The following is a 57671-nucleotide window of genomic DNA, read 5'->3' on the forward strand; positions in this document are numbered from 1 at the left end:
AGACGGATATCGGCTGGGAAATCTATGCCGAGGGGCTGTACGATTTGCTCCGCTATACGGCGGACAAATACGGCAATCCGACGCTGTATATTACGGAGAACGGGGCTTGCTATAATGACGGTCTTTCCCTGGACGGGCGCATTCATGATCAGCGCCGGATTGATTACTTGGCGATGCACCTGATTCAGGCGAGCCGCGCGATTGAGGATGGAATCAATCTGAAGGGATATATGGAATGGTCCTTGATGGACAACTTTGAGTGGGCGGAAGGGTACGGCATGCGCTTCGGTCTGGTGCATGTCGATTATGACACGCTGGTCCGCACCCCGAAAGACAGCTTCTACTGGTACAAAGGCGTCATCTCAAGAGGCTGGCTTGATCTGTAACAGCTGAACATTGTGATTCATCTGCTCCGTGGTTATCTTCGGAGCAGTTTTTCTAAGAGATAAGGAGGCGCATTCATGATCAACGAGAAATTCCCGAAAATTTGGTACGGCGGCGACTACAACCCGGAGCAGTGGGACAAGGCGACGATGGAAGAAGATATGCGGATGTTCAATCTGGCCGGGATCGACGTGGCGACCGTCAACGTGTTCTCATGGGCGAAAATCCAGCGGGACGAAGTGAGCTATGATTTCACCTGGCTTGACGACATTATCGAGCGGTTGACCAAGGAAAATATCTATCTCTGTCTTGCAACAAGCACTGGAGCACATCCGGCATGGATGGCCAAGAAATATCCGGATGTTCTGCGGGTGGACTATGAAGGGCGCAAACGCAAATTCGGCGGACGTCACAATTCTTGCCCGAACAGCCCGACCTACCGCAAGTATGCCAAGATCCTAGCCGGAAAGCTGGCCGAACGTTACAAGGATCATCCGCAAATTGTGATGTGGCATGTGTCGAATGAATACGGCGGCTATTGTTACTGCGATAACTGTGAGAAGCAGTTCCGCGTATGGCTCAAGGAGCGCTACGGCACCCTCGAGGCGCTGAACAAGGCGTGGAACACTTCCTTCTGGAGCCATACGTTCTACGATTGGGACGAAATTGTGGCGCCGAACGCACTCAGCGAAGAGTGGAGCGGCAACCGCACGAACTTCCAGGGCATCTCGCTGGACTATCGCCGGTTCCAATCGGACAGCCTGCTGGAATGCTTCAAGATGGAGCGCGATGAATTGAAACGGTGGACGCCGGACATTCCGGTGACTACGAATTTGATGGGCTTTTATCCAGAGCTGGATTACTTCAAGTGGGCGAAAGAAATGGATGTTGTATCCTGGGACAATTACCCGTCGATGGACACCCCGTTCAGCTTCACGGCGATGGCTCATAACCTGATGCGGGGCCTCAAGAGCGGCCAGCCGTTCATGCTGATGGAGCAGACGCCGGGGGTTCAGAACTGGCAGCCGTACAACTCGGCGAAACGTCCGGGCGTAATGAGATTGTGGAGCTATCAGGCGGTTGCGCACGGAGCCGATACGGTGATGTTCTTCCAGCTGAGACGTTCTGTCGGAGCCTGCGAGAAATATCACGGCGCGGTCATTGAGCATGTCGGTCATGAGCATACGCGAGTGTTCCGGGAGTGCGCAGAGCTTGGCAAGGAGCTGCAGCAGCTTGGCGATACCATTCTGGATGCCCGTTCCGAAGCCAAGGTGGCCGTCATGTACGATTGGGAGAATCGCTGGGCTCTCGAGCTGTCGAGCGGGCCATCCATCGCCCTGAATTACGTGAATGAAGTGCATAAATACTATGATGCGCTGTACAAGCAGAACATCCAGACGGACATGATCAGCGTGGAGGAGGACCTGAGCAAATACAAGGTTGTCATCGCGCCGGTCATGTACATGGTGAAGCCCGGCTTTGCCGAGCGGGTCGAGCAGTTTGTGGCACAGGGCGGAACCTTTGTTACGACCTTCTTTAGCGGCATCGTGAACGAGAACGATCTGGTTACCTTGGGCGGCTACCCGGGTGAGCTTCGCAACGTGATGGGAATTTGGGCGGAAGAGATTGACGCGCTTCTGCCGGGACATCAGAATGAGATCGTATTAAGGCAGGACTGGGGAGGACTGCGCGGCAGCTACTCCTGCGGCATTCTGTGTGATGTGATCCATGCGGAGACCGCCGAGGTGCTCGCCGAGTATGGCGCGGATTATTATAAGGGCACGCCGGTACTGACCCGAAACAAGTTCGGGAACGGGCAGGCGTATTATGTAGCCAGCAGTCCGGATGCCGATTTCCTGCAAGGCTTGATCGCCAATCTGTGCGAGGAGCAGGGCGTGAAGCCGCTGCTGAACACGCCGGATGGCGTTGAGGTTGCGGAGCGGGTGAAGAACGGAACCTCGTATCTGTTTGTGATGAACCACAATGCCGAGGAGATGACGTTTGATGCGGGAGCTTCCCGTCAGCGTGATCTGCTGACGGGCAAGACGATTTCCGGTCAAGCAACGATTCCGGCGCGAGGCGTGATGATTCTGGAGCGGGCTTAGATCGCTAGCGATTTGTGCATATGGCGGATCAGGCACATATCCGTCCGGCCTCTGTCATAGCGCCGGACGGTCAACCGTAGGGGGGACGACAAGTGAGCATACACTATCATAAGGAGCAGGGCATCTTTCATCTTCAGAGCCGCGAATCGAGCTATTGCATCGAGCTGGTGCGCGGCGCATACCCGGCTCATGTCTATTGGGGAAAGAAGATTCGCGACCGGCATATTGCGGGCATGCTGGAGCGCAGGGGGAGAGCATCGTTCTCTCCGACCCCGTTTCGGGATGACTTGTCATTCTCGTTTGATAGCTTGCCGCAGGAGTATCCGGGTTACGGGACAGGCGATTTTCGCCAGCCGGCATACGAGGTGCAGCTTACGAATGGCACTACCGCCGTTGAGGTGGAATATACCGGTCATCGAATATACAGCGGCAAGCCGAAGCTGGAAGGGCTGCCTGCGGTGTATGTGGAGCAGGACGCTGAGGCCGATACGCTTGAGCTGGAGCTTCGTGACCGGATCAGCGGCTTGACGATCGTACTGACTTATACCGTGCTGCCTGATTATGATGCGATTGCGCGTTCCGTTTCCTTCCGGAATGAGGGCAAGGAGAGCATGACCATTTTACGGGCGATGAGCGCAAGCGTCGACTTTAGCCATAGCCGGTATGACCTGCTGCATCTGCATGGGGCTTGGGCCCGCGAGCGTCATGTGGAACGGAGGAAGCTCTCTCCCGGCATGCAGGGAATTGAAAGCCGCCGCGGTTCGAGCAGTCATAACCATAACCCGTTTCTGGCACTGCTGTCCGAGGATGCTGGTGAAGAGCATGGTGAAGTATACGGGTTCAGCCTGGTATATAGCGGCAGCTTCTCGGCACAGGTTGAGGTTGATCAGTACGCGACAGCACGCCTGAATCTCGGCATTAATCCATTTGACTTCTCCTGGCTGCTGGAGCCGGGCGAGTCGTTTCAGACACCGGAAGCGGTTATGGTGTTCTCGGCAGAGGGGCTCGGCGGAATGTCCAGACGCTATCACAAGCTGTACCGCACCCGCCTGTGCCGCGGTCAGTTCCGGGATGCCGTTCGTCCGGTGCTGGTGAACAACTGGGAAGCGACCTACTTCGATTTCACAGCGGACAAAATCGAGCACATCGCCAGGGAAGGCCGCGAGCTTGGCATCGAGCTGTTCGTGCTCGACGACGGCTGGTTCGGCAAGCGAAATGATGATACTACCTCGCTGGGTGACTGGGTGGTGGACCGGAACAAGCTTCCGGAAGGACTTGAAGATTTGGCAGAACGGGTGCGGGCGCTTGATATGCAATTCGGCCTCTGGTTTGAGCCGGAGATGATATCGCCAGAGAGCGAGCTGTACCGGCAGCATCCGGACTGGTGTCTGCATGTGCCTGACCGGCGAAGAACGGAGGGCCGGCAGCAGCTTATTCTGGATTTCTCGCGCGAGGAAGTGTGCGAGGCGGTGGCCGGCATGATTCGCAGCATATTGCAGAGCGCACCGATCACTTATGTGAAATGGGACATGAACCGGAACATGACGGAGATTGGCTCGGCTGCGCTGCCGCCGGAACGGCAGCGGGAGACTGCGCATCGTTACATGCTGGGGCTGTACCGGGTGCTGGAGCAATTAACGACCGAGTTCCCGCACATCCTGTTCGAGAGCTGCTCCGGCGGAGGCGGTCGTTATGACCCTGGGATGCTGTATTACATGCCTCAGACATGGACAAGCGACAATTCGGACGCGATCAGCCGTCTGAAGATCCAATACGGAACCAGTCTGGTGTACCCGCTTAGCACGATGGGGGCGCATGTGTCGGCGGTGCCGAATCACCAGGTGCACCGGAACACTTCACTTCGCGTCAGGGGACATGCGGCGATGTCGGGCAATTTTGGCTACGAGCTGGACTTGACGGCATTTACCGAGGAAGAGAAGGAAGAGGTTCGGGCACAGGTGAAGCTGTACAAGGACATCCGTCATCTGGTTCAATTCGGGGATTATTATCGTCTCCGCAGCCCGTTTGAGGGGAACGAAGCGGCGTGGACGGTCGTATCCGAGGATCGGTCCGAAGCGGTGCTGTATTATTTCCGCATCTTAGGGGAAGCGAATGAGCCGATTGTGCGCTTGCGGACGAGAGGTCTTGACCCGGAAGCCGACTATGAATGCCTCGAAGACGGTGCTGTGTATGGCGGAGATCGGCTGATGCATGCAGGAATGGTCATCCCGCCGATGCGGGGTGATTTCCAGAGCTTTGTATGGCGGTTCAAACGGGTATCGTCCTGATCGGCCTTGGAATGCTGGGTATATAGCAACATTAAAGACGGCGCAGCGGAGTGATCCGGGCGCCGTCTTTGCTGTGCCGTGTGGGGTTCGGGGTAATGCCGATCGCATGTTGTCCGCCGTCCCTCAGTGAAGATGCTGTGGTGAAGGAACGGTAATGGCGTAGGTTCCCCGCTCTGTGACCAAGGTGACCTGTCCGTCGTTTACCTTCGTTTCGGACAATCCGTCCAGTGCAATCGTAAAGCGCTTGTCCGGGAGCGGGGCTTCCTGTCCGTCAGTAATGACAATGCCATCTCCCTCCAGCAGAAGGGTGTCCATGTCGGCATAACCGTCGATGGAGGGGACTTGCCGGCGCTGTAGCTCGGCCCGCTTGAGATGCAGATTCACCTGGTCCCGGTCCTGTTCCTCCACCTTGGATATATGAAGGATTTGATTGCTGTTCGCGTTCAGCCATTCCGTTACGGCTTCCAGTGATGGATTCATCCTCTCTGATCCCTTCCTTCATGTTCATATGTGGCTCTGTGGCTCTTCCCTAGCTTACCCCGCTGTTCTTGTCCTTATTTCATGTCGGGTGATCCGGTAGCTTATCCGTGAGCGCTGCAGACAGAGAGCACGGTGAAACGGATGAAGTGTACATGAGGGCCCCGGGGATTTGGCGAAGGAAATGTATGGTATGATGGAAGGGATTGTTCTGTCCGGTTATTGCACGATCTATAGGCAGGATTAGTCTTGTTCCTGGTCGGGGCGATATACAATGGTGACGCCAAGCTGAGTATAGGTTTCTTCGGTGTAGTGATGATCCGGGCAATGCTTGATCAGCGCCATGTCATCATGACGGGATATCAGCTTCTGTTCACATTCCGGACACCGGTCGGACATCCACTGTTTCAGTTTGCCAAATAACATTCGCTACACCTCTCTCTTTTCCGATCTAAATACTTGGAGTTTATTATAAACAATGTACGAGCTACAATCAATATGGATAAGCACGCGTGAATGATATTGTATGAACGGAGATCGATCATCTTGATACTGCAGCAGGTAGTAATGATCCTAATCGGCTTTGTGGGCTCTTTTTTCTCCGGCCTTCTCGGGATCGGCGGGGCCATTATCAACTTTCCCTTATTATTATATGTCCCGGAATGGTTCGGTTACCTGCCCTTCACCCCGAAGGAGGTAGCTTCCATCAGCATGGTGCAGGTGTTCTTCGCCTCGCTCACAGGGATGTTGACGAACCGGATCCGTGCCAGACAGCGGGAATCGCTGGTCCACACTAAACTGGTGTTCCATATGGGATCTGCCACTTTGGCCGGCAGCCTGATCGGCAGCTATGCATCGATGATGATGAGCAGCAGCCTCATCAATATCATATATGGCTTCCTTGCTGTCGTTGCGGCAGCGCTAATGATTGTTCCGATGCGGGCTTCTCTGGAGTCGCGGCGGGTGAACGAGGTGGAATACAATGCGTATCTCGCAGCGGGGATCGCCTTTGTCATCGGAGGCATAGCCGGCATCGTCGGTGCCGGCGGGGCGTTCATTCTCATCCCGGTCATGCTATCCATGCTGCGGATTCCGACCCGGATCACGATTGCCTCCTCGCTGGCGATCGTATTTCTGTCAGCGGTCGGCGGCGTCATCGGCAAGCTTGCAGGCGGCGATATTCCCCTCTGGCCGACCGTATTCGCGGTTGTCGGGAGCCTGCTCGGGGCGCCGGTTGGTATCCTGGTGAGCCGGAGGCTGAATGTGCGCGTATTGCGGTTTGCACTGGCAGTTCTGATTGCAGCTACCGCCTTCAAAATATGGGTGGACATTCTGGGGGAAATATAGGGTAAGAAGGCAAAGCTATTCATTTTATCGTCTAATCATTATCAGGAGGGATATGAGATGAAGAATAATCGACTGGGTACTTCGGGACTGATCGTATCGGAGATTGGACTTGGCTGCATGTCGCTTGGCACAGAGGAGGCTCCCGCAATTCGCTTGATACATGAAGCGCTGGATCAGGGCGTGAACCTGCTGGACACCGCGGATCTGTATGATGCCGGACGCAATGAGGAGATCGTAGGCAAGGCGCTGGAAGGGCGCCGCCGCGAGGACATCATTCTGGCGACCAAGGTGGGCAATCGCCGGATTCCGGGGCAGGAGGGCTGGGTGTGGGACCCGTCGCCGGACTACATCAAATCGGCGGTTAAAGAGAGCCTGCGCCGCCTGCGTACGGACTATATCGACCTGTACCAGCTTCACGGCGGAACGATCGATGACCCGATCGATGAGACGATTGGCGCGTTCGAGGATCTGAAGCGCGAGGGATGGATTCGCGAGTATGGCATTTCTTCCATTCGGCCGAATGTGATCCGGGAATTCGTGAAACGTTCGAACATCGTCAGTGTTATGACACAGTATAGTCCGCTGGACCGCCGGCCGGAGGAAGAGGTACTGGACTGCTGGAGCAGAGTGGTATCTCCGCTATCGCCCGGGGGCCGGTAGCTCAAGGCATTTTGTCTGGAAAAGGAGAGAGCAAGGCGGAGAAGGGTTATCTCGGCTATGATCGGGACGAGCTGCTTCGGATCCTGGACCAGCTTAAACAGCTGGATGCTGACGTGGATCTGACTCACCTGGGCATTCGCTACGCGCTGGCTCCGGCAGCGGTAGCCTGCACGATTCCAGGCGCAAGCTCGGCGGGGCAGCTGGCACATAATCTGGAGGCAGGCAAGCGTGAGCCGTTGTCCCCGCAGGTCATTCAGCGCATTCAGGCGATCACTCGGGCCAACAAGTACGAGCTGCACCGCTAAATAAACCACGCACAACATTAACAAGAAAGCAGGGCAGGAGTTATGGGGGAAACAACGTTGAATTCTGCTGCGAAGAACAAACAACGGAGCGGATTGCTCCGCCGGTTTGTCGAATTTTACAGGCCGCATAAAAAGCTGTTCACGCTCGACTTTACCTGTGCGGTCGTTGCCGGCGTGCTGGAGCTGGCTTTCCCGCTGGCCGTGCAGTGGGTCGTTGATTCACTGCTGCCGTCGCGGGAGTGGGGCACGATTGCCGCAGCTGGCGCCGGGCTGCTGGCCCTATACCTCGTCTGCATGGGGCTGAACTTTGTGGTCAGCTACTTCGGCCACAAGCTCGGCATTAACATTGAAACAGATATGCGCCAGAAGGCGTTCAACCATGTGCAGCGCCAATCCTTTCGCTATTTTGACAACACGAAGACCGGGCATGTCATGTCACGGATGACCAACGATCTGTTTGATATCGGGGAGCTGGCTCACCACGGGCCGGAGGATTTCTTTATTGCAATGATGACATTTGTGGGCGCCTTCGGCATTATGTGGACCGTCAACTGGGAGCTGGCGCTTATCACCTTTACGGTGGTGCCGTTTATCGTATGGCTGATCGTCATTTTCAACAAAAAGCTGCATAAGGCCAACAGCGAGATGTTCTCCAACATCGCCGATCTGAATGCCAGAGTGGAGGACACGATTTCCGGAATTCGCGTGGTGAAGTCGTTTGCTAACGAGGAGTTCGAAATCGAGCGTTTCCGTAAGAATAACGCAGCCTTCCGTTATGCGAAGCTGAAATCGTACCTGGCCATGTCCTTCAGTGTGTCGGGCATGTACATGCTGACCCGGCTCATTTCGCTGATCGTCCTGATCAGCGGGGCCTGGTTTGCTTTCCAGGGCACGCTCTCGTACGGGGAGCTGGTTGCTTTTCTGCTGTATGTGAATATTTTTCTGAAACCCATTGATAAAATCAATGCGCTGATGGAAAGCTATCCGAAAGGGATGGCAGGCTTTAAACGCTTCTGCGATCTGCTGGACCGTGAGCCTGAAATCCGGGATCGCGAAGGGGCCCGAGCAGTTTCAGGCCTGCAAGGGAATATTGAGTTTCATCATGTCACCTTCGGCTATGAACCCGAGCGTCCGGTCTTGAGAAATTTGAATCTCCGGGTGAAGGCCGGGGAGACGATTGCGCTTGTCGGCCCTTCGGGCGCCGGGAAATCGACGATTTGCAGTCTGATTCCTCGCTTCTACGATATCCAGGGCGGGGCGATTACGATTGACGGGCTGGATATCCGGGAGATGACCCAGCAATCGCTGCGGTCGCATATCGGGGTCGTGCAGCAGGACGTGTTCCTCTTTGGCGGGACGATCAGGGAAAATATTGAATACGGCCGGCTCGGCGCGTCGGAGGCGGACATCATGGATGCCGTTAGGCGCGCACATCTGGAGCAGCTGATTGAGTCTCTGCCCGAAGGGCTGGATACCGTGATCGGTGAACGCGGATTGAAGCTGTCCGGAGGGCAGCGGCAGCGGCTGGCGATTGCCCGCATGTTCCTCAAAAATCCGCCGATACTCATTCTCGATGAAGCCACGTCTGCCCTCGATACGGAGACGGAAGCGATCATCCAGCAGTCGCTGGAGGAGCTGGCTGTCAATCGGACGACACTGGTCATTGCCCATCGGCTGGCAACCATCCGCGGGGCGGACCGAATTCTGGTCGTTACGGACGAAGGCATCGCAGAGGAAGGCAAGCATGAGGAGCTGCTTCAGAAGAACGGCGCTTACGCAAGACTGCACCGCGCCCAGTTCGGGTCTGAGGCGGTTCGGTAATGGGATGAATTAGGTGAGAACATGAAAGATTGATTCACTGAATGCTTCATGGCATGAAAAGTCATGTCATAGAAGGTTTGCTCCATCTCACTCCAGGATGGCATCATCCTTGGTTAAATATACCGCTGCGCCCGCATCCCGTTGCCGGATGACGGGCGCTGTTCATAACCTGGCCTTTGCGATGGGTCCCCCTCATTCCCCGAGAGCGGCATACATTGCGGGAGTCAGCACGGATTTCTGTTAGGAGTCTTTTTCACAGGAAAAACTTTTTATTAGGGTGGATCGTTACCATGAAGAGAGCCGATGAGAGGCATCGTTTATATGGAAGGCTGAAAGGGAGTAGCATGATCACGATTGAACATTTGTCCAAAACGTACCGCAAAGGTGTATGGGCATTGCTGGATATTTCATTACAACTGAATAAAGGGATGACCGGGCTGCTAGGCCCGAACGGAGCTGGCAAGACCACGCTAATGCGAATTCTGGCCACGCTTCAGGAGCCGACCTCGGGACAGGTGTCCGTCAACGGCATTCCGCTGAGTCGTTCCGAGGAAATACGGAGTATGATCGGCTATTTGCCGCAGCAGTTCCGGATTTATCCCCAGGTGACCGGCAGGGACTTCCTCGATTACGTGGCGACGATGAAAGGGATGAAGGATGCCAGCCGTCGCCGGAAGGAAATATCGGAGCTGCTTGACCTGGTGAATATGCAGGATAAGGCGGACAAGAAGGTGCGGACTTATTCCAGCGGCATGAAGCAGCGGATCGGCATCGCCCAGGCACTGCTCGGTGGTCCGGAAATTCTGATCGTGGATGAGCCGACGGCGGGGCTCGATCCGCAGGAACGGGTGCGCTTTCGCAACATGCTGACCCGGTTCAGCATAAACCGGACGGTGCTGCTGTCAACTCATATCGTGGCTGATATCGAGAGCAACTGCCGGCGAATCGCGGTTATGGACAAGGGAAGGCTTGTGATGACGGGCAGTCTGGAAGAGCTGCAGCAGCGGGGTGCAGGGCTAATCTGGGAAGCGGTGCTGGACCAGCGGATGTTCGCGCAGGCCGATCCGAGGTTGATCATCTCCTCCAAAGCGACAGCCGAAGGCATGCTCTGCCGCATGATTGCCCCGGAGCGGCCGCTTCCGGATGCGGTTCCGGTTCATGATCCGTCCCTGGAGGAAGGATATCTGGCTTTGCTGCGGGGGGCTGCCTATGCATAGATGGCTGAGACATTGCCTGCTGGAGTTCAGGCTGCTCCTAGGAAATCCGCTGTTTGCCGCGCTGCCGATCGTATATGGCGTCATCTATTTGATTACGTTGAAAGCCGGCATGACCGACGAAATCAACACGATATACAGGTTGACCATTCTTTATCATAGCATTGGTCATATGCTGTCTCTTGGTGTGGCGATGCTTGTCGGTATTTTATTAATACGGAGGGATGTAAGGCGGCCAGCCTTCGAATGGTACCGGAGCCTCCCGCTTTCTTATGAGCTGCAGCTGTCTGCCAAATATGCTGTCGGCATGCTGTATTTATCATTCTTCACGTTGAGTACGGCTGTCATCTTTTATGTCATCTCGGTCGGTTCCGGTATTCCGGGGCATATCGCTTATGATAGAACGATGGACTTTGCCGTTCAATATGAGGTGTCCTATCTGGTAACGCTGGCACTGGCGATGCTGCTTGGTGTATCGATACCGAATCGCGTCGTGTATTTGATCGGTTTTTGTGCGTGGATGTTTGGCACACTGTTTATGGATATTTTTCTGATTAGCAGTTCGGGGCTATGGTTTTTACAGACCTTCCACCTCAGTCAATTTTTCATAGAGGGAAGGCTCCTGGAATTCGAAAACTGGGGATATGATCTGCTGCGGCCGGAGATGCTGCTGTCGAGAATGTTTGTTCTGGCATTCACCCTACTGTTGCTGTCGGTTGTCATCCTGATCCTGAACCGTCTGCGTCCGACGATGAACGTTCGGCGAAGCTGGCTGGTCGTCATCGTCTGCGGGGTACTGGCTGTGGTAGCCTTCGTTCCCTATGGGGCTATGTGGCAGGATCGCTATGCGGAGCGGGAGCGATATACGCTTGGTGTGGATGTCCCAACCACGGATGAGGTGATCTGGGATAACAGAAACCCTGAGGCGGTCGGGTTCTTCTCCATCCCTTCGTATGATATCGAGCTCAGGCGGCTGTCCGATGATACGCTGAATGCGAAGGTGACGTTGACCGTGCCTGCGGAGGCTTGGGAGGGAAGCCGTTATGTTCCGTTGACGTTAAACCGAAATCTTGAAATCCAGGAAGTCCGGGTTCAGGGCAAGGAGGCTTTCTTCAGAAGAACGGGGGAGCATATTTCGTTAGCTCTGCCTGCCGGTGTTCAAGGAGATCTATCGATTGAGATCAGGTACAGCGGTAAGTTTCTATATAATCCGGTCCTTTCGCCATCACGGTCGATGTTCAGTCAGGGAACGGAAGTGAATCTGCCAAACTATGCCGCCTGGTATCCGTTGCCCGGACACCAGCCAATCTATATTGCCTATGGCCCGAATGACGTTAACTTCGGTGCTGTGTACACAACAGCTGGATTGTTATATCCGGACAGCCAAGTGGAATTGACACTGCAAGGCTATTCTGTCCCGGTGTATACGGGGCTGAAGGAAATGAGCAGACAGCAGGGGCTCCAGACGTATTCGGGGAATACGAGAAATGGTGTTTACTTGTTAGCTGGCGCCGACTGGATGGAGATGAAGATCGACGATTTGCCGGTTACTTTAGTTACAACACCGTATAGATACAATGATGCCCGGCCTTATCTGAAGATGTTCAAGCAGAAGTATGATTATTTTTCCAGCTGGATTCCAGAGTTGAGATACGATATCGACACGATTGTGTTAGTGGATCATAACCCGGTTGCCTATACTAATTATTCCGTTGTCAATCAAATGATTCTATCCCCCAGAGATTACATGTCTTATGCAAAAAGCCACCTCCCGGCAGACTGGATGAGCAACTGGCTGTTCGGTGATCGGCTTCTGTATTACCCTGATTGGCCTGAGGGGGATGTCATCCTCAAAATAAGAAGCTTGTTCTGGTACATGTACTACCGGGAAGTGGAAGGCTTAACCGATGAGGATTTGAAGAGGGGCTATTTCGGGACGACGGTGCTGTTGGATGAGCTGTTCTATAGTGATGAGGAATACCACCCCAACCAGGTCGGGTTGGAGATACTCAAGATGGTATCGAAGGCGGTTGATGAAGGCCGCGGCGATCAAGTAAAACGTTTATTGGTATATTTCTACGAGCAGGAAGAGCTGTTATCGGACCTGAACGGTTATCTGAATGGTTATTCGGGGCCGGAGCAGCCGATCATTCCGTACAGTGAGTGGCTGCGTCAATGGGAACTCGTTGTAGAGGATGGAGCATGAACGCATCTGCACAAATAGAAGGGTGGGGAGCACATGATTTCCGATCAGCAGTTGTCAGAACGAATGGCAGCCGGTGACCAGGAGGCTTTCGAGATGCTGGTAACAAGATACCATGGACCGCTGCTCAGCTATACGTCCAGACAGCTTGCGGATCGGCAGAAGGCGCAGGATATTGTTCAGGAAACCTTTATCCGCCTGATCCGCCATCTGAGGCAGCATGGCGCTTTGGAGCATGTCCGCCCTTGGTTGTACCGCGTTGCGCTGAATATGTGCAAGGATTATTGGAAGAGTGCGGCTTACCGGACGGAGGGGCTTGCAGGAGAAGAGTTGCCCGAGACAACCGATCCCTCGCCCGGAGCAGAAGAACTGATGGAGAGGCGGGAGACGTCGAGAGAGATTGCTCAATACTTGGAGACACTGCCGGAAGTGCAGCAGGAGATCATCTCCCTGCGATTCTTTCACGAGCTGAAGCTGCAGGAGATTGCGGATATGGTCCAGCTGCCGCTGAGCACGGTAAAGACCCATCTGTACAACGGATTGAGGAAGCTGAAAAAAACTATGTCATCCGCACCTGACCTGGTGTCAGGTGATCACAGGACGGGCGGAAGTCCGCCTGCTCTTGAACGAAGCAGTGATCGTGGTTCAGGGCCTGGCCAAGAAACCGACCAGAAACAGAAAGCTACAGAAAGAGAGGTGTTCGTCCATGGATCGTCCAACCGATAACGAATTGAGAAGTCTGGAAGCCGAGATGCGCGGCCCGCTGAGAAGGGCGCTTCTTCCGCCGCCTTCTGAGGGGGAGACGCAGCAGTTGATTGCTGCGCTGCAAGGCGAGTTCGATCTGTTGAAGATCGAGCCGCAGTCGCCCAAGCTGGACTTTAATCCGCAGGTGGAGCCGCCGTCGCTGAAGCAGATTTTGCGCAGTCAGCTTCGTCTGAATCAACGTTCGATATTGCTGGCAGGCGGAGCGGTATTTTTCATGTTGGTGCTGTTGATCAATCCGGAGTACCCTCTCGATGCTTTAGGCGGGTTGCCCGGGGGGATCTTCCCGCTGATCACGCCATTGCTGCTCATTGTGTCGATGCTGTTTAGCAGCCGCACATGGGATAAAGGAATGAGAGCGATTGAGACGATCACGCCGTATCCGCCGGCGCTTGTACTTTACACCCGCCTGCTTCTGGTGACGGGCATCGTGGTAGGGATGGCTTTTGTCAGCTCGCTCATATTGGAGATCCGTGCGCTCCGGGTGGAGTCCTCGTATTTTAATTTCGGGCCGTTCACGATGGAATGGATGGGCGTGCTGCTGGTGACCGGCGGGGTAGCCATGTATATGCTGTTCCGCAAAGGCATGATCGCTTCACTCATTTCCGCCCTGCTTGTGTATGCATTGTGGATTGTGCTTCAGACTTCACTGCTCGATTACGGTATTACGACGAATAAAAAGATGGCGGCGGATTTCTCGATGCTGCTAATCGGCTTGGGATTGGTCATATCCTCTTATGGCCGCAGCCGCAAGCTAAAGAGCACCTGGAGAGCGCAGCATGATTGAACTTAGCGGGATAGAGCGCCAGGCCGGCACGTACCGGCTGGAAATCGAGCAGGCAAGGCTGACGAGGGGCTTGAACCTGATCGTGGGAGCGAACGGGGCAGGCAAAACGACATTGATTGAATTATTGACCACGCTGCAGGCGCCGGATCGGGGGCAGATTCTGTACAGCGGCCGGGAGGCGTCGGATCATCTGCCCTTGATATGCAGTCAGATCGGGTATGTACCGGCAGAGATTGAGCTGTACGGGGAGATGAAGGTGGTCCGGCTGCTGAAATATATGGCGGAGCTGAAGGGGGTATATCACTCGGATGCGATTGACCGTCTGATGCATGAGTTTCGGCTGGAGCCGTTTAAGCGCAGTAAAATCAAGCATCTGTCCCAGGGTGTGCAGCGCCGGATCGCTGTGGTGCAGGCGCTGCTGGCCTCGCCGCTGTTCCTGTTCCTGGATGAACCGCTCAACGGGATGGATGCGGAGGAGCGCAAATTTCTGATCACGTATCTCACGCAGTATGCGAGAACGCGAATGGTCATTGTGGCCGCCCACGAGCTGAATGAGTGGGAGGATGCGGCGGATCATATCATCTGGATTCACCGCGGGCGCATCCGGTATAACGGATCGCCGGAGAACTGGAAGCTGGGCGTGTCTTCCCGTGTATGGGAAGGGGAGGTTCTGCTGGATCAGTTTGAGAACATTCCGCAGGAGAAGCTCATTCATTTTCGAATGAAGGAACATACGATGCGGGTCCGGATGATGGGGATGCAGCCGCCCCTGCCGGGGTTCAAGGAGATGGAACCGACGCTGGAAGATACCTTTTTTCTTCATATGGATGCGTTGGCTCGTCGGGGGTAAGCTAGGGGGCCCTGGTAATTGAATAGATTCCCTCATTAGCACAGGAGGTTAGGCTGTCGAGACGATCTCGACAGCCTTTGTGTTATATTGCATAATCTAGAATTTATAAACCTTCGGGTGAGTTGTTTTCCGTCCTGAGGTTGCACTAGGAATTTATAGTGTTTGTATGATATGTCGAACAAATCTCACCTATAGCGAGGCGTTTTATGATCTTCGCTCGTACGATATCGGGTACCTTTTACATTTTTGAACTGGGAGGGTTCCTCACGACGGACAATCGAAGCGGCATCGATCCATTTCGTATCTTTCCAATCCTTTTCGTAAGAAGCGAAGTCATCCCACGGCGAACCGGGTAAGGAATGGTAGCGCGGTGTGCGCATCCGGGCGGGTGCGGCGCATGGCGATAGGCTGTAAACTATCGGGAAAGGAGCGGATCGTTATGGGAACCGCAGGAGCGCAAGGCACTGAGAAGGTGGCGCTGGTCACGGGAGCAGGTGCAGGGATCGGCAGGGGCATTGTCAAGATATTGGCGGAAAAAGGATATCGGCTGGCGATGACTTATAATTCCAGTAAAGACGGGATTGTGGACGTGGCCGAGGACATTCGACATATTTACGGCAAGGAGCCGCTCATCATTCAGAGCGACCTTACCGTCCGGAGCGAGGCCGAGAATACCATCCGCAAGACGGTGGAGGCGTTTGACCGCATCGACCTCGTTGTCAATAACGCGGGTGTCGGGATTCATAAGCCGCTTACCGAGATGGATGAAGAGGATGTCGATATGCAGGTTAACCTCGATTTCCGGGCGCCGATGCTGCTGAGCAAATATGCCGCGGCCGAGATGATTGCACGCGACATTCCGGGGAACATCATCTTCATAACGTCGTCCCGCGGCGAGCGGGCGTATCCGAAGGACAGTATCTATGGGGGCATGAAAGCAGCGCTGATCCGCGCGGCCCAGTCGCTGGCGCTGGAATGGGCGCCGCACGGCATTCGGGTGAACTGTGTGGCGCCGGGGGCGACGGTCCATAAGCTGGAGCAATCTGCTGAGGAGGAGCCGCTCGGGAGCAAAATTCCGCTCGGCCGACTCGGAACGCCGTCCGATATCGGCGAAGCGATCGCGTGGCTTTCCTCGGATGCAGCATCTTACATTACAGGCATCAACCTGCGCATTGACGGGGGACTCATTCTCTCGGGTATGCCTGAAGACACGTCGCCGGAAGCCGGATACGGCTGGGGCGAAATGACGCCGACAAGCGACGGGGACCGGGCTTGATGAAGGGAATATCAATCGGGATTATGTATTCCGATAAATTTAGTTGGTAATACCTCTTTTCAAATGGTGGAAAGTATGAGAGAATGATGGAAATCATGGGCGTACCATTTTCCATACAAAGAAAAGGGAGGAAGCAAGAATGTCAGAAGAGCGTCAATTTTCGATTGAAACATTAGCGGTTCACGCGGGTCAGGAGCTCGACCCCACTACATTGTCCCGGGCAGTGCCTCTGTACCAGACAACATCGTACGGTTTCAAGGACAGCGATCATGCGGCGAACTTGTTTGCACTGAAGGAGTTCGGCAACATCTACACCCGGATCATGAATCCGACGACGGATGTATTCGAGAAGCGAATTGCCGCGCTTGAAGGCGGCGCCGCAGCGCTGGCGACCTCTTCCGGGCAGGCAGCCATCACGTTTGCCATTCTGAACATCGCAGGTGCGGGTGATGAGATTGTCTCTTCCTCCAGTTTGTATGGCGGCACGTACAATCTGTTTTCGACGACACTGGCAAAGCTGGGGATCAAGGTTCATTTTGTAGATTCTACGAATCCGGACAATTTCAAGCAAGCGATCAACGCCAACACGAAAGCGGTGTTCGCCGAGACGATTGGCAACCCGCAAGGCAATGTGCTTGATGTCGAAGCTGTTACGAGCATTGCGCACGAGGCCGGCGTTCCGCTTATTGTGGACAATACATTCCCTAGCCCTTATCTGCTGCGTCCGATCGAATATGGCGCGGATATCGTTGTGCATTCAGCGACCAAATTTATTGGCGGCCATGGAACGTCGATCGGCGGGGTCATTGTGGACAGCGGCAAATTTGACTGGAAGGCCAGCGGCCGGTTCCCGGGTCTGACTGAGCCTGATCCGAGCTATCACGGACTGGTGTACACGGAAGCGCTGGGGCCGATTGCTTATATTATCAAGGCTAGGGTACAGCTGCTTCGGGATATAGGGGCATCTCTTTCCCCATTCAATGCCTGGCTTCTCCTGCAAGGTCTGGAGACACTCCATCTGCGGGTGGAGCGCCATAGCGAGAATGCGCTGAAGGTGGCGCAATATCTGGAAGGGCATGAAGCGGTGGAGTGGGTCAGCTATGCAGGACTGCCAAGTCACCCTTCTTATGCGCTGGCTCAGAAATACTTGCCGAAAGGGCAGGGGGCGATTCTGACCTTCGGCATTCGGGGCGGGGCAGCGGCCGGCCGTAAGGTGATTGAGAACGTGAAGCTGTTCTCCCATCTGGCCAACGTCGGTGATTCCAAATCGCTGATCATCCATCCGGCCAGCACAACACACCAGCAGCTGACCGAGGAAGAGCAGCAGTCTGCCGGCGTCAACCCGGAACTGATTCGTCTGTCCATCGGAACAGAATCCATTGATGACATTCTTTACGATCTGGAGCAGGCGATTGCTGCCAGTCAGGCGTGAAGAGCCGATTTAATGGCAACGGTGGCGCATCGGTCCGGATAGTCAGCTCGTAAGCGGTTATTATCTCACAATTCATCATACAAAGCAGGTCGAAGACGCGCTCGGAGAGAGCGAGGTCCTCGGCCTTTTTTCATGCGCAGGAAAGCGTACTGGCACCGCTGCGTTTATGTGCATCCTCCCGGTCACTCTGCTGTATATTTCCAATTGTTTCATAATAGTCTGTAAAGGAGGCGATAACATCCAATTCAAGGGAAGAGGGGTAGAACAATTACGATGACGGAAAGGCAATGGGACAGTAGCCGTGAATTGGGAGAGCGCTTATATGGGGTGGGGGAAAGGGCCGGGAATCGTGCGCGGGCTGGAGCGTCACCGGAAACGGATGTGTTGAACTCGTTCAGGGCGGCAGGAGGCATCACCCATGAGGAGGTGCTCCTGATGCTGGCTGCGCCTGAGGATATAGAGGAGGCGCTCCGAGTGACGGGAGCCGTTCATGCAGGTGAAGTCAGTCCTTCTCTAACCCGTCTTCTCGGCTGGAGTGATCTTAACCGACATCTTAAAGTATTAAGCTGTGCTGCCTGTGCGGAACAGATCAGGGAGGACTTGCGGCTTGGAGCTCAAGGGGTAGGACTTGTCCGGGGCGAAGCGGCACTGGAAACCGCCGGGGTGCTGCGCGAGGTATTCAGTGCGTGGCTGACAGCCCGTGAAGAATCAAGGGCGGAGTTTTACCGGCGCAGATTTATTTGGCTGTGGACGGCCTATTGGGTATCCGTGCTGCAGGCTGCGGGTGATGCTCCTTGTGCAATAAGTCTGGTTCAGGAATGTTATATGACCGGTTTCCGGGGGAAAGGCCGGGATGTGCTTGATGCGCAGCTGGAGTCGATCTTTCGGGCAGTGGAGCAGTGCTGGCAGGCCGGCATCGACTGCCAGCCGGAACTGCTGATCATGGAGCCTGACGATGCGGAGGTGTTCCGGTCCGTCCAAGATTTTGTTGAGGAGGTAGCCAGACAAACGCTTGGAGAGGCGGGGAGGTCCGTCCGATTTCGAATGGGCGTGCTGTTCGGGGAGGGCTCTGATCCGGAAACGGCCGCCGATGTCGCCCGCATTGCTGATATGATCGTGCTGGATCTGGAGGCGCAGCGATTCTCCTATTGGTCCGAGGAGGAGCGAAAAGAGCTTCAGGCTTCTTTCGCTGCGGCGGTATCCCGCATTCGCACCATAAAGCCGGAGCTGCCGATTCGGGTGAACGGCGTCGATGCTTCCGATCTTCGGTATGCTTATAAGCTGGGGGCCCAGGAGGTAAGCTGTGCCTCGCGCCATCTGGCCGCTGTCAGATTGACGGGAGCGAGGCTGGAGCTCCGAAGACGAAGTCTGCCCTGGACCGAGTAGCGTGGATGGTAGGAGTAGCTAGGACCGGATTCTGCATTTATGCTGGGAGAACAGGGCTCGGAGGATCTGAAAGATGAAAGGGGTTTCCTTCCATAAGAGTGACTGTTTGAGTGAGAACAGGGCTGCCGGTTTCGGCGGCCCTTTGATGTAGGTACCGGCATTGCTGCATATGGGATGAATGGGACAAGGGAGTAGGCTTATGACAAGCGACCGGAAAGGGCCGCTTTTTTTGATGCAAAATTTCCCTAAATCTCGTTTACAAATCGGCGGCTACGGAGTATGATATAACTATAAAGTTGCTCGAAGGAAAATAATTTGGTTTATAGCAAAAATGATTATCATTCTCATTAAACATGCTGCTCCGGCCTAGCCGGGGCAGCATGTGCCATTTTAAGGGTGTTAATAATGGATTTCATTCTCAGTAGGAAGGTGATTGAATATGGAGTGGATAGAAAATCAGAGAACGACAGGGACGATATCGTCCGTAGATCAAGGAGCAAATTCAGGCGGACCACGGCAGCCGGGGAAATGGGATGTGCGCAGCCTGCTCAGCCATTCCGAGGTGCTTGCCGCGCTCGGAAGCGGTGTTCTTATGCTGGCCGCTTGGCTGACCAGCATCTGGTCTGAACCGTTGTCGGTGGTGCTGTACATCATCTCGTACGGCATCGGCGGCTGGGTCAAAGCCAAAGAGGGGATCGAGACCCTTCTGAAGGAACGCGATCTGGACGTGAATCTGCTGATGATCGCAGCGGCATTAGGGGCGGCCTCGATTGGCTACTGGAATGAAGGCGCGATGCTGATCTTTATTTTTGCTCTCAGCGGGGCGCTGGAAAGCTATACGATGGAACGAAGCCGCAAGGACATCTCGTCGCTGATGGAGCTTCAGCCTGAGACGGCGCTGCGGATTGAAGGCGGTGAGATGGTTGCGGTATCCATCAGCAAGCTGGAGATCGGAGATCTGATTCTGGTGAAGCCGGGGGAGCTGATTCCCGCCGACGGTACAGTTTATCGGGGCGCTTCGGCAGTCAACCAGTCTTCCATCACGGGGGAGTCTGTCCCTGTTGACAAGGCCGTTGGGGATGATGTTTTTGCCGGAACGCTGAACGGGGAGGGCGTGCTCTACATCGAGGTGACCAAATCGGCGGAGTCCACCCTGTTCGCCAAAATCGTCAAGCTGGTGGAGGAAGCGGAGAACGAGGTTCCGGAGTCGCAGCGGTTTATCAAGCGGTTTGAATCGATATATGCCCGTGTCGTCGTTGCTGTAACGGTGATTATTATCGGTTTGGCGCCGCCGGTGCTGGGCTGGGACTGGGATACCACCTTTTATAAAGCGATGGTGTTTCTCGTGGTCGCTTCGCCGTGTGCGCTCGTATCCTCGATCATGCCGGCGATGCTGTCGGCGATATCGAACCGGGCCCGCAAGGGCGTGCTGTTCAAGGGTGGGGCACATGTGGAGAATATGGCGAAGGCAGCGGTCGTCGCTTTTGACAAAACAGGCACGCTAACGCTCGGCACCCCGGTCGTTACGGATTTCATTGCAGCCGAAGGATGGGACCGGAGCGAGCTGCTCCGCATCTGCGCTTCCATCGAGAAGGTGTCAAAGCACCCGCTTGCGCTGGCGGTTGTCCGCAAGGCGGAGGAGGAGAAGCTTCAGCTGCGTGAGGCAGAGAACGCCCAGGCCTTGACCGGATGGGGGATGCAGGCTGAACTGGACGGCGACAGCTGGAAAATCGGAAAAAGCGACGTGCTGGACGATCCGGCATGCCAGCAAGCGCCGGTGGGCGACGATTCCGTGAACAGTCCGGCGGCTGCGGACTGGCTGGCTCTGCGCTCCAGGCTGGAGGCAGAAGGCAAGACGGTCTCGGTCGTGCTGCACAATGAGCGGGTGGTCGGCATGCTGGCACTACAGGATGCGGTGCGGCCTCAGGCGGCCAAGGCGGTTCGGCGGCTGCAGCAGCTTGGCATCCAGGTAGCGATGCTGACAGGAGACCGGAAGGCGACCGCAGAGGTGATTGCAAGACAGACCGGGGTGGACATGGTGTTCTCCGATCTGCTGCCCGAAGACAAGGTGAAGCATGTGAAGGCGCTGCGGGAGCAGTACGGGCATGTCGTGATGGTGGGCGATGGCGTGAATGATGCTCCTGCCCTGGCAACAGCTACGGTCGGAATCGGCATGGGAGGCACCGGCAGTGAGACGGCGCTTGAGGTGGCTGATGCCGTGCTCATGAATGACAACATTGATGAAATCGCGGGTACGGTCAGATTGGCACGTAAAGCACAGCGGATTGTAAAGCAGAATATGGTGTTTGCGATTGCGGTCATTTTGACGCTGATTGTGGCCAATTTCCTGGAGGGCGTCGCTTTGCCGTTAGGGGTGATCGGTCATGAAGGCAGCACGATTCTTGTGATTCTAAACGGGCTGCGACTGCTCCGGTCGAACGCATAACCGCGAGCCAGGGGTGAGGAATCGGTACTTGCCCAGGTAGTCTGGACGGATCAGATTGGCCTAGGGCGCACATAGTGATGAATTGCACGACAAGCTCCTTCCTGGCTCTTTCAGAGCAGGGAGGAGCTTTTAAATCTGAATAGGACTTGAACACGAACCGCTTGCAATCTTCATCAAAATCACACGGTGGCTGAAGTCCGGATATGCCAATAATAGAGTATAATGGATTTAAGAGATCATAATTTCAATCATCATATCCATAAATACGATGTTGTTTCATAGGAGGGAGCCACATGTATAAATCCGTTATTATAGGCACTGGGCCCGCCGGCCTGACTGCAGCGATCTATTTGGCCCGGGCCAATCTGAGCCCGCTTGTGATCGAAGGGCCGCAGCCCGGAGGACAGCTGACAACGACAACAGAGGTCGAGAACTTTCCGGGATTTCCTGAAGGCATCCAAGGCCCGGAGCTGATGGACAATATGCGCAAGCAGGCGGAGCGCTTCGGAGCTGAGTTCCGCACAGGCTGGGTGAACAGTGTGGAGCTGGGGAACCGGCCGTTCAAGCTGAACGTGGAGGGCATCGGTGAGGTGGTGACGGAAACGCTGATTCTGTCCACCGGAGCCACGGCCAAGTACCTTGGCATTCCTGGCGAGGAGGTCAACGTAGGCCGCGGGGTCAGCACCTGTGCAACTTGCGACGGCTTCTTTTTCCGGGGGAAAGAGATCGTCGTGGTGGGCGGAGGCGATTCGGCGCTGGAGGAAGCAAATTTCCTCACTCGCTTTGCGTCCAAGGTAACGATTGTGCATCGTCGCGACGAGCTTAGAGCGTCCAAGATTATGCAGGATCGCGCTCGTGCCAATGAGAAGATCGAATGGGCGCTGAACCGGACACCGCAGGAAGTTGTGGCGGATGAGACCGGCGTGAAGGGGATCCAAGTGCTGAACAACGCGACCGGCGAGATCGAGACGATTGAAGCCAGCGGCGTCTTCGTGGCCATCGGTCACCAGCCGAATACCGCATTCCTGAACGGCCAGATCACAACGGATGCGAACGGGTATATTGTTACAACCCCCGGCACTTCCGAGACGAACATCCCTGGCGTGTTTGCCTGCGGAGATGTGCAGGACAGCCGTTACAGACAAGCGATTACAGCAGCGGGTAGCGGCTGCATGGCAGCGATGGACTGCGAGAAATATATCGAGAGCCTCGAGCACAGCGTCTCGATGGCATAAACGACAAAAAAACGGTCATTCGTGTTGAACACGAACGGCCGTTTTTTTGTCAGGATGTTCGCATTATCGCGCATCCATGCGGAACAAAGCAGCTTTCAGCGCCATCACGCTGCCACATTGCATTGACGCCAGGGTCAATGTTCAAAGAAGAGGCTCATGATCAGCTGAAAAACTACATATACGCCTACACCGGAGGCCATCAGCAGCAAACCTGCTTTCTTCTTGCCCTGGAACAGCCGCAGAATGCCGAGGCTGAACATCGGGGCGATCACCAGAAGAAACAGCAGCACGGTTACGAACATCTGCGGTGAAATATCCGAGGTATTGACATAGGTCATGAAGTGCTCCCTCTCTCTCCTCAAGCGATTGCACCATTCAGATCTGAACAGTGACAATAATGAACCAGATGTTTTTTATTATATCTGAAAACGCTGTAATTTTCTTCATATGATTCGGTGTAAAATGCGTCAATTATGCGTCAATTCATCGGCATGGACACACGCACGGGGCCAAGGAACTGGGAGATGGCGGAATACGCCGCACCGATGACAGTAGAGCGGCTGCCAAGCTCGGCAAAGCGAATCTCCATCCGTTCGCGGTGATAGGGCAGTGTCCGCTGGGCGACAACCTGCTGCATCGTATCCTCCAGCCATGCCCTGGCATCCGAGAGCGGGCCGCCGATAATGACCGATTGCGGGTTAAAGCCGTTCACGAGATTGGTAATGCCAACCCCAAGATAGTGCCCCAGCTTGTAAAAATGACGAATCGTATCTTCATGCCCCTGCCGTGCATAGCTGATCAGTTCGGAGGTTCGCTTGGATGGCAGGGCAAATTCCTCGTTGTCATAAGACTTCTCGGAGGCGTACAACTCCCAGCAGCCGCGGTTCCCGCAGGAGCAGCTGCGCCCTTCGGACTCAATCGTCATATGGCCGCTTTCCCCGGCATATCCCCGGGCGCCCTTGTACAGCTCGCCATTGATAATGATGCCCGAGCCAATCCCGCTGCCGGCACTGATGTAGAGCAGATGGCTGGCATCTCTTCCGGCGCCGAAGCGAAGCTCGCCCTGCGCGCCGGCATTGGCTTCATTGTCAATCGTGACCGGAAGGCCGAGCTCCTCCTCCAGAAGCTGGCTCAGCGGCACCATCTCCCAGCCCAGATTGGGGGCAAACAGCACGGTGCCGCTGCCGTCAACCATGCCGGGAACGCCTGCGCCGATGCCGACGATGCCGTACGGGGACTGCGGCGCTTTCTGCATCAGTCTGCGAACGATCGCGACCATGCCCGCCGTCACCGAATCCGTATCATGCTGCTCCAGGGGGCATTCATCCTCGGCCACGATGCGCCCTGCAAGATCGGTGAGCACCGCGGTCATCTGCTGCACGCGCAGCTCCAATCCGATGGCGTAACCGGCTTGTCCGTTAAAGAGGAGGAGCCTCGGCTTGCGGCCGCCGCTGGACGCTCCGGGACCGCTTTCCTGAACGAGATGATTGTTCAGCAGCTCCTGCACCAGATTGGATACCGTCGCTTTGTTCAAGCCGGTAAGCTCGGACACGCTGGCGCGGGAGATCGGGGCATGGCGGCGGATCGTATCGAGAATCAGGGAAGTATTTATTCTTTTGACCAGAGCCTGGTCGCCTGTAATAGTTGTCATGTTCTTCATCCTTTGGCCCGCTTCAAGTGCTTCTTGATATGCTCATAGTCTAGGCGGAAAAGAAGGAAATTGCAACATCGAAACACAGCGATGGGCCGCGCCGACGCAGACGGTTTTTCTGAAAATACAGATTCCAAAAACAACTTTGTTTAACCAATAGACAAAGTTGGGAGAGTGTGTTAGGATAGCCTTGTAAGCGTTAACGACACACCCTAACAAGGTTATAGGAGGGCTTTATACATGGCTTATTTTAACGTTGGCAAGGTCGAATTCGAAGGAAGCAAATCAACCAACCCGTACGCATTTAAATTTTATAACCCGACAGAGGTTGTAGCAGGCAAAACGATGGAGGAGCATCTTCGCTTCGCTATGGCTTATTGGCATACACTGACTGCTGGCGGATCCGATCCGTTTGGCGCTGATACCGCTGTTCGTCCTTGGGACAGCTACTCCGGCATGGATCTGGCGAAAGCCCGCGTTGAAGCCGGCTTTGAATTCATGGAGAAGCTGAACCTGCCGTACTTCTGCTTCCACGATGTGGACATTGCACCGGAAGGCAACAGCCTGCGTGAGTTCTACCAGAACATCGACACGATTGTGGATCAGATTGAGCAGAACATGAAATCGACCGGCAAAAAACTGCTGTGGAACACAGCCAACATGTTCACGAACCCACGCTACATGCATGGTGCAGGCACCACCTGCAATGCAGACGTCTACGCGCATGCTGCTGCGCAGATCAAGAAGGGCCTTGAAGTCGGCAAACGCCTCGGCGCAGAGAACTACGTGTTCTGGGGAGGCCGTGAAGGCTATGAAACGCTGCTGAACACCGACATGGGACTGGAGCTGGACAACCTGGCGCGTCTGTTCCATATGGCTGTTGACTACGCTAAGGAAATCGGATTTGACGCACAGTTCCTGATCGAGCCGAAGCCGAAGGAGCCTACCAAGCACCAATACGACTTCGATGCAGCAACCACGATCGCTTTCCTGCAAAAATACGGCCTGGACAAACACTTCAAGCTGAACCTGGAAGCGAACCATGCCACTCTGGCTGGTCATACGTTCGAGCATGAGCTTCGCGTTGCCCGCATCAACGGCATGCTGGGCTCCTTGGATGCGAACCAAGGCGACATGCTGATCGGCTGGGATACCGACGAATTCCCGGTTAACATTTACGATGCGACACTGACGCTGTACGAAGTGCTGATGAACGGTGGCCTTGGCCGCGGCGGGGTCAACTTCGACGCGAAGGTTCGCCGTCCGTCCTTCGAGCCTGAGGATCTGGTGCTTGCGCACATCGCAGGTATGGATACGTATGCTAAGGGACTGAAAGTTGCAGCCAAGCTGATTGAGGACCGCGTGTTCGAGGACTTCATCGAGAAGCGCTACAGCAGCTTCAAGGAAGGCATCGGTGCAGATGTTGTAGCCGGTAAAGCGACGCTGGCTTCCTTGGCTGAATACGCACTTAATAACGAGTCCCCTCGCAAAAACGAATCCGGTCGTCAGGAAATGCTGAAAGCGATCCTGAACCAGTATATTCTGGCTGACTAATCGAAGACGCCTCTTAGCAGGCATACTGCAATCAACGAACCGAACAGAGCTGCCGTTATACGCAGATCATCCTTCACCGGCTCCCATCAAGGAAGCCGGTGAAGTTATTTCACAATCGAAAGACTCAGGAAACCTGTCGCCCTATTCCAGGCGTGACCATTCAAGTTAAGGGGGATGAACATGAGTTATGTAATCGGAGTGGATCTTGGCACCAGCGCGGTAAAGACCGTCCTCGTCGACCGGAGCGGGAAGGTGGTGGCCGAGCATTCGGAATCCTATCCGCTTAGCCAACCGAAGCCGGGATACAGTGAACAGCGGCCGGAGGATTGGGTGGACAAAACGATCGTATCCTTGCGCCGTCTAATGGAAGACAACCGCATCAACAAGGGAGATGTGGAAGGTCTCAGTTTCTCGGGACAGATGCACGGGCTGGTGCTGGTCGATCAGAACGGCAACGCGCTTCGTCCGGCCATCCTGTGGAATGATACCCGCACGACACCGCAGTGTCGCCGCATTGAGGAGACGCTGCAGGAGAAGCTGCTGGGCATTGCCCGCAACCGGGCGCTTGAAGGCTTCACTCTTCCGAAAATATTGTGGGTGCAGGAGCATGAACCGGAAGTGCTCGAGCAAGCGGCTTTATTCCTTCTGCCTAAGGACTATGTGCGCTACCGCCTGACCGGGGAGTATGCGATGGACTACTCCGATGCGGCAGGAACGCTGCTGCTGGATGTGGCCGGGAAGGCGTGGAGCCAGGACATTCTGGCGGCCTTTGATCTGCCGGCATCGCTCTGTCCGCCGCTCGTGGAATCCTTCGATCAGTGCGGTACGCTGCTGCCAGCCGTTGCCGAGCAAGCTGGACTTCTTGCGGAGACGAAGGTATTTGCCGGCGGGGCGGACAATGCCTGCGGCGCGATCGGAGCAGGCATTCTTGAAGAAGGACAGACGATGTGCAGCATCGGCACGTCGGGGGTGGTGCTGTCCTATGAGGAGCGGAAGTCGCTCGATTTTGAAGGGAAAGTGCATTTCTTCAATCATGGTGAGAAGGATGCTTACTATATTATGGGCGTTACGCTGGCGGCAGGCTACAGCCTGACCTGGTTCAAGGATACGTTTGCACCGGATGTCTCCTTTGATGAGCTGCTGTCCGGCATTGCGGACATCCCGGCGGGAAGCGGCGGCCTGCTGTTCACGCCTTATATCGTCGGAGAACGTACGCCTCATCCGGATTCCAGCATTCGCGGCAGCTTTATCGGCATGGATGCAGGACATAGCCTGACCCACTTCGCCCGCTCCGTCCTGGAAGGGATTACGTTCTCGCTGAGAGAATCAATCGACATTCTGCGTGATTCCGGGAAAAAGATCGACAAGGTCATCTCCATTGGCGGCGGTGCCAAGAATGAGACCTGGCTCCAGATGCAGGCGGATGTATTCAACGCCGAGATAGTGAAGCTGGAGAGCGAGCAGGGGCCGGCGATGGGCGCGGCCATGCTGGCAGCCTACGGCTGCGGCTGGTTCCCGAGTCTGCAAGAATGCGCCCAGGCCTTCCTGCGCGCCTCGCGTTCCTATTCGCCGAATCCGGAGACGGCGCAGCAGTATGAACAGCTGTATAAGCTGTACCGCAGCGTCTATGGCGCCACGCGTGAACTGAGCGAACAGCTGTCTCCGTTTCGCGGATAGAGCGGACGCATTGGACGGGGCATGGACAGCCTCATATTGCACCATTCAGCCGAAGACAAGCCGAGAGCCTGTCTTCGGCTTTTTATTGGCACTATGCATCCAATGTTACCCAAATTAGTGATGAATTAGGTTTGATGCACATAAGAAATAACAGACAAGTTATGGTATTATTTAAAGTGATTGTGTTTCGACTCTACATAGGTAAGTTCCGTCATCAGGCTAGTTAAGTGCAATCAGCTTTAATGTCCTGAAGGGAGAGGAAATGAATGAAGTTGTTTACCGCGAGGAAGGTTCCAGGGAAGAAGACGGTATGTGCCGTGGCTGCCATGCTTCTGATGGCTCAGCCCGCCTGGGCTGACACAATAAGCACCACCGTGACCAGGGAAGTAACCGAAACTAGCGTAAGTTCCAGTAATACTGCTGGTACTGCCATTACCGTAAATGCTACGAACAGCGATATTCCGGAAGGGGCCAAAATATCATCTGAGCAAGCAGAAAAGGTGATCAAAAAGCTGTTTCCTGCATTTAAGGGGGTAAAAGTCACCGGTGCCCAGTTTATCGATTCAGACAGAAACAAAGAGAAGTCCTGGGATCTCCAGCTTAGCGTGGCCCGAGGCAATTCGGTGCATTCGTTCAGCGTTCGGGTCAGCGCCGTAACGGGCGAGCCGCTCCAGGTCTATTTCCCGCTCAATCTGCTGAGCAATGAGGGGGAAGGGGCTTATCTGACAAGGGAAGAAGCCAGATTGAAGGCACTTTCCTGGATCAGAGAGAACATTCCAAGCATCAACGCGGACGATCTGATGTTGAACGAGGCTTATGTTTCGATGAATCAGGCTTTGTTTAGTCCGGCTAAGCATGACTTTTATTTCAAATCATCCGTGAACGGGATTGAGACTGACTCCAATACCATTACGATGTCGCTGGATGGCTGGGGAAATGTCATTACATATTATCGTAATGCTTACGAGGGCGATTATCCGTCTCCGATACCGAAGAAGGACACAGCCGCCATTCGCAAGCTATACGAGGAGCAGTTTAATGTAAGGCTGGCTTATTTTCCGGAAAGTCTGTACAACAACAGAAGCGGTAACTATTTCTTGGGTTATGTTCCAGAAGACAGTGCCGGTTACGAGAGGGATGCGGATACAGGCAAAGCGTTGAATTACTTTGGCGAAGAGTACCAGAACCTCGTCTCGGGTGATGAAACGATTCCGGAAGTGAAGGATGCCTTCATCCCTTTGACCAGCCCGCTCACAAGCGGGGAGGCGGCAGCCGCGTTGGTTGAACGCTGGTTCAGCATTCCGGACGGCTATGAACTGGATTCCAAATCAATCGGCCAACGCTGGAATGATGGAAATACAAGCGTATGGAATTTGTATTGGAGAAATAACAACATGCCGATGGGCCCACGGATCTCCGCAGAGGTGGATGCCAGCACCGGACAAATTTATTCTTACTCGTATGTCGTGTTCCGATATTCGGATCAGGAGCCTGAGCAAATAACGAATCCGGTATCTCGTGAAGAGGCCCAGAAGGTGGCGCTGGAGACGGTATCGAGGCTCGTTCCTAACGCTGCTGAAGAATGGAAACTGACCAGTGTCACCGGACCCGGGAACAACGGAGAAACGTACGAGTTCAGTTTCCAGCGGTATGCCGGAGATATTTTCATATTTGGTGACGCGCTCAGCATAACTATAGATCGTGAAGGACAGATTCAAGGCTTTAATTTCAATGCGAGTGCCGATCTCTCGAAGCTGCCGGCTGATGAAACACCGGTTATTTCGGCACAGCAGGCGAAGGAGAAGTATCTTCAGTCTATTGAGCTGAAGCTGAAGTATGCCTTGTACGGCGGATATGTCAACAATCAGGGAAAAGAAGTGGAGAATCAGATCCGGTTGGTGTATTACCCGCATAATCAAGCATTGACGAGCGGAGGGACGTTGCTCACTCCTCTGGATGCCAAGACGGGTGAATGGAAAGAAATCACTCCCCAATTGACGAGCAGAGGCGCTGCGTCTGTGACGGACATAACCGGCCATCCTTCGGAAGCGGCGCTCAATGAACTGGTGAAGCATCAGGTGCTTCAACCAGATAAGGACGGCAAACTGCACCCTGACCGTGACATTACGCTCGGCGAATGGTATCAGCTTCTGGCAGGGGCGCTGAATCCGGCTTATGAGCTGCAGAGCTATGCCCGTTCCTCTGCGGATCCGTATGGCGGACTTGAGCCGGACCATCCGTACTATGGGGCGGTTCAGGTACTGCTCGGGGAAAACTGGCTGACGTTCGACCCGGATACTGTATTAGAACTGGATCATACGCTGACGCGGGAAGAGCTGGCTGTCTCCTTGACGCGCATTTTGAAATACGAGAAGCTGTCCCGGACATTTACACTGCCGAGCGATGTGCCTGGCGTGTCCGATGCCGCATCGATCAAGAACAAGGGAGCCGCAGCGATCACTATTCGTTTAGGCCTGCTTCCGGCTGTGGACGGGAAGTTTATGCCGGAGCGGCAGGTGACAAGGGCAGAGGCGGCGGAAGTGCTCGTGCGTCTATCCAAGCTCGGTGGCCAGAGCGATAGCTTCCTGAGCGGCAGATATTATTATTAATGCGTGTTCATTTCTGGTTCTGGAGGCCTAATTTTGTGTAAAATCGACAAAATTAGGGACCTGGAGCCCTGGGCGTGTGGTAGAATAGAGGTGCATGTGATAGGAGAGCTGGATGGAGGTAGAGTGGATAGATGAAACGGAAACGGAAGAGCACGACAAGTGCCAAATTGCTGCTGGCAGTCATCATCGCATTCGTCGTAGCGGCGGTGCCTGAGCCTGCCGAATTAAGCGATGTTTACGCCACCTCGAACAAGGCGGTTGTTCAATCGGTTGATGCTATTCAAGAGAAACTGCTGAACGCGATGAGCAGCAGGGAGGAAACCGTTCGTTTTGCATATCAAGGGGAGACCAAATCGCTGAAGACACAGCTGAAGAATGCTCTGGATCAGGCGATGGCCAGCGACCCGTACATTCACTACACGATCTCCAGCTATAGCTACGACTACCGTGGCACCTCCTCCTCCGCGGATGTGACGGTCCGGCTGACTTACCGGGAAACCGCGAAGCAGACGGAATATGTCAATGAGCAGACGGAGAGCATTTTGAAATCCTTAATCAAGCCGACCATGAACGATCATGAGAAAGTTAAAGCCATTCATGATTGGGTCGTATTGAACCTTGAATATGATACAACCCTGACCAAATACACAGCCTATGATGCGCTTTCGACCGGCAGTGCCGTCTGTCAGGGGTACGCCCTGTTGACGCACAAGCTGCTCAAGGAAGCAGGGATTACGAACAAGATCGTGGAAGGAACAGCTTACTCTTCCGACAATCCTAGAGGACAGCTGCATGCGTGGAATCTCGTTCAACTCGGCGGCAAGTGGTACCACCTGGATACGACCTGGAATGATCCGTTGCCTGACCGCAAGGGAGAGGTATCCTATACCTATTACTTGCGCACGGATAAACAGATGAGCAAGGATCATACCTGGGTGAAACAATACCCTGAGGCCAGCACGTTGTACCGGGACACGCTGAAGGGGCTAGTGACGAAAGATCGGGCGAAGAGCGCCGTGTACACCCAGCTCATGAATACGCTGGAATACCATCTCTATGATGCCAAATCCATTGTTAAGACGCATAAGGATCTCAGCGCCTTGCTTGCTGCCAGCAGCACCCAAAAGGATAAGCAGCTCGTCTTCCGTTTTAACGGAAATGAGAAGGAGCTTGTGCGTGTTCTGCAAGAGGTGCAGAGCAAGGGAAATGTAGGTTCGATACGCTACTACTATGGTCCATTTGAGGATACGGGAGATTTAAGGGTTCAGATGACCTGGTAAATATCCCTGCGCTAAATATAATTGCCCATGAAGAGCATATAGCTCTTCGGGGCAACTCTTTTTTAGAAGCTGATGAATATTGAGAAAGGCCGGGGACAAGCATAGCTTCTGCTTGATTCCCCGGCCTTCTTTTTGCAAGGTTCCTGCACATATAGCATGAAGATTCGTGATTCCGTCTTCGCGTTAAGAGATGCGTTCTGTTCCCAGATCACATTCCTTGAGCGGAATGATGCGGCTTTTCTTCACGATGGCATATCCGAACCAGATAGCCAGGAACAGCGGAATGCTCACATAAGTGGCAAACATGGTGTACCAGTCGATATCCCCGCTTAAATCACCTTGACCGATAATGGCCACAAGGCAGAGGATAAAGGCAAAGATCGGACCGAACGGGAACCAGCGTGCCCGGAACGGCAGCTCACGAAGGTCCCGCCCCTGTGCCTGGAAGGCTTTGCGGAAACGGTAATGACTTACCGCAATCGCAAGCCAGTTAATGAAGCCGCACATGCCCGATGCATTCAGCAGCCAGATGTAGACAACACCGTCGCCGAAGAAGGAAGCCAGGAAAGCGAGCATGCCGACAGATGCTGTCACGATCAGTGCGGCAACAGGAACACCTCTCCGGTTCAGACGACTGAGCCATTTAGGAGCAAGCCCCTGCTTGGCCATCGCGTACAGCACCCGGGTTGAAGCATACATGCCCGAGTTTCCGGCAGACAGAACCGAAGTAAGGATAACCGCGTTCATGACGGATGCGGCGAAGGCAAGCCCGGCTCGTTCAAACACCAGTGTGAACGGGCTGACACTAATGCTGTCAATGCTCGATTGAAGCAGGCTTGGATGCGTGTAAGGGATCAGCAAGCCAATGACAAAGATCGCAAGAATGTAGAAAATGAGGATGCGCCAGAACACCTGGCGGATCGCTTGCGGCACATGCTTGCGCGGATTCTCGCTTTCCCCGGCGGCCACGCCGATCAGCTCCGTGCCCTGGAAGGAGAACCCTGCCGCCATGAACACGCCAATGAGCGCAAAGAATCCGCCGTGCACAGGCCCGCCGCCAAGATCGAAGTTGGAGAAGCCGACCGCTTCGCCGCCCAGAATGCCGAAGATCATGAGCACACCCACGATCAGAAAGACGATCACCGTCACGACTTTGATCATGGCAAACCAGTATTCGGACTCTCCGTAGCCTTTGGCTGACAACACATTCAGTCCAAACATAATGCCCAGGAACAGCAGGCTCCACAGGAAGGAGGGGCTGTCCGGGAACCAGAATTTGATGATGACCGTCGCTGCCGCCAGCTCTGCGGCGATGGTAACCGCCCAGTTGTACCAGAAGTTCCAGCCGACGGCAAAGCCGAAGGCGGGGCTGACATAGCGGGATGCATACGTACTGAACGAGCCTGAATCCGGCAAATACGTAGCCAGTTCTCCGAGACTGGTCATCAGGAAATATACCATAAGGCCGACGGCCGCATAAGCGATGAGCGCGCCTCCCGGTCCTGCCGACGATATGGCTCCGCCGCTGGCCAGGAACAGCCCGGTGCCGATGGAGCCGCCAAGGGCGATCATCGTCATATGCCGCGTCTTGAAGCTCGGCTTCAGCGATGTCGCCGGTGTAGATGTCTTACGATTCAAAACCTAACACTCCTCTATACGAAATTAAGGGCTCATGATGCCATGCGAGACGGACAAAGGTACAATCCTTCAACTGCATGAACCATGCAGACCCGCTGCTTCCCATATACGGGATGATCTCTTGCGTAGAAAAACATAAAGGACCGCAGGTTGTTACCTGCGGTCTGTTTCATAGACGCCGCACCAAACCTTCCAGAAGATAGCGCAACACGGTTGCCCGCCGGCTGTTCACATTATAGATGAACATGCAGGCGCTCCGTGACAGTTCCGTTTCTTTCGACAACGGCCCCAGCATGGGGGCCAAGAGTGATTCCCCCACACTTCGGCAGACGCGCCTTTCACCCGTGCTTCATCGGCTCCTCTTCGCCTTCACACGCTTACTGATCACGTCCGCAACCTCTACCTCATCGTAGGAATGATGAGGCTATCTCATATTTGATTTTCCCAGGATTGCCAACAACAATCGCTTCGCATCCGATATAGACGCCACATATAGATGTATCGGATCATTCCGTACTATATATGGTGTTGGATGACTGCGGATGCTTAGAGTTATTGACACATCCGTACACAAGAGATTCCTAGTATATATCACATGAAGTGTTAGATGCAATGGTTAAATTTACTTGCGCCCCATCATGTGAGGCGTTTCTGTGACATTTAGGATTTGGAGCGCTTGGCCATCTGCTGCCACACGGTGCCGGCGGCTTCTTCGCCGGACTGAATGCGCTCCAGCGCCATTCTCGCCTGCAGGCTAACCTCGAATTCCGGATCATCGGCCGCTTCCTCCAGGGCAGGTCTGGCCACTTCAGTGCCAACCTCGTACAGGAAGCGGGCTGCGCGCCAGCGTACAATTTTGCTGCTGTCCTTCAGCGCCTCGGTCATGACCGGCGTTGCTGCCGGATCGCCGATGTCGGAGAGGGTATCACCAGCAGTACGCCGAACGGCCGGCGAGTCATCCCGCATCGCTTCATACAGAAGCTCCATCGCTTCCGGCGTGCGCAGATCCCCGAGATAGACGACTACCAGCCTGCGGATCTGCATCTTCGGATCATGAAGCGCCTTGCGCAGCAGCGGGATATGCTGCTCGGTCGGCTCCAGCACCTCCAGCGCGGCATAACGCACCCGCCAGTCTTCATCCTGCAGCGCGGCTTCCATTTCCGCATCGGTCAGCTTCCGCCGCTGCTCCACAAATTCCTCATCGCTGGCCCCGTGTGCGATAGCCTGGGCAACAACCTTGTCCAGACGCTCCTGCGGGAACGCTGCCTCAAGCTCTTGCTCCACCTCGCGGGCTATTTCCGAAAGCTCACCATAGCGAACGCCATAATCTTTCAGCTTCCGTTCCTTGATGAGCGTGGCGGTCGCTACCTCGGTTACCGCCTCCGTAAAGCGGGAGGAGAGGGCGATCCGCTCCTCGCGGTTGCCGCTCTTGACCCGGATTTGCATCGGGATGCCGCGGAAGAACTGAACGAACACCTGCGCCTCACCGAAGGCAAAGCCCTCTTCGTCATTGTTCAGCCCTTCGGTCAAGCCCTCCTGGCCGAACATCTCCTGCACAGCACCAAGGATGGATGGCCATTCCGCATTGCCTTTCCGGTCGAGGGCGATAAAATCGGCGGTATGGAAAATGCTCTTGACGCCAGGGATATGCAGCAGCTGCCGAATCCAGGCCGGGGCGGAGCGTTCATTGTCTAGTGTATATGTTTTTCGGATCCCGGGCTCCAGCGTCTCATCAAGATGAAGCTTCATGGAGTTCGGGCTCGGGGTAGGTTCGATAAAAGTGATTTTCATTGCATTTTTCAGCCTCCTTTGGCTCTATTGTACCTTTTTTCATTGACAGAAAAAACATCCCGCCTGCTTTCGCACACAATTTCCCTCGACTTTGGATAAAAAGAGGAAACACTTGTAAAACTGATACTGGCTAACCTTTTGCAGTTGTACATTCATTTTCCATCGGGAGGTTGTGTGACTCATGCACAAAGGACAGGAGAAGAAGCTGGCGATCGTTTGCTTTATAGCCGCGGCGATCATGCTGTACGCAACCGTAAAGGCCTGCTTGCGCATGCTGCATTATTTTGGCTGACGCCACCCGTTTTTCGCATGACATTCGTATCAAAGCTAGAAAGGCTACTGAAGCTATTGAAGCCATCATCGAGGAGTGAACCTGAATGTCGTTTCTGGACCCAGTATTAATGAGCCGGATTTTGTTCGGTTTGACCTTGTTTGTACATATCGTGTTTGCAACCATCGGGGTTGGGATTCCGATCATGCTGGCGCTGGCGGAGTGGAGAGGGATACGGACGGGGGATTTCCATTATACGCTGCTTGCCCGAAGGTGGGCGCGGGGTTATGTCATTACGGTAGCCGTCGGTGTAGTGACAGGCACGGCCATCGGTTTGCAGCTGAGTCTGCTGTGGCCGACATTTATGCGGGTTGCGGGTAAAGCGATCGCGCTGCCGCTGTTTATGGAGACCTTTGCCTTTTTTGTGGAGGCCATATTCCTTGGGATCTACCTGTACACATGGGACCGTTTCAAAAATAAAGCCATGCATCTGCTGCTCCTCATTCCGGTGGCGATCGGCTCCTCGGCATCGGCCTTCTTCATTACGAGCATGAACGCGTTTATGAACCAGCCGCAGGGTTTCGAATTGGTGGACGGGGTATTTACGAATGTGAACCCGTTTGTCGCGATGTTCAATCCGGCCACGCCGACCAAGGTCAGCCATGTGCTGGCTTCCGCCTATACCACAAGCGCGGGGGCGCTGGCCAGCATCGCTGCTTTCAGCCTCCTTCGGGGACGAACCCATGTCTATTTTAGAAAAGCGCTCAAGCTGTCGGTGATCGCCACTTTCGTATTTGCGATCGCCACCGTCACGATTGGAGATTTCTCGGGCAAGTTTCTGGCTAAATATCAGCCGGAGAAGCTGGCGGCCATGGAATGGCACTTCGAGACGATGCGGTACGCGCCGCTTATATATGGCGGGGTGCTCGATGAGGATCACAATGTTCGATTCGGGCTGGAGATTCCATATGCTTTAAGCATTCTAGCCGGCAACAACCCGGCCACCGAGGTCATCGGGCTGAATGATTTTCCGGAAGATGAGCGACCGCCGCTGTCCATCCATTATTACTTTGATCTGAAGGTGACCATCGGGATGCTGATTGTGCTGATTCCGCTGCTTTACATGTTCCGCAAGAAACTTCCTGGCAAAAAGCCTTATCCAAAATGGCTCCTGCTCAGTATATTGGCTTTGGGGCCGCTTACGATGAGCGCCATCTGGCTGGGATGGTTCCTCGCCGAAATCGGCAGACAGCCTTGGATATTGCGGGGATATATGAAGGTGGAGGAAGCGGCTACAACGTCGCCAAGCGTCGGCTGGATGCTGGTGCTGTTCATATTGCTCTATCTGGTGCTTTGCGTCTCGGCCGTGCGGGTGCTGAGCCAGCTGTTCCGCAACCGGAAGGCAGAGGAAGAGATCGAGGCCCAGGGGCTTGAAATTGAAGGAGGCGACGGCCAGTGAGCTACGAAATCGTTGCGATTACCGTCCTGTGGACATTTCTGTTCGGTTATTTGCTGATTGGCTCCATTGATTTCGGCGCCGGCTTCTTCAGCTTTTACAGCGTTCTGACAGGCCATCAGAATAAAATCCACAACATCATCCAGCGCTATCTGTCCCCGGTGTGGGAAGTGACCAACGTGTTTCTGATCTTTTTTGTGGTGGGACTGGTCGGCTTCTTTCCCGACTCGGCCTACTATTATGGCACGGCGCTGCTCGTTCCGGGCAGTCTGGCGCTTGTTCTCCTTGCCATTCGAGGGGCCTATTACGCCTACCACACCTACGGCACCCAGATCGAGAACAACATTGTTCACATGGCGCTCTACGGAGCTACCGGGCTGCTAACTCCGGCGGCACTGTCTACCATTCTCGCCATTTCCGAGGGCGGCATCATTCATGAGCATGACGGCATCGTCACCCTGAATTGGCTCCGTTTTTTTGCGAACCCGTATACCTGGTCCGTCATTTTGTTGGCGCTGGTCAGCGTGCTGTATATTTCAGCGATGTTTCTGACCTATTACGCGAACCGGGCAGGGGACGAAGCGGCCTTCGGCGTCGTGAGGGCTTATGCGCTGGCATGGAGCGGACCGACGATTTTGGCATCGGTGTTTGCCTTTTTTCAACTTAACCATCAGAACCCGGTGCATTTTCAGAACATGGTCGATATCGCTTGGATGTTTATTGCTTCCTTTATTTGCTTCGCCATTGCGGTTTATCTTGTATGGAGGAAAATAAGGCTGGGCCTGGCCTTCATTATGGTTATGCTGCAGTTCGCCTTTGCCTGGTACGGTTACGGGCGCTCGCATCTGCCGTATGTGCTCTACGATTACATCAGCATTCATGAGAGCATTACAAACGATGCGATGGCCATTGCGCTGATCGCTGCATTTGTGCTCGGGTTATGCGTGCTGATTCCGTCGCTTTTGCTGCTGATGAGACTGTTTCTGTTTGATGCCAACTACATTCGCGGTAAATCCGCCAAGAAGGGATGAGGCGCGTGGAAGACTTTCACATCTTTATTTTGCCGCTGGTAACCGTGTGTGCAGCTGTTATATTCATGGCTATATACGCCCTGAAATACAAGGACCCTTCAGATTAGGAACAAGCTGACTTGCCGCCTGTCATAACGAAGAATCATAAATAATGTAAGTTGAGCCGCCAGGGGTAAAAAGGGTAAAATACAGGTAATGGAAGGAGGGGCAGCATGCCAAGAATCCGCTATAACAACATCGACAATGTTAGTACGGATAAAACCCTGAAGCAATTCAGACAGTGGCGGGAAGAACGTCGCCAGAAGAAAAAGGATTACTCCTATGTCATACCGAACATGACGCCTGATCTTCAGTATTTGCACAGCAACCGGCACGAAGCTTCCGTTACCTGGGTCGGACATGCTACATTCTTCATTCAGTATGAAGGGATGAATATCGTTACAGATCCTGTATGGGCGCGAAGAATGGCGTTTACGAAGCGTCTTGGCGAGCCGGGAATTCCGATTCAGGATATTCCGCCGCTGGACATCATTCTGATCTCCCACTCCCATTACGACCATATGCATATCGCTTCGATCCGCAAGCTGTACCGGGAAGGTACCACAATTATCGTGCCGGTAGGATTGAAACGCAAAATGCTGAGCAAAGGCTTTCGGCGCGTAATGGAGCTGCAGTGGTGGGAAACAGCGGAAATTGGCAGTGTCAAAATCTCGTTTGTTCCTACACAGCACTGGACCCGCCGTACACCGTTTGATACGAATACGTCGCATTGGGGCGGATTCGTGCTGGAGCCGATTGCGCAGGATGCCAATTCAGGCGCTTCAAGCCCCGAGAGTGCTTCAGAGGCTGCCGAAGGCGGGGAGAAGCCAGCTGCGGAGCAGCAGACCCGGATTCTGCCTCCGAACATATATTTTGCCGGTGACAGCGGGTATTTCCAGGGCTTTAAGCTGATCGGGGAACGATTCAATATCCACCTTGCCTTAATGCCGATCGGCGCTTATGAGCCGGAATGGTTTATGACATCGCAGCATGTGAATCCGGAGGAAGCGCTGCAGGCTTTTCTTGACGTAGGGGCCGAGACGATGATCCCGATGCATTACGGCACGTTCAAGCTGGCGGACGATACGGCGCAAGAGGCGCTGGAGCGGCTGGAGGCGGAGCGGAAGCGGCTCGGCATTGCAGAGGAACGGGTACGGGTGCTGAAATACGGCGAGACGTTCAAGGTTCAGCCGGAGAGACGCAGTGTGCAATCCTAGACAACGGCTTCCTTCAATATAAAAAAATGGATAACCTTCTGTACCTTATTGGTGGTATGCCGCCTGGTACAGGAGGTTTTATTGTGCTTCCATCCTCGGTGTCGAATCTTACATACTTCGTTCGCGGTGTCACTTATGCTATAATGTGCAAATAAACCAATAGTTTAAAAAGGATGGTAATGCTTAATGATCAGTACAAGCGGCGTAACGCTCCGCTATGGAAAACGAGCACTGTTTGAAGACGTAAATATAAAGTTCACTCCCGGCAACTGCTACGGACTTATCGGAGCCAACGGTGCGGGGAAATCGACTTTTCTGAAGATTCTGTCCGGCGAGATTGAACCGAACCAGGGCGAGGTGCACATGACGCCGGGTGAGCGAATGGCTGTTCTGAAGCAGAACCATTATGAATATGACGATTATCCGGTTCTGGAGACGGTAATTATGGGTCATGCGCGTCTCTATGAGATCATGAAAGAGAAGGATGCGCTGTACGCGAAGCCGGACTTCTCCGAGGAAGACGGCATGCGTGCCGGTGAGCTGGAGGGCGAGTTCGCGGAGCTGAACGGATGGGAAGCCGAGTCGGACGCATCCGCACTCCTGATTGGTCTCGGCATTCCGCGCGAGCTGCACGACAAGAAGATGGCAGAGCTGAGCGGCAACGAGAAGGTGCGGGTGCTCCTGGCCCAGGCGCTCTTCGGGCGTCCGCATAACCTGCTCCTTGACGAGCCGACCAACCACCTGGATCTGGAATCGATTCAGTGGCTGGAGAACTTCCTCATGGATTATGAAGGCACCGTTATTGTGGTATCTCACGATCGGCACTTCCTGAACAAGGTATGTACCCATATCGCAGATATCGATTTCGGCAAAATCCAGCTGTACGTCGGCAACTACGACTTCTGGTACGAGTCCAGCCAGCTGGCGCTTCAGCTCCAGCGGGAATCGAACAAGAAGAAGGAAGAGAAGATCAAGGAACTGCAGGCGTTTATCCAACGCTTCTCGGCGAATGCTTCGAAATCGAAGCAAGCGACTTCCCGGAAGAAGCAGCTGGACAAAATTACGCTGGAGGACATTCGCCCTTCAAACCGTAAATACCCGTTCCTTAACTTTAAGCCGGAGCGTGAGGCAGGCAAGCAGCTGCTGACCGTGGACAGCATCACCAAAACGATCGAAGGCGAGAAGGTTCTTAATAATGTCAGCTTCGTTGTGAACAAAGGCGATAAGATCGCATTTGTCGGTCCGAACGGCATTCCGAAGACGACGCTGTTCCAGATTGTGATGGGCGAGAGTGAAGCGGACGCCGGTGAATACAGCTGGGGTGTCACAACAACGCAGGCATATTTCCCGAAGGATAACTCCGCATACTTTGACGGGGTTGACCTGAACCTGGTGGAATGGCTTCGCCAGTACTCCCATGATCAGGATGAGACATTCCTGCGCGGGTTCCTCGGTCGGATGCTCTTCTCCGGTGAGGAAGCCTTGAAGAAGGCAAGCGTTCTGTCCGGGGGCGAGAAGGTGCGCTGCATGCTGGCCAAGATGATGCTGAACGGTGCCAACGTGCTTATCTTTGACGAGCCGACCAACCACTTGGATCTCGAATCCATTACGGCGCTGAATAACGGTCTGATCGACTTTGACGGCACGATTCTGTTCACGTCCCATGACCATCAGTTCATTCAAACGATTGCCAACCGCATCATCGAGATTACGCCTAACGGTGTGATCGACCGCGTGATGAGCTATGACGAGTATCTCGAAAGCGAAGAGATCAAGGCGCTGCGCGCAAGCATGTATCCGGTGGAGGCTTAATCTGCCGAACCCGGTTCTCCGAGATATGAAAGGCCTGCAAGAGTATGAATCTTGCAGGCCTTTTGTGTGTCTTTCTAAGTACTGTGGAAGAGGAAGGGACGCGGTATACGGTATTAAAAAGGCCGAAGAATCAGCATACGCCTGTCTTCGACCTTCTCGTCCGGCTCATCTGCCTTGGCAGCAGGGGATACCGGGGGTGCGGCTTGTCTTGCTGCCTCGTGAGAACGAAGCTGCAAGAGCATCACATGTGGCTTACGATCCGCCAGTGCGCCGCCGCTGGTTGTTCGGTTTTTTGTTGTTTTGGCTTTTCATTTTCGAGGATGATCCGGGCTGGAAATGCCCGGGCTTTTGGGATGCGCTCTGCTGCTTTTTCTGCTCAAGCTTTTGGCGGATCGCATCAGCCAGGTTAATTTTACGGGAATGCTCATTTTCAGTCATGACAGCATCCTCCTTATGTAGGATTGTCCTCATTTTATTCCTTTTTAAAAATGCATACAAGGGTAACAATAATTTATATTAAATATTACGCCGCGACGAATCTTTGTCGCAAGCAAGCGTGCGTGTGTTTGTCAGCCGTATGAAGAGCTTCGGCTGGAATAATCGTGAGGCTGCAGTTTCTTGTTCTCGCACATCGAATGGGCAAAGGAGATCATAGGGTGAACGCATATGACAACATAAAAAAAGGGGAGCGAGGGGCTTGGGTCAGCATTGCTGCCTACCTGGTTCTGTCCGTTTCCAAGCTCGTCAGCGGGTACATGTTCGCCTCAAGCGCACTTCTGGCTGACGGGTTTAATAACTTGACTGACATCGTGGCGTCAGCCGCCGTGCTGATTGGACTGCGCATCTCCCAGAAGCCGCCGGACTCCGATCATGCTTATGGCCATATGAGAGCAGAGACGGTTGCGGCATTAATCGCTTCGTTCATCATGGCGGTGGTGGGCATTCAGGTGCTGGTGGAGGGCTTCCGGTCCTTCTTTACCGGAGGCAAGGGCACGCCGGATCTGATGTCAGCTGCTGTAGCTGCAGTGTGTGCGCTGGCCATGCTCGGCGTATATCGCTACAACCGCAATCTCGCACGCCAAATTGATAGTCAGGCATTGATGGCTGCTGCGAAGGACAATCTGTCGGATGCGCTGGTCAGTGTGGGCGCAGCGGTAGGCATCATCGGCTCCCAGTTCGGATACCCATGGCTGGATACGCTCGCTGCGATTGCCGTCGGGATCATTATTTGCAGAACAGCATGGGAAATATTCAAGGACAGCACACATAGCCTGACTGACGGATTTGATGAGAACCGGTTGTCTGACCTGAAAGAGAGCATTGCCCGCACACCGGGCGTAGAAGGCATTAAAGATGTGAAAGCCAGAATTCACGGCAATCATGTATTGGTTGATGTCGTTATTGAGGTTGATCCGGAGCTGAGTGTGCGCGAAGGCCATCATATCAGTGACCTGATCGAGGAGAAGATGGAGAAGCTGCATAACATTATGAGCGTCCACATCCATGTGGAGCCAAGGGCGGACCACCCGAAATTGGGGGCGGACCAAGCCGATCGTTCCCCATCTTGATAACGCTCTGAACAGGGGGGCCACGAGCGCATGACAAACATCCCGGACTCCAGTTGATGGAATCCGGGATGTACTATATTCATGAAGATTAAGTTTGATCCACGAAGAGCCAGGCCTTGCCAAGCCAAGTGTAGATTTCTACCCATTCACCGCCAGCTACCGTGATGCGCTCTCCTGTCGTTTTCACCTTTTGCGGGGCCAGGGCACCGATTTTTACTCCGTTAGGCGTATTGTAGAAATACGCAACTTCCGTCAAAATAACATCCTCGGATGGGAACAACACAACCAGTTCCGGCTTGATGATCGGTTCGCTCTGGATTGGCTCATATGTAGCCTCCGTAACGGTGCCCGTAACCGGGTCTGCGCTTGCAACAGCAGTCATCGACAAGGCCAGCGTCAAAGCGGTGGTGATGGCTAGAGTGTTCTTTTTGTTCATGGTACATCCTCCTTGTAAGCGTTGTAGTATTCTGATCAGTATCGTAATACCACAAAATGGATGACATGAACCAAGGGAGCAGGGAAGAGTGATCTGAAAATGTGACAAGCTTCCTCATTTCATATATACTTTGGGAGGAAAACCATAGAGAGAGGTTGTCCTACAACGGTATCTTTTGTGGAGGGGAAATCAATGAGTCGTCCGAGGAAAAGACGAGGTGGAATCTGGCTGACATTGCTGATTCTGATCATCGCCATATTGGGGGCAGGAGTGTGGTTTATCTCTCCGACGCAGAAGCTGGATCTCGGATACCGCGCTGTCGATTTTAAACCGAAGCTGCTGCAAATGGTAGAGACGCGAGAGGCACAAATGATCTTGACGCCCGAAGAGGTAGGGAACCTATCGAAGAAAAATTTGATTCAGTATTTGAGAGAACATGACCTGGGCGTAGAAATCACCGGCGCTGCATTCAGAATGGATGGAGATACGATGCTGGCCGATATCAATGGCCGCTGGGGGCTGCTTCCGTTCGGGGCTCTGCTGCAGTTTCATATGACGGCTGACGGGAGCTTTATTTATCTCAAGCATGAGGCTACAACGATTCGGGGGGTCGATGTCCCAACGTCGTGGTTCCATCTTTCTGACATTCAAGTATCGCTGAAAGAACATTTGCCGGATCTTGTTACTGTAAGGGACGTTGAATTTTTGCAGGATGGCATGAAGCTGTCCTTTAAGCTGGACTGGACATCATTGCCTTTATTATTAAAATAACGGAAGTACACACACGCAACAACGAAGGATTAGATCATGAAGCAGACTCGGGAAGGGCAACCGGACCGGGTCTTTTTTTATTCCATCAATTTTCAGAAAACAATATGAAAATTATAATTATGTAAACATTGACATGGATCGATAGCAGGATTATAATCAATTTTGTTTAGTAATAAATGCTTTAGTTCTAAACTATTTAAAAAGGAGTCACCATAACTTTATGAATAGCGAGGCTGGGGCAGGAAAAGGGGCGTAATCTTACAATGTCCATCCAGAACGACATCCTGGAAGTGGAGATGCTATTTAAGAAGATGCTGCGCACCGTCCAGAGCGAATGGCAGAAGGAGGGCTTCCCGAAGCTGGGAAGAAGTCAATTTACCACGCTTGAGAAGCTGAATGAACTTGGGGCGATGCGGCTGTCTGACGTGGCGGATACGATCCATGTCACGGGCGGCGCGGTCACCGGCATATCCGATAAGCTGATCGAAGGGGGATATGCTCGCCGGGTTCGTGATTCCCAGGATCGGAGAGTTGTGTATCTGGAAATTACGGATCAAGGGCGTGAGTTGATCCGGCAGCTGGATAAGAAGCGCGCCGAGCTTTCGGAACTGCTGTACGGTTTTTTGACGGAGGAGGAGATTCGGCAGCTGCGGATCATATACCGCAAGATTATCGAGAACATTGAAACGATTCACGGTCAAGTCGGCTCCGATGACTGAGTTTTTTTGGGAACAAGATTTTACTGAATTTATGGCTGATATGAGCAGAAGTTATTCAACATCATTTCGTGAAGGAAAGAGAGTGATATTTACATGAGCACCCCTATTGCGGCTCACAAGGGTGAGAACATCAAGAAAGGGCCGATCATCGCGGCATTGATGATCGGTGCTTTCGTAGCGATACTGAACCAGACCCTAATGAACGTCGCTTTGCCGAGCATTATGACCAGTCTGGATATTAAACCGACCATTGCCCAGTGGCTGACCACGGGCTTCATGCTGGTGAACGGGGTTCTGATTCCGGTCACGGCGTTTTTGATCGCCCGTTTTTCAACGCGGCAGCTTTTTATTACGGCGATGAGCGTGTTTTCACTTGGAACGCTCATATGCGCGATCAGCCCGAACTTCGGCTTTCTGCTGACAGGTCGCCTTGTCCAGGCAGCGGGAGCAGGGATTATTATGCCGCTGATGACCGTCGTATTTCTGAATATATTCCCTGTTGAGAACCGCGGCAAGGCGATGGGAATGATGGGGATCGCCATGATTTTTGCCCCGGCCATCGGCCCGACGTTATCGGGATATATCGTTGAGCACTCCACATGGCGAGTATTGTTTTACATGATTTTGCCGTTTTCGATCATCGCAACTTTGATCGGTGTGTTCTTCCTGAAGAACGTGACCGAAGTAAGCCGGCCGAAGCTCGACACACTCAGCATCATTTTGTCGACGATCGGCTTTGGCGGCTTGCTGTACGGCTTCAGTGACGCTGGCAACAACGGATGGTCCAGCACAACCGTCATTGCAACGCTGACTGCGGGTGTGATCGGGCTGGTCCTGTTTGTATGGCGCCAGATGACGGTCAAGGTACCGATGCTGGAATTCCGAATATTCAAGTACAACATGTTTACATTAACGACCTTGATCAACGTCATTGTTACCATGGCGATGTTCGCAGGCATGATCCTGCTCCCGATATATCTTCAGCAAATCCGGGGCTTCACACCAGTGGAATCCGGCCTGTTGATGCTTCCAGGAGCGATTCTAATGGGCATTATGTCCCCGATTACAGGGGCGATTTTCGACAAGGTTGGCGCCAAGTGGCTGGCGGTTGCAGGCTTGCTGATTACGGCGATTACGACCTGGGAGTTCAGTAATTTGACCGAAACGCTGTCGTATGGGCATATTATGATGATCTATACCGCGCGGATGTTCGGGATGTCACTGCTGATGATGCCGATCCAGACCGCCGGTTTGAACGCATTGCCACAGAGCATGAACGCCCATGGCACGGCAATGTCCAACACGCTGCGCATGGTTTCCGGTTCGATCGGAACCGCGATTCTGGTAACGATTATGGCTACCCAGGCGGAAAGCCGCGGGGCAGCGATGGTTCAGTCCGGACAATTTAATCCGCAGAATCAGGCCGATATGCTCCAGGTTGCCCATGAATCGACCATTTACGGCATTAACTATGCGTTTGTCATTGCGACATGGATCACCGTTGTTTCCTTGCTGCTGGCATTCTTTATTAAGAAGACTACGCCGGCCGAGGAGCCGAGAACCGCGGGCAACACGGAGGCGCCAGCAGCTGTGTAATTACCGCCTGAAATACGAAGTGATCCGAAGAAGGGAATTCCCCCGCAAGCTGCGGGTGGAGCTCCCTTCTTTTTGTTGTGCCGCTGATTCGGGCTTCTCCCCAAAGGGTAACTATGGGGTATCCGATGACAACATTACTGAAAGTGAGGTTGGATAGAATGCTAACCCAAATCAGCGTAGCCGTCATTGCTGTCGCTTTTGCGGTGCTCGTTTTTTTCCTGATTAGAACACTTAAAGCAGCAACCCAGTCACTCGACAAAGTAACGCAGACGCTCCAGGATGTTCAGAAGACGGTGGACGAATTAAGTTATGAGGTGAAACAGACGATTCGGAATACCAATGATATTGCAGTGGATATTCAACATAAAATGCAGCAGATTAATCCGGTTATGGATACCGTGAAAAACTTGGGCGAGGCATTGAGCGAGGTCAGCTATGCAGTGAAGCAGGTATCTGCTGGCATGGTCAGCCGATTCAAGCACAAGCCTGCCGAGCCTCAGCAGGAAGCGGTCAGGGAGCGCTCGCTGCCTGAGCCTGGAACGAAGCAGGATCGCACCATTCAATCCTACGAATCGGTGTATGAAGCGTCTCGGGAAACGACCAAGGGCCGCAATTGGCTAAGCTATGTCGATATGGCTGTCGGACTGTGGAACAGCTTCCGCCGCCAGAGAGCCAGATAAGAAGATGTACACGTACGGAGAAAGAACAACAAGCCAGCTTGTGCGTTAGCACCGGACACACGGATTCGGACAGGAAGGAGGAGGGAGTATGCGGACGATCGTACTGCTGCTCATGACGATGCTGCTGTCAACAGGAGGAGAGGCTGACGCGCCGGTCGTCAGTTCGGCGGGCATACCAGATAACGATGCCGCTTATACCGCCAGCCCATTCAGACTCCTTAATGATCGCGAAGTGGTACAGGATGAGCCCATGTCCTTGAACGGAGTGGACCTAAACGACACCAAGACTGAAATTGTGCACAAACTGGGTGCTCCTGCGGCGATAAAGGATGACCCGATCCAGCATGTTACCGTATTGCATTATGATCATATGGAAATCGGAATCGATCATGACCGAACGGAATATGTACATGTCAAGCCTTCAGCGGGAGAGTTTCAGTTGAATGGGCAGCCTGTTCCGATGACAATCCGTGATATTCATGCTTTTCTCGGGCAGCCCGACCATGCAGCCGAGGACGGGGATGTGTACGTTCGGGGAAACGAAGCACTGAAGGTATTTATGAATCGGGATAGCGGTCATATTACAGGAATCGATTTATTTTTCTCACATATAGAATAAAAAAAGTGTTTCAGACCGACTGAAAGTGGTTAATATCTAATGGACCTATATCCTGTAGGTGATTATGGAGCGCTATTAGGGGAGGTTTTCGACATATGTCATCCACCAATACGAAATCATATGCTAAAGTTGTAGAGAACGGCACCCTCGCCGCTCAGGAAATAGAGAATCTGCATCAATCCGGCTACACGACAGATCAAATCTATGTGCTTGCACATGATTCCGACAAAACAAGTAAAATCGCCGAGGTGGCCGGAAGCCGCGAGGTTGGAATGAAAGAGGAAGGGCTGTTTGGCTCGTTTGCGAACCTGTTTCGTTCCAGAGGCGATGAGCTGCGCGCCAAGATCGAATCGCTGGGCTTCACCGCAGCGGAGGCCGCTTTCTATGAAAAGCAGCTGGATATTGGCAAAGTACTTGTTATTGCAGTGAAGAATGATGAATGAATTCGATACTGCCCCATACTCGAACAAATGCCGGTGTCGTGCCATGGGCAGAAGATATAATCTAAGACATAGATAAGGAATGGGACCCTGATCTGTCCCATTCCTTATCTATGTTTTTAACATGTAGTGGGTTTAGTGGGTTATACCCTTGCTTGATTGATTTCATAGATTCCTGAAATTGCACAACCGATCCCATAATTCGGTTGTAGTATAATGAAATTCATAATGACACTTACGGGGAATCAGTCATCGTTAAAGGAGCGGAACATGAAAATATTAATCGTAGACGACAATCCGACTAACGTTATTATCATACGCGAAATTTTGAAAAAGGAAGGCTTCCGGGATACGCTGGCTGCTTCCTCCGCCCTTGATATGCTGGAGCATCTGGGGATCGGCGATCATACGGACGCGCTTCGTCCGGGCAGAGTCGGGATCGATCTGATTTTGCTGGATATGATGATGCCGGAGATGGACGGGATCGAGGCTTGCCGGATCGTCCAGCAGTATGAGCATTTGAAGGATATTCCGATCATTATGGTGACGGCTGTTGGCGATTCCAAGAAGCTGGCTGAAGCGCTGGATGCCGGGGCAATGGACTATGTTACGAAACCGATCAACAAGGTGGAGCTCATGGCCAGAATCCGTCTGGCGCTGCGGTTGAAGCATGAGAAAGATTGGCACAAGGAGCGGGAGCAGCGGGTTCAGGATGAGCTGAGGCTGGCGGCGATGGTGCAAAACGCGGTGCTCAGTTCCCCGATTGTGAACGATCAGGTCGAAATTCATGCCCTGTATCAGCCGTCAGCGGAGCTGGCAGGGGACTTGTACGCCTGGTATCCGATCAGTGAAGACAGGTATGGTGTCATCTTGCTGGATATGATGGGACACGGCATATCCTCATCCCTGTTTTGCATGTTTATCGCCTCGGTATTGAAGGACACCGTAACGACCTACGTGGAACCGGAGAAGGTGATCCAGGAATTGAATCGGCGGTTTAATCAGCTGCATATTGAGGAGCAGCTCATTCAGTATTATTTTACCGCCATCTATTTAGTAGTAGATACTCGATTGAAACGGGTCGATTATGTCAATGCGGGTCATCCGCCGGCGCTGTTTTTCCAGGAGGATGGCAGTGTAGTAACACTCGATCAGGGCTGCTGCCCTGTCGGCTTGTTTGACCGGATTGAGGAGATGGAGCCGCGGAGCTTCCATTATGAAGGCCAGGGGCATTTGGTGATGTATACGGATGGCTTGCTGGAGCTGGTCGACGGCGGACACGATGAGAAGCTAAGCTTCCTCCAGGAGCGGCTTGGCGGTTCCCATGACTGGAGAGAAGAGGAGATGAGGGCACAATTTTTTGTAGACCACTTGTCCGAGGAGCGGGAAGATGATAAATGTCTTGTATGGGTATGTCTTAAATAAAGGAGAGGGACAAGCGTCATGAAATTAAGAAGCAAGCTAGTCATCGGCTTTTCCACCTTGCTTGGTCTCATGCTCGTTCTGACTATGGTCGGCTACGACAGATTAAGCTACATGCGAGATCAGATGGATACGATATACGGAGAGCGTTATCAGAAAGTAAGGGATTCGAGCCAAATGCGGGGCGAAGTGAACAACATGGCCCGCGCGCTCACCAATCTGATTGCGACAGGAACGGTCGACAATTTCGAGGCGAGCAGACATGAGATCCAAAGTATGACCGACCGGGCTTTTGAGCTGTATGGGACACTTCATCAGAGCGTCACAAGTGCGGAGGAACAGCAGTTTTTGGCCCGAATTGATGATGCCGTCGGAAGCTATGTGGACTATCAGAATCACATATTGGAACTGATGGAGGCTGGCGATATCCAGGAAGCCAACCGGATTCGCATCACCAGCGGGCAGGCGGTTCAGGAGGAAATGCTGAGCAGTCTGAACGCGCTGGCGGATTACGAGGATCAGAAAATTGCCGAGGATATTGAGTTGGCCCAGTCCGCTTATGAGCGTTCGATCCAAATGAGCATTTACTTAATGAGCGGCGGTCTTCTGCTCGGATTCCTGGTCATTCTGTGGATCGTGCCAAGCATTACACGCGGCATTAACGTGGTATCTCTGATGCTGAAAAGCTTCGGTGAGGGCAGGCTGAAGGCGATCAGCCGGATCAAGGTGCCGTCGAAGGATGAATTTGGCGAGGTTGCGCGCGTGTTCAAGGAATTGTCTGCGGACATTCTGGAGAAACAGAAGGTGGAGGAAACCTATCTCCAAGCGCAAAAAGATCAGTCGTGGATCAATTCCAACATGGCCCGGATTACCGAGCTGCTTGAAGGGATTAATTCGCTTGAAGAAGTTGGCCAGCGCTTCATCAGTGAGTTCACGCCGGTGCTGGGCTGCCGATACGGGGCTATCTATATCCGGCAGGAGGACAAGCATCCGAACAAGCTTGAAATGAAAGGCTCGTATGCGCATGAGGGCGGCGAGGAGCCGAAGGATGTGTTTATGATTGGCGAAGGGCTTGTCGGACAAGCTGCGCTGGACAAAAAGCCGATCAAGCTGGAACGTGCGCCGGAAGACTATATGAACATCCACTCGGCATGGGGATCATCCAAGCCGGGCATGATTGTGATTTATCCGATTCTGTTTGAGAACGAAGTGCTGGGCGTTGTGGAATTTGCTTCCTTTGAGCCGATTTCCCCGCTTCAGGAGCAGCTGCTGCAGCAACTGACGCAATCGCTGGGCATTATCGTTAACAATATTACAGGGCGTCTGCGCGTCGAAGGATTGCTGCGGGAATCCCAGGCGCTGACGGAAGAGCTGCAGTGTCAATCCGAAGAGCTGCAGACCCAGCAAGAAGAGCTTCGTCGCTCCAACGAAAATCTGGAGGAGCAGACTGCAGCACTCAAGCGTTCCGAGGAATTGCTGCAGCGTCAGCAGGAGGAACTGGAGCATTACAATACCGAGCTGCAGGCCAAGACCCGCGCGCTGGAAGAACAGGTGCAGGAGGTTGAAGAGAAGAACGAGGAGCTTGAACGTACTCGTCATCAATTGGAACAACAGGCACTTCAGCTGTCGATGACCACCAAGTATAAATCCGAGTTTATGGCCAATATGTCGCATGAGCTTCGGACTCCGCTCAACAGCTTGCTGATTTTGTCTCAGCTGTTGTCGGAGAATAAGGAAGGTAATCTGAGTCAGAAGCAGATTGAATATGCACAGACGATCCATACGTCGGGCGCGGATCTGCTGAAGATGATTGATGAGATTCTGGACCTGTCCAAAGTGGATGCCGGCAAGATGGAGATCAATCATGAGGAAGTTCATATCCGGGATATTGAAGGGTTTGTATTCCAGAACTTTGCGCCGATCGCTTCCCGGAAGCAGCTGGAGCTCCATGTCCGCATCGAGGACCGTGTTCCGGAAAGCATTGTAACCGACGGGCACCGGATCAAGCAGATTTTGCGGAACCTGCTGTCCAATGCCTTCAAGTTCACGAACAGCGGCTCTGTGGAACTGGCGGTCAAATCGGCCAATCCGGCAGCACTGCCTTCATTCCTCAAGCGGGATACCGATTATATCGCCTTCTCGGTAATCGATACAGGCATCGGCATTCCTGCCGACAAGACCGAGCTGATCTTCGAGGCCTTCCAGCAGGTGGATGGGACGACGAGCCGCAAGTACGGCGGAACCGGGCTTGGCCTGTCGATCAGCCGTGAGCTGTCCCGTCTGCTCGGAGGCGGCATTCAGGTGGAGACAGAAGAAGGGAAGGGCAGCAGCTTTACGCTGTTCCTGCCAGCGCTCACCGCCGTTCCGGAACCAAGCGCGGCTCAGGAAGCCGCTGCAACAACTGAGGAGTCAGCCAGAGCGGAGCTTATTGTGCCGAAGGCTAGATTGATCTCCCCAAGAGTGCTGGCTAAGCCGGAGGAGCATCCGATTGAACTTGAAGATGACCGCAATGATCTTGGACCGACAGACAAGGTGCTTCTGATCATTGAGGATGATGTTAAATTCGCCAGCATATTGCTGGACATGGCCAGAGGCCGCGGCTTCAAGGCATTGGTTGCCCTGCAGGGCGATACCGGCCTGAAGATGGCGCAGACGTACAAGCCGGATGCCATCATTCTGGACATTCAGCTTCCGGTCATTGATGGCTGGTCGGTGCTCGGCGAACTGAAGAGCTCTGCAATCACACGGCACATCCCGGTTCATGTCATTTCGGTTGTAGATGAAGTGAAGCAGGGATTAATGATGGGTGCGATCGCTTATTTGAAGAAGCCATCGTCGCGTGAGGCGCTGGAGAATGCCTTCAACCATATCGCCTCCTATACTGAAAAATCGGTGAAGCATCTGCTGATAGTGGAGGATGACGATATTCAGCGTCATTCCATTATTGAATTGATCGGTCACGACGATGTTTCCATTACGGCTGTATCGACCGGCAGAGAGGCGTTGATCGAGCTTCGCAAACAACGATATGATTGTATGGTTCTTGATTTAATGCTGACCGACATGACCGGCTTCGATCTGCTTGACCAGATCCGGGATGATGAGAACTTGGTGGACCTGCCAATCATTATTTATACCGGCAAGGAGCTTGATTCGAAGGAAGAGACGCGTCTTAGAAAATACGCGGAATCGATCATCATCAAAGACGTGAAATCGCCTGAACGGCTGCTGGACGAGACTACGCTGTTCCTGCACCGGGTAGAGGAGAATCTGCCGGAAGACAAGCGGAAGATACTGCAGAAGCTTCATAACAAGGAAGAGCTGTTCGACGGTAAGAAGATCCTGCTGGTCGATGACGATATAAGGAATGTATTCGCACTATCCAGCGTGCTGGAAGGGTACAATATGGATGTCACGTTTGCAGAGAATGGCCGCGAGGCGATCGAAATGCTCCAGAAGAATCCGGATTACGATCTGGTGCTGATGGATATGATGATGCCGGAAATGGACGGTTATGAAGCCATGCGCCGGATTCGCGAGATGCCGGAGTTTGAGAAGCTGCCGATTATCGCGTTGACGGCCAAGGCGATGAAGGAAGACCGGGTGAAATGTATTGAAGCGGGCGCTTCCGATTACATGAAGAAGCCGATCCAGACCGAGCAACTGCTGTCACTTATGAGAGTATGGCTGTATTCGTAGCTCTTGCATCTGGGTAATATAATATATCTAGTCATCAAATATTCAGGAAAGCGGTGCAAGAACAATGTCATCAAGTGGCCGAGCAGATGAGAAAGAGTGGGAAGGCAGCCATGGGGAAGAGCTGGAGCAAATTGAAATTGAGCTGCTTCTGGAAGGTGTCCATCGCTTCTACGGATACGACTTCCGCAATTACGCGCTCCCTTCACTGAGGCGGAGAATATGGCATCATGCCCATGCGGAGGGTGTGCAGACGATCTCGGCGCTGCTGGAAAAAGTGCTCCATGATCGCGCATGCTTCGAGCGGCTCATCTACAATCTGTCGATTCCGATTACGGAAATGTTCCGGGATCCCCAGCTGTTCCTAACGTTCAGACAGAAGGTTGTCCCGATGCTCCGGACGTATCCCTACATCCGTATTTGGCACGCCGGCTGCTCGACAGGTGAAGAAGTGTACTCGATGGCGATTCTGCTGCATGAGGAAGGCCTCTATGAGAAGTCGAGAATTTATGCCACCGATATGAACGCCCGTTCCCTGCAGCAGGCCAAGGAAGGCGTGTTCGACATCAAGCGGATGAAGCAATACACCAAGAATTATTTGGAAGCCGGAGGCACCCGCTCATTCTCCGAATACTATACAGCTAAGTATAACTCTGTTATTTTTCAGCCTTTTCTGAAAAAGAATATGGTTTTTGCGGAACACAACCTGGCGACAGACGGTTCTTTTAATGAATTTAACGTGATCTTTTGCCGGAATGTAATGATTTATTTTAATGATGAGCTTCGTGATCACGTACATGGACTATTTCATGAAAGTCTGAGCCACTTCGGTATTTTGGTTCTCGGCTCGAAAGAGTCAATTCACTTTACCAGTTACAGTGATTCATACGAGACACTGGATCGGGCCGAGAAAATATACCGGAAGATCAAATAGGATTTTACAGGAGGATTCCATGGGGGTTCACGAACCGATTCATATCTTGTTGGTAGATGATCGTCCTGAAAATCTGCTGGCGCTGGAAGCAGTCCTGGACAGCAAGGATTATACGTTGGTCAAGGCTACCTCGGGGGAGGAAGCGCTGCGGTACATTTTGAAATATGACTTCGCAGTCATTGTACTGGATGTGCAGATGCCTGGCATGGACGGAATTGAAACCGCAAGGCTGATTAAGGCAAGGGATAAAACCAAGGATATTCCGATCATCTTCATCTCCGCCAACAGCAAGGAGGCGGAGCACTTATTTGCGGGATATTCAGCAGGTGCGATCGATTATATGGTCAAGCCTTTTATTCCACAGATCCTGAAATCGAAGATTGAAGGATTTGTAGCGATGTATCAGACGAATAAAAGACTGAAGACACAGTCGATGCTCCTTCAGCAAAAAACACTGGAGCTTGAACGCATTAACCAAGAGCTGGTTCAGGCCAAGGAAGCGGCCGAGATTGCCGCCAAGGCCAAGACCGAATTCCTGGCCATGATGAGTCATGAGATCCGAACGCCCATGAATGGGGTCATCGGCATGATTGATCTGTTGATGGAGAGTGACCTGGAGGAGGAGCAGCGGGAATATGCCCGCATCATTCGGGGCAGCGCGGATGCACTGGTCAACATTATTAACGATATCCTCGATTTCTCCAAGATGGAGTCTGGCAAGATGGAGCTGGAAGAGTATCCGTTCGAACTGATGCCTTGTATCCAGGAGGTCTTCGGCTTGTTTTCGGCTGAAGCTTCCAAGAAACAGCTGGAGTTTTCCTACTTTATCGAGGAGCAAATTCCAAGCATGCTGTACGGCGATATGGGCCGGCTGCGCCAGGTATTGATGAATCTTGTATCCAATGCGGTCAAATTTACGAACAAGGGCGGCGTTTATTTGCTCGTCTCGCTTACAGACAGCGAAGAGGAAAAGCTTAAGCTCAAGTTTACAGTTAAGGATACAGGAATTGGCATATCGCCGGATAAGCTAGATCGACTGTTTAAACCGTTCTCCCAGCTGGATTCCTCCATGACACGGAAGTATGGAGGAACTGGACTGGGTCTTGCCATTTGTAAATCCTTGGTGCAGATGATGGGCGGAGAGATCAGTGTGGAATCGTTGGAGGAGCAGGGAGCGACCTTCGTCTTTACGATTCAGGTTCAGGCTTATGCCGAGGAGGGCATTCATCCGCAGGAGGATCGGCAGCTTGAGAAATTCAGCGTCCATAGCGCTGAGACTCCAAGCATTCTCGTGGTCGATGACCATCCGGTGAATCAGAAGCTGATGGTCAGCATGATGGACAGGCTGGGACTCGGGGCGGATGTTGCCCAGGATGGCCAGGAAGCGGTGGACCTCGTTTCGGGCTCGAAACGCTACGACATTATTTTTATGGACCTGCAAATGCCAGTCATGGATGGGCTGGAAGCGACACGCTCCATTCGCAAATTGCCGGAGCTGAGGGATCATCCTCCCGTGATCATCGCCATGACAGCCAATGTGATGGAAGGGATACAGAAGCGCTGTCTGGATGCGGGAATGAACGACTATATAAGCAAGCCGGTCAATATTGGCGGTGTCCGTCATATGCTGGCCCGTTACGGTTATCCCAAGCTTCGGGAGTGGCAGGAGGATGCCCCTGCGATCAGGATAAACCATGGTTGAGAATTGCCAATAATTGATAGTGGCTGATTCGTTGCTAAGTTGTTTCAATCTGCCCCATAACGGGTTAATTTGTAGGGAAAACAAATTTCGGGAGAGAGTATCTATGAATACAAAAACCAACGATAAATTCAATGCCACAACGAAGATGAGCGAAGGTGGATGCACAGTATATTTGAGCGGCGAACTGGATTTGTCCGTTGCTCCTGATTTTCGCCTGGTGATGGAGCCTTTGGTCGGCAATTCGGAAATTGATCTGATCGTCAACATGAAGGAATTGACATACATTGACAGTACAGGAATTGGTATTCTTCTGTCGATCTTGAAAGCCAGACATGGGATGAAGGCAAATTTTGCTGTGGAAGAGGTTCCTGCGCAAATTCAAAAGCTGTTTGATATGACGGGTATTGCGAAGTTCTTTCAAGCACAGAAGAATTCCCAATAGGAAAGGATCGAAAAGAATGAATTCAGAAGTACAAAGAGTTACGCTTAGTTTGCCTGCCAGTGCCGAATATGTAGATATTGTGAGGTTGAATTTATACGGGATTGCCTCGAAGATGGGTTTCTCGTATGAAGAGATTGAGGATATGAAGGTGGCGGTGTCGGAAGCCTGTAACAACTCGGTGCTATATGCATACGGACAGAAAGGCGGAATGGTCGAGGTTGTGTTTGAAGTAGCCGGTGAGTCATTGTCCATTACGGTCAGAGACGAAGGGGAGAGTTTCGACGGTGTGGGAACGGCCGGAAACCGAACGCTCCATGATAAAGATCTCAATGAGGTGCAAGTTGGAGGCCTGGGCTTTTATTTGATGGAGGCTCTCATGGATGAGGTCAACGTGACCAATGTGACTGGAAAGGGAACCGTGGTCACGCTCATCAAGCGACTTGCAAGAAGCGAGGAGCATGTATGAATGATAAAGTGACTCCCCCAGAGTCCAGAGATGAAGCGGTTAGTCTGATACGTCAGTATCAGGAAACGAAAGACAATGAGATTGCTACCGTTCTCATCCAGAAATATGAGCCTATGGTCAAGATGGCTGCGGGCAAAATTGCCCGAAACCGTCCGGATCTATATGAGGATCTTTATCAAGTGGGGCAAATGGCATTGATTCGTTTGCTTCAGCAATACGACATCAGCTTGGGTATTCCGTTTGAACCGTATGCGATGAAAAGCATGATCGGCCATATGAAAAATTTTCTCCGCGACAAGTCCTGGTACATTCAAGTGCCAAGACGGATTAAAGAGAAGGGTGCGCTAGTACAGCAAGCGATTGACGAACTAATGGTCAAGCTTGAACGGTCCCCGGATGTTAAGGAAATCGCGGATTATTTGGATTTGTCCGTGGAGGAGACAGTTGAAGTGCTGGCCGGACGCGAGTGCTACCATTATGTCTCCCTGGATTCACCGCTGTCTCAGGAAGAGACCGGGGCCACGCTGGGTGAACTGATCAGCTCGGATGTGGACGATTTTGATTCTGTCGAAAAGAGAATGGACCTCCAGCAGGCGATGAGCCAGTTGAAGGAACAGGAGCAGAAAGTGCTGTTGCTCGCATTCCAGGAAGGACAGTCCCAACGCGCCATCGCCCAAAAGCTCGGCGTATCACAGATGAGCGTGTCCCGTATTCAGAAACGGGCAACCGAGAAACTAAAACAGATTATGTCGAACTCATTGTATTAATCAGGAACGGACAAGCTTTCTTGCTAGGAGATCATGAGGTACATATGCACGCTATTCCGATAATAAGGGATTGGCGTGCTTTTTTTGAAGGCAAATCATGGGATATTCCGTGCGCCGCCGAGGAAAGGAGTGAACAACACCATGCTTGAACCTCATATGAAAGAAGGGCAGGACATATATTCGCTCGCAGGAGGGTGGGAATGGCATGACATTCGTGCCCGGAAATGGGACTCTCCGCTCCTTGGCGAGCTGCGTACACGTTATCCGGCGACGGAGGACTGGCTGGATAAGGCGCCATCGCTGCTGGATCGGAATTATTTGTCGGTCCGGTTCGAGGAAGGGGTGGAGCCTGTCATCGCCGGCGCTCTTCTATACAGAGTGACTTCCGAGGATACAGATAAGAGGGAGC

At 53.2% G+C, this 57671-nt stretch carries 46 protein-coding genes, 1 pseudogene and 1 riboswitch (2 of these 48 cut by a window edge); of the genes and pseudogenes, 39 read left to right on the forward strand and 8 right to left on the reverse strand.

The window, feature by feature from the left end; genetic code table 11:
• The 3 genes from MKX64_RS13410 to MKX64_RS13420 all read left to right on the forward strand — a co-directional run.
• Positions 1-386 carry the 3' end of a GH1 family beta-glucosidase gene (locus MKX64_RS13410; protein ID WP_341036108.1) on the forward strand. Its footprint begins 967 nt before the window's first position, so only the last 386 of its 1353 coding nucleotides appear in the window; its start codon lies off the left edge, out of view; the stop codon is at positions 384-386.
• 75 nt (positions 387-461) lie between these two features.
• Positions 462-2489: a beta-galactosidase gene (locus MKX64_RS13415; protein ID WP_341036110.1), complete on the forward strand. Its 2028-nt coding sequence runs from the start codon at positions 462-464 to the stop codon at positions 2487-2489.
• A gap of 92 nt (positions 2490-2581) precedes the next feature.
• A complete protein-coding gene (locus MKX64_RS13420; RefSeq protein WP_341036112.1) occupies positions 2582-4777 on the forward strand; it encodes an alpha-galactosidase in 2196 nt (731 codons plus the stop codon).
• A gap of 123 nt (positions 4778-4900) precedes the next feature.
• Here the strand turns inward: MKX64_RS13420 and MKX64_RS13425 are convergent, their stop codons facing one another.
• Together MKX64_RS13425 and MKX64_RS13430 are read right to left on the reverse strand one after the other, a co-directional pair.
• Positions 4901-5257 carry a hypothetical protein gene (locus MKX64_RS13425; RefSeq protein ID WP_095266551.1) on the reverse strand — a complete coding sequence of 119 codons (357 nt, stop codon included), beginning with the start codon at positions 5255-5257 and terminating at the stop codon, positions 4901-4903.
• Between the two features lie 240 nt (positions 5258-5497).
• On the reverse strand, positions 5498-5680 hold the full coding sequence (locus tag MKX64_RS13430; RefSeq protein WP_095266552.1) for a hypothetical protein: 183 nt from the start codon (positions 5678-5680) through the stop codon (positions 5498-5500).
• 120 nt (positions 5681-5800) lie between these two features.
• Between MKX64_RS13430 and MKX64_RS13435 the strand changes: the two genes are divergently transcribed.
• From MKX64_RS13435 to trxB, 13 genes and pseudogenes are all read left to right on the forward strand, one after another.
• Positions 5801-6601 carry a sulfite exporter TauE/SafE family protein gene (locus tag MKX64_RS13435; RefSeq protein ID WP_095266553.1) on the forward strand — a complete coding sequence of 267 codons (801 nt, stop codon included), beginning with the start codon at positions 5801-5803 and terminating at the stop codon, positions 6599-6601.
• A gap of 57 nt (positions 6602-6658) precedes the next feature.
• Positions 6659-7566: pseudogene (locus MKX64_RS13440) on the forward strand (aldo/keto reductase).
• Positions 7567-7608: 42 nt separating this feature from the next.
• Entirely contained in the window at positions 7609-9387 is a 1779-nt protein-coding gene (locus MKX64_RS13445) for an ABC transporter ATP-binding protein (protein WP_413773617.1), read from the forward strand.
• Positions 9388-9731: 344 nt separating this feature from the next.
• Positions 9732-10604: an ABC transporter ATP-binding protein gene (locus tag MKX64_RS13450; RefSeq protein ID WP_095398711.1), complete on the forward strand. Its 873-nt coding sequence runs from the start codon at positions 9732-9734 to the stop codon at positions 10602-10604.
• Positions 10597-12807 carry an ABC transporter permease gene (locus MKX64_RS13455; RefSeq protein WP_341036114.1) on the forward strand — a complete coding sequence of 737 codons (2211 nt, stop codon included), beginning with the start codon at positions 10597-10599 and terminating at the stop codon, positions 12805-12807. Before MKX64_RS13450 ends, MKX64_RS13455 begins: the two co-directional genes overlap by 8 nt.
• A gap of 93 nt (positions 12808-12900) precedes the next feature.
• Positions 12901-13530 carry an RNA polymerase sigma factor gene (locus MKX64_RS13460; RefSeq protein WP_230875732.1) on the forward strand — a complete coding sequence of 210 codons (630 nt, stop codon included), beginning with the start codon at positions 12901-12903 and terminating at the stop codon, positions 13528-13530.
• Positions 13511-14353 (forward strand): hypothetical protein, encoded by an 843-nt coding sequence (locus MKX64_RS13465; protein WP_155618248.1) that lies wholly within the window; start codon positions 13511-13513, stop codon positions 14351-14353. The genes MKX64_RS13460 and MKX64_RS13465 overlap by 20 nt, the downstream gene beginning before the upstream one ends.
• Positions 14346-15203: an ATP-binding cassette domain-containing protein gene (locus MKX64_RS13470; RefSeq protein WP_155618247.1), complete on the forward strand. Its 858-nt coding sequence runs from the start codon at positions 14346-14348 to the stop codon at positions 15201-15203. Before MKX64_RS13465 ends, MKX64_RS13470 begins: the two co-directional genes overlap by 8 nt.
• Before the next feature lie 439 nt (positions 15204-15642).
• Positions 15643-16479 carry an SDR family NAD(P)-dependent oxidoreductase gene (locus MKX64_RS13475; RefSeq protein WP_341036118.1) on the forward strand — a complete coding sequence of 279 codons (837 nt, stop codon included), beginning with the start codon at positions 15643-15645 and terminating at the stop codon, positions 16477-16479.
• A 139-nt stretch (positions 16480-16618) separates the two neighbouring features.
• Positions 16619-17911 (forward strand): homocysteine synthase, encoded by a 1293-nt coding sequence (locus MKX64_RS13480; protein ID WP_341036119.1) that lies wholly within the window; start codon positions 16619-16621, stop codon positions 17909-17911.
• 273 nt (positions 17912-18184) lie between these two features.
• Positions 18185-19297, forward strand: a complete 1113-nt coding sequence (locus MKX64_RS13485) for a PEP-utilizing enzyme, TIM barrel domain protein (RefSeq protein WP_341036120.1) — start codon at positions 18185-18187, stop codon at positions 19295-19297.
• A gap of 439 nt (positions 19298-19736) precedes the next feature.
• Complete coding sequence (locus MKX64_RS13490) at positions 19737-21743, forward strand: heavy metal translocating P-type ATPase (RefSeq protein ID WP_095266566.1); 2007 nt, start codon at positions 19737-19739, stop codon at positions 21741-21743.
• Positions 21744-22036: 293 nt separating this feature from the next.
• Complete coding sequence (gene trxB / locus MKX64_RS13495) at positions 22037-22978, forward strand: thioredoxin-disulfide reductase (RefSeq protein ID WP_341036122.1); 942 nt, start codon at positions 22037-22039, stop codon at positions 22976-22978.
• A 134-nt stretch (positions 22979-23112) separates the two neighbouring features.
• Here trxB and MKX64_RS13500 read toward each other — a convergent pair whose 3' ends face one another.
• Both MKX64_RS13500 and MKX64_RS13505 read right to left on the reverse strand, forming a co-directional pair.
• Entirely contained in the window at positions 23113-23316 is a 204-nt protein-coding gene (locus MKX64_RS13500) for a hypothetical protein (protein ID WP_095266568.1), read from the reverse strand.
• Positions 23317-23456: 140 nt separating this feature from the next.
• Positions 23457-24629, reverse strand: a complete 1173-nt coding sequence (locus MKX64_RS13505) for an ROK family protein (RefSeq protein WP_155618244.1) — start codon at positions 24627-24629, stop codon at positions 23457-23459.
• Between the two features lie 240 nt (positions 24630-24869).
• Between MKX64_RS13505 and xylA the strand changes: the two genes are divergently transcribed.
• From xylA to MKX64_RS13525, 4 genes are all read left to right on the forward strand, one after another.
• Positions 24870-26183: a xylose isomerase gene (xylA, locus tag MKX64_RS13510; protein WP_095266570.1), complete on the forward strand. Its 1314-nt coding sequence runs from the start codon at positions 24870-24872 to the stop codon at positions 26181-26183.
• A 180-nt stretch (positions 26184-26363) separates the two neighbouring features.
• Positions 26364-27860: a xylulokinase gene (xylB, locus tag MKX64_RS13515; protein WP_155618243.1), complete on the forward strand. Its 1497-nt coding sequence runs from the start codon at positions 26364-26366 to the stop codon at positions 27858-27860.
• A 266-nt stretch (positions 27861-28126) separates the two neighbouring features.
• Positions 28127-30469, forward strand: coding sequence for a YcdB/YcdC domain-containing protein (locus MKX64_RS13520; RefSeq protein WP_341036125.1), 2343 nt, complete (start codon positions 28127-28129; stop codon positions 30467-30469).
• A gap of 131 nt (positions 30470-30600) precedes the next feature.
• Positions 30601-31749 carry a transglutaminase domain-containing protein gene (locus MKX64_RS13525; RefSeq protein WP_095266573.1) on the forward strand — a complete coding sequence of 383 codons (1149 nt, stop codon included), beginning with the start codon at positions 30601-30603 and terminating at the stop codon, positions 31747-31749.
• Between the two features lie 183 nt (positions 31750-31932).
• Here the strand turns inward: MKX64_RS13525 and MKX64_RS13530 are convergent, their stop codons facing one another.
• Both MKX64_RS13530 and MKX64_RS13535 read right to left on the reverse strand, forming a co-directional pair.
• On the reverse strand, positions 31933-33327 hold the full coding sequence (locus MKX64_RS13530; protein WP_179292162.1) for an amino acid permease: 1395 nt from the start codon (positions 33325-33327) through the stop codon (positions 31933-31935).
• 252 nt (positions 33328-33579) lie between these two features.
• Positions 33580-33797: riboswitch (Lysine riboswitch) on the reverse strand.
• 250 nt (positions 33798-34047) lie between these two features.
• Positions 34048-35178, reverse strand: coding sequence for a virulence factor (locus MKX64_RS13535; protein WP_341036127.1), 1131 nt, complete (start codon positions 35176-35178; stop codon positions 34048-34050).
• Between the two features lie 377 nt (positions 35179-35555).
• Between MKX64_RS13535 and MKX64_RS13540 the strand changes: the two genes are divergently transcribed.
• The 4 genes from MKX64_RS13540 (at position 35556) to MKX64_RS13555 (ending at position 41004) form a co-directional block, all read left to right on the forward strand.
• Positions 35556-36908: a cytochrome ubiquinol oxidase subunit I gene (locus MKX64_RS13540; RefSeq protein ID WP_095266576.1), complete on the forward strand. Its 1353-nt coding sequence runs from the start codon at positions 35556-35558 to the stop codon at positions 36906-36908.
• Positions 36905-37936, forward strand: a complete 1032-nt coding sequence (locus MKX64_RS13545; RefSeq protein WP_095266577.1) for a cytochrome d ubiquinol oxidase subunit II — start codon at positions 36905-36907, stop codon at positions 37934-37936. The genes MKX64_RS13540 and MKX64_RS13545 overlap by 4 nt, the downstream gene beginning before the upstream one ends.
• 212 nt (positions 37937-38148) lie before the next feature.
• Positions 38149-39192, forward strand: a complete 1044-nt coding sequence (locus tag MKX64_RS13550; protein ID WP_095266578.1) for an MBL fold metallo-hydrolase — start codon at positions 38149-38151, stop codon at positions 39190-39192.
• Between the two features lie 186 nt (positions 39193-39378).
• Positions 39379-41004, forward strand: a complete 1626-nt coding sequence (locus MKX64_RS13555) for an ABC-F family ATP-binding cassette domain-containing protein (RefSeq protein WP_095266579.1) — start codon at positions 39379-39381, stop codon at positions 41002-41004.
• A gap of 252 nt (positions 41005-41256) precedes the next feature.
• On the opposite strand, the gene MKX64_RS13560 is transcribed toward MKX64_RS13555, so the two are convergent.
• Entirely contained in the window at positions 41257-41442 is a 186-nt protein-coding gene (locus MKX64_RS13560) for a hypothetical protein (RefSeq protein WP_095266580.1), read from the reverse strand.
• Between the two features lie 218 nt (positions 41443-41660).
• Here MKX64_RS13560 and MKX64_RS13565 point away from each other — a divergent pair, with 218 nt between their 5' ends.
• Entirely contained in the window at positions 41661-42572 is a 912-nt protein-coding gene (locus MKX64_RS13565) for a cation diffusion facilitator family transporter (RefSeq protein ID WP_176475596.1), read from the forward strand.
• Positions 42573-42660: 88 nt separating this feature from the next.
• On the opposite strand, the gene MKX64_RS13570 is transcribed toward MKX64_RS13565, so the two are convergent.
• Positions 42661-43008 (reverse strand): hypothetical protein, encoded by a 348-nt coding sequence (locus MKX64_RS13570; RefSeq protein ID WP_095266582.1) that lies wholly within the window; start codon positions 43006-43008, stop codon positions 42661-42663.
• 192 nt (positions 43009-43200) lie between these two features.
• Between MKX64_RS13570 and MKX64_RS13575 the strand changes: the two genes are divergently transcribed.
• From MKX64_RS13575 to MKX64_RS13640, 14 genes are all read left to right on the forward strand, one after another.
• Complete coding sequence (locus MKX64_RS13575; RefSeq protein WP_095266583.1) at positions 43201-43779, forward strand: hypothetical protein; 579 nt, start codon at positions 43201-43203, stop codon at positions 43777-43779.
• Positions 43780-44042: 263 nt separating this feature from the next.
• Positions 44043-44498, forward strand: coding sequence for a MarR family winged helix-turn-helix transcriptional regulator (locus MKX64_RS13580; protein ID WP_095266584.1), 456 nt, complete (start codon positions 44043-44045; stop codon positions 44496-44498).
• 93 nt (positions 44499-44591) lie between these two features.
• Positions 44592-46094, forward strand: coding sequence for a DHA2 family efflux MFS transporter permease subunit (locus MKX64_RS13585; RefSeq protein ID WP_095266585.1), 1503 nt, complete (start codon positions 44592-44594; stop codon positions 46092-46094).
• Positions 46095-46252: 158 nt separating this feature from the next.
• Positions 46253-46774 carry a DUF948 domain-containing protein gene (locus MKX64_RS13590; protein ID WP_095266586.1) on the forward strand — a complete coding sequence of 174 codons (522 nt, stop codon included), beginning with the start codon at positions 46253-46255 and terminating at the stop codon, positions 46772-46774.
• Between the two features lie 88 nt (positions 46775-46862).
• Entirely contained in the window at positions 46863-47393 is a 531-nt protein-coding gene (locus MKX64_RS13595; protein ID WP_095266587.1) for a hypothetical protein, read from the forward strand.
• Between the two features lie 95 nt (positions 47394-47488).
• A complete protein-coding gene (locus MKX64_RS13600) occupies positions 47489-47836 on the forward strand; it encodes a general stress protein (RefSeq protein ID WP_095266588.1) in 348 nt (115 codons plus the stop codon).
• A 267-nt stretch (positions 47837-48103) separates the two neighbouring features.
• Positions 48104-49258 carry a PP2C family protein-serine/threonine phosphatase gene (locus MKX64_RS13605; RefSeq protein WP_095266589.1) on the forward strand — a complete coding sequence of 385 codons (1155 nt, stop codon included), beginning with the start codon at positions 48104-48106 and terminating at the stop codon, positions 49256-49258.
• Between the two features lie 18 nt (positions 49259-49276).
• Complete coding sequence (locus MKX64_RS13610; RefSeq protein WP_341036134.1) at positions 49277-52954, forward strand: response regulator; 3678 nt, start codon at positions 49277-49279, stop codon at positions 52952-52954.
• A 64-nt stretch (positions 52955-53018) separates the two neighbouring features.
• On the forward strand, positions 53019-53885 hold the full coding sequence (locus MKX64_RS13615) for a CheR family methyltransferase (RefSeq protein WP_095266591.1): 867 nt from the start codon (positions 53019-53021) through the stop codon (positions 53883-53885).
• A 19-nt stretch (positions 53886-53904) separates the two neighbouring features.
• Positions 53905-55587 carry a response regulator gene (locus tag MKX64_RS13620; RefSeq protein WP_341036136.1) on the forward strand — a complete coding sequence of 561 codons (1683 nt, stop codon included), beginning with the start codon at positions 53905-53907 and terminating at the stop codon, positions 55585-55587.
• A 103-nt stretch (positions 55588-55690) separates the two neighbouring features.
• On the forward strand, positions 55691-56029 hold the full coding sequence (locus MKX64_RS13625) for an STAS domain-containing protein (protein ID WP_155618240.1): 339 nt from the start codon (positions 55691-55693) through the stop codon (positions 56027-56029).
• 16 nt (positions 56030-56045) lie between these two features.
• The gene (gene rsbW, locus MKX64_RS13630; RefSeq protein ID WP_095266594.1) at positions 56046-56495 is read left to right on the forward strand and encodes an anti-sigma B factor RsbW; all 450 of its coding nucleotides are present in this window, start codon (positions 56046-56048) and stop codon (positions 56493-56495) included.
• Positions 56492-57262, forward strand: a complete 771-nt coding sequence (locus tag MKX64_RS13635) for a sigma-70 family RNA polymerase sigma factor (protein WP_095266595.1) — start codon at positions 56492-56494, stop codon at positions 57260-57262. The genes rsbW and MKX64_RS13635 overlap by 4 nt, the downstream gene beginning before the upstream one ends.
• Before the next feature lie 141 nt (positions 57263-57403).
• A protein-coding gene (locus MKX64_RS13640; protein WP_341036138.1) for a magnesium transporter CorA family protein crosses the window boundary here: on the forward strand, positions 57404-57671 show its 5' end (the start). 713 nt of this gene lie beyond the right edge of the window; 268 of the gene's 981 nt are visible here — the first part of the coding sequence; the start codon lies at positions 57404-57406; its stop codon lies beyond the right edge, outside the window.

The sequence above is a fragment of the Paenibacillus sp. FSL M8-0334 genome (assembly GCF_038000405.1).
GTDB classification, from domain to species: domain Bacteria; phylum Bacillota; class Bacilli; order Paenibacillales; family Paenibacillaceae; genus Paenibacillus_AQ; species Paenibacillus_AQ campinasensis.

Bases quoted from the DNA above. Each gene is read 5' to 3' on its own strand.
- MKX64_RS13415 (WP_341036110.1), top strand. From the start codon at position 462: ATGATCAACGAGAAATTCCCGAAAATTTGGTACGGCGGCGACTACAAC.
- MKX64_RS13425 (WP_095266551.1), bottom strand. From the start codon at position 5,257: ATGAATCCATCACTGGAAGCCGTAACGGAATGGCTGAACGCGAACAGC.
- MKX64_RS13430 (WP_095266552.1), bottom strand. From the start codon at position 5,680: ATGTTATTTGGCAAACTGAAACAGTGGATGTCCGACCGGTGTCCGGAA.
- MKX64_RS13445 (WP_413773617.1), top strand. From the start codon at position 7,609: ATGGGGGAAACAACGTTGAATTCTGCTGCGAAGAACAAACAACGGAGC.
- MKX64_RS13450 (WP_095398711.1), top strand. From the start codon at position 9,732: ATGATCACGATTGAACATTTGTCCAAAACGTACCGCAAAGGTGTATGG.
- MKX64_RS13455 (WP_341036114.1), top strand. From the start codon at position 10,597: ATGCATAGATGGCTGAGACATTGCCTGCTGGAGTTCAGGCTGCTCCTA.
- MKX64_RS13460 (WP_230875732.1), top strand. From the start codon at position 12,901: ATGCTGGTAACAAGATACCATGGACCGCTGCTCAGCTATACGTCCAGA.
- MKX64_RS13465 (WP_155618248.1), top strand. From the start codon at position 13,511: ATGGATCGTCCAACCGATAACGAATTGAGAAGTCTGGAAGCCGAGATG.
- MKX64_RS13470 (WP_155618247.1), top strand. From the start codon at position 14,346: ATGATTGAACTTAGCGGGATAGAGCGCCAGGCCGGCACGTACCGGCTG.
- MKX64_RS13475 (WP_341036118.1), top strand. From the start codon at position 15,643: ATGGGAACCGCAGGAGCGCAAGGCACTGAGAAGGTGGCGCTGGTCACG.
- MKX64_RS13480 (WP_341036119.1), top strand. From the start codon at position 16,619: ATGTCAGAAGAGCGTCAATTTTCGATTGAAACATTAGCGGTTCACGCG.
- MKX64_RS13485 (WP_341036120.1), top strand. From the start codon at position 18,185: ATGACGGAAAGGCAATGGGACAGTAGCCGTGAATTGGGAGAGCGCTTA.
- MKX64_RS13490 (WP_095266566.1), top strand. From the start codon at position 19,737: ATGGAGTGGATAGAAAATCAGAGAACGACAGGGACGATATCGTCCGTA.
- trxB (WP_341036122.1), top strand. From the start codon at position 22,037: ATGTATAAATCCGTTATTATAGGCACTGGGCCCGCCGGCCTGACTGCA.
- MKX64_RS13500 (WP_095266568.1), bottom strand. From the start codon at position 23,316: ATGACCTATGTCAATACCTCGGATATTTCACCGCAGATGTTCGTAACC.
- MKX64_RS13505 (WP_155618244.1), bottom strand. From the start codon at position 24,629: ATGACAACTATTACAGGCGACCAGGCTCTGGTCAAAAGAATAAATACT.
- xylA (WP_095266570.1), top strand. From the start codon at position 24,870: ATGGCTTATTTTAACGTTGGCAAGGTCGAATTCGAAGGAAGCAAATCA.
- xylB (WP_155618243.1), top strand. From the start codon at position 26,364: ATGAGTTATGTAATCGGAGTGGATCTTGGCACCAGCGCGGTAAAGACC.
- MKX64_RS13520 (WP_341036125.1), top strand. From the start codon at position 28,127: ATGAAGTTGTTTACCGCGAGGAAGGTTCCAGGGAAGAAGACGGTATGT.
- MKX64_RS13525 (WP_095266573.1), top strand. From the start codon at position 30,601: ATGAAACGGAAACGGAAGAGCACGACAAGTGCCAAATTGCTGCTGGCA.
- MKX64_RS13530 (WP_179292162.1), bottom strand. From the start codon at position 33,327: ATGACGATGATCGCCCTTGGCGGCTCCATCGGCACCGGGCTGTTCCTG.
- MKX64_RS13535 (WP_341036127.1), bottom strand. From the start codon at position 35,178: ATGAAAATCACTTTTATCGAACCTACCCCGAGCCCGAACTCCATGAAG.
- MKX64_RS13540 (WP_095266576.1), top strand. From the start codon at position 35,556: ATGTCGTTTCTGGACCCAGTATTAATGAGCCGGATTTTGTTCGGTTTG.
- MKX64_RS13550 (WP_095266578.1), top strand. From the start codon at position 38,149: ATGCCAAGAATCCGCTATAACAACATCGACAATGTTAGTACGGATAAA.
- MKX64_RS13555 (WP_095266579.1), top strand. From the start codon at position 39,379: ATGATCAGTACAAGCGGCGTAACGCTCCGCTATGGAAAACGAGCACTG.
- MKX64_RS13560 (WP_095266580.1), bottom strand. From the start codon at position 41,442: ATGACTGAAAATGAGCATTCCCGTAAAATTAACCTGGCTGATGCGATC.
- MKX64_RS13570 (WP_095266582.1), bottom strand. From the start codon at position 43,008: ATGAACAAAAAGAACACTCTAGCCATCACCACCGCTTTGACGCTGGCC.
- MKX64_RS13575 (WP_095266583.1), top strand. From the start codon at position 43,201: ATGAGTCGTCCGAGGAAAAGACGAGGTGGAATCTGGCTGACATTGCTG.
- MKX64_RS13580 (WP_095266584.1), top strand. From the start codon at position 44,043: ATGTCCATCCAGAACGACATCCTGGAAGTGGAGATGCTATTTAAGAAG.
- MKX64_RS13585 (WP_095266585.1), top strand. From the start codon at position 44,592: ATGAGCACCCCTATTGCGGCTCACAAGGGTGAGAACATCAAGAAAGGG.
- MKX64_RS13590 (WP_095266586.1), top strand. From the start codon at position 46,253: ATGCTAACCCAAATCAGCGTAGCCGTCATTGCTGTCGCTTTTGCGGTG.
- MKX64_RS13595 (WP_095266587.1), top strand. From the start codon at position 46,863: ATGCGGACGATCGTACTGCTGCTCATGACGATGCTGCTGTCAACAGGA.
- MKX64_RS13600 (WP_095266588.1), top strand. From the start codon at position 47,489: ATGTCATCCACCAATACGAAATCATATGCTAAAGTTGTAGAGAACGGC.
- MKX64_RS13605 (WP_095266589.1), top strand. From the start codon at position 48,104: ATGAAAATATTAATCGTAGACGACAATCCGACTAACGTTATTATCATA.
- MKX64_RS13610 (WP_341036134.1), top strand. From the start codon at position 49,277: ATGAAATTAAGAAGCAAGCTAGTCATCGGCTTTTCCACCTTGCTTGGT.
- MKX64_RS13615 (WP_095266591.1), top strand. From the start codon at position 53,019: ATGTCATCAAGTGGCCGAGCAGATGAGAAAGAGTGGGAAGGCAGCCAT.
- MKX64_RS13620 (WP_341036136.1), top strand. From the start codon at position 53,905: ATGGGGGTTCACGAACCGATTCATATCTTGTTGGTAGATGATCGTCCT.
- MKX64_RS13625 (WP_155618240.1), top strand. From the start codon at position 55,691: ATGAATACAAAAACCAACGATAAATTCAATGCCACAACGAAGATGAGC.
- rsbW (WP_095266594.1), top strand. From the start codon at position 56,046: ATGAATTCAGAAGTACAAAGAGTTACGCTTAGTTTGCCTGCCAGTGCC.
- MKX64_RS13635 (WP_095266595.1), top strand. From the start codon at position 56,492: ATGAATGATAAAGTGACTCCCCCAGAGTCCAGAGATGAAGCGGTTAGT.